General features: G+C 41.5%; 56 protein-coding genes (1 of these 56 running past the window's edge). 21 read left to right on the forward strand and 35 right to left on the reverse strand.

The features are described 5' to 3' along the window. The first annotated feature begins 313 nt into the window (after window positions 1-313). From ACM2FC_RS06030 to ACM2FC_RS06040, 3 genes are all read left to right on the forward strand, one after another. Window positions 314-436: an IS3 family transposase gene (locus tag ACM2FC_RS06030; RefSeq protein WP_498479979.1), complete on the forward strand. Its 123-nt coding sequence runs from the start codon at window positions 314-316 to the stop codon at window positions 434-436. Window positions 437-617: 181 nt separating this feature from the next. After that, the gene (locus ACM2FC_RS06035) at window positions 618-1,028 is read left to right on the forward strand and encodes a hypothetical protein (protein ID WP_498479980.1); all 411 of its coding nucleotides are present in this window, start codon (window positions 618-620) and stop codon (window positions 1,026-1,028) included. 151 nt (window positions 1,029-1,179) lie between these two features. Beyond that, entirely contained in the window at window positions 1,180-1,449 is a 270-nt protein-coding gene (locus ACM2FC_RS06040; protein WP_498479981.1) for a potassium channel family protein, read from the forward strand. A gap of 349 nt (window positions 1,450-1,798) precedes the next feature. Here the strand turns inward: ACM2FC_RS06040 and ACM2FC_RS06045 are convergent, their stop codons facing one another. After that, complete coding sequence (locus ACM2FC_RS06045) at window positions 1,799-2,512, reverse strand: oligogalacturonate-specific porin KdgM family protein (protein WP_498479982.1); 714 nt, start codon at window positions 2,510-2,512, stop codon at window positions 1,799-1,801. Window positions 2,513-2,920: 408 nt separating this feature from the next. Here ACM2FC_RS06045 and ACM2FC_RS06050 point away from each other — a divergent pair, with 408 nt between their 5' ends. From ACM2FC_RS06050 to ACM2FC_RS06060, 3 genes are all read left to right on the forward strand, one after another. After that, complete coding sequence (locus tag ACM2FC_RS06050; protein ID WP_498479983.1) at window positions 2,921-4,702, forward strand: sodium:solute symporter family protein; 1,782 nt, start codon at window positions 2,921-2,923, stop codon at window positions 4,700-4,702. 302 nt (window positions 4,703-5,004) lie between these two features. Then, on the forward strand, window positions 5,005-6,114 hold the full coding sequence (locus tag ACM2FC_RS06055) for an L-rhamnose/proton symporter RhaT (RefSeq protein WP_498479984.1): 1,110 nt from the start codon (window positions 5,005-5,007) through the stop codon (window positions 6,112-6,114). A 372-nt stretch (window positions 6,115-6,486) separates the two neighbouring features. Continuing rightward, window positions 6,487-6,831, forward strand: coding sequence for a RidA family protein (locus ACM2FC_RS06060; RefSeq protein ID WP_498479986.1), 345 nt, complete (start codon window positions 6,487-6,489; stop codon window positions 6,829-6,831). 73 nt (window positions 6,832-6,904) lie between these two features. On the opposite strand, the gene ACM2FC_RS06065 is transcribed toward ACM2FC_RS06060, so the two are convergent. The 5 genes from ACM2FC_RS06065 to ACM2FC_RS06085 form a co-directional block, all read right to left on the reverse strand. After that, window positions 6,905-7,996 (reverse strand): ABC transporter ATP-binding protein, encoded by a 1,092-nt coding sequence (locus ACM2FC_RS06065; RefSeq protein WP_498479987.1) that lies wholly within the window; start codon window positions 7,994-7,996, stop codon window positions 6,905-6,907. Between the two features lie 12 nt (window positions 7,997-8,008). Continuing rightward, entirely contained in the window at window positions 8,009-8,845 is an 837-nt protein-coding gene (locus ACM2FC_RS06070) for an ABC transporter permease subunit (protein WP_498479988.1), read from the reverse strand. Then, window positions 8,842-9,747 carry a carbohydrate ABC transporter permease gene (locus ACM2FC_RS06075; RefSeq protein ID WP_498479989.1) on the reverse strand — a complete coding sequence of 302 codons (906 nt, stop codon included), beginning with the start codon at window positions 9,745-9,747 and terminating at the stop codon, window positions 8,842-8,844. Before ACM2FC_RS06075 ends, ACM2FC_RS06070 begins: the two co-directional genes overlap by 4 nt. 12 nt (window positions 9,748-9,759) lie before the next feature. Beyond that, the gene (locus ACM2FC_RS06080) at window positions 9,760-11,097 is read right to left on the reverse strand and encodes an extracellular solute-binding protein (RefSeq protein ID WP_498479990.1); all 1,338 of its coding nucleotides are present in this window, start codon (window positions 11,095-11,097) and stop codon (window positions 9,760-9,762) included. A 257-nt stretch (window positions 11,098-11,354) separates the two neighbouring features. Then, the gene (locus ACM2FC_RS06085; RefSeq protein WP_498479991.1) at window positions 11,355-11,762 is read right to left on the reverse strand and encodes a GNAT family N-acetyltransferase; all 408 of its coding nucleotides are present in this window, start codon (window positions 11,760-11,762) and stop codon (window positions 11,355-11,357) included. A 288-nt stretch (window positions 11,763-12,050) separates the two neighbouring features. On the opposite strand from ACM2FC_RS06085, the gene ACM2FC_RS06090 reads away from it, so the two are divergent. Next, on the forward strand, window positions 12,051-13,139 hold the full coding sequence (locus ACM2FC_RS06090) for a C45 family autoproteolytic acyltransferase/hydrolase (RefSeq protein WP_498479992.1): 1,089 nt from the start codon (window positions 12,051-12,053) through the stop codon (window positions 13,137-13,139). A gap of 182 nt (window positions 13,140-13,321) precedes the next feature. On the opposite strand, the gene eno is transcribed toward ACM2FC_RS06090, so the two are convergent. The 3 genes from eno to ACM2FC_RS06105 are packed head-to-tail and all read right to left on the reverse strand — an operon-like array spanning window position 13,322 to window position 17,051. Then, complete coding sequence (eno, locus tag ACM2FC_RS06095; protein ID WP_498479993.1) at window positions 13,322-14,602, reverse strand: phosphopyruvate hydratase; 1,281 nt, start codon at window positions 14,600-14,602, stop codon at window positions 13,322-13,324. Further along, window positions 14,599-15,561: a phosphotransferase family protein gene (locus ACM2FC_RS06100; RefSeq protein ID WP_498479994.1), complete on the reverse strand. Its 963-nt coding sequence runs from the start codon at window positions 15,559-15,561 to the stop codon at window positions 14,599-14,601. Before ACM2FC_RS06100 ends, eno begins: the two co-directional genes overlap by 4 nt. An 11-nt stretch (window positions 15,562-15,572) precedes the next feature. Further along, complete coding sequence (locus ACM2FC_RS06105) at window positions 15,573-17,051, reverse strand: aldehyde dehydrogenase family protein (RefSeq protein ID WP_498479995.1); 1,479 nt, start codon at window positions 17,049-17,051, stop codon at window positions 15,573-15,575. A 332-nt stretch (window positions 17,052-17,383) separates the two neighbouring features. On the opposite strand from ACM2FC_RS06105, the gene ACM2FC_RS06110 reads away from it, so the two are divergent. From ACM2FC_RS06110 to mtnA, 3 genes are all read left to right on the forward strand, one after another. Continuing rightward, window positions 17,384-18,271, forward strand: a complete 888-nt coding sequence (locus ACM2FC_RS06110) for an AraC family transcriptional regulator (RefSeq protein ID WP_498479996.1) — start codon at window positions 17,384-17,386, stop codon at window positions 18,269-18,271. 263 nt (window positions 18,272-18,534) lie between these two features. Then, window positions 18,535-19,800, forward strand: coding sequence for an S-methyl-5-thioribose kinase (gene mtnK / locus ACM2FC_RS06115; protein ID WP_498479997.1), 1,266 nt, complete (start codon window positions 18,535-18,537; stop codon window positions 19,798-19,800). Between the two features lie 18 nt (window positions 19,801-19,818). Continuing rightward, window positions 19,819-20,922, forward strand: a complete 1,104-nt coding sequence (mtnA, locus tag ACM2FC_RS06120) for an S-methyl-5-thioribose-1-phosphate isomerase (protein WP_498479998.1) — start codon at window positions 19,819-19,821, stop codon at window positions 20,920-20,922. A gap of 63 nt (window positions 20,923-20,985) precedes the next feature. Here mtnA and ACM2FC_RS06125 read toward each other — a convergent pair whose 3' ends face one another. Both ACM2FC_RS06125 and ACM2FC_RS06130 read right to left on the reverse strand, forming a co-directional pair. Continuing rightward, complete coding sequence (locus ACM2FC_RS06125; RefSeq protein ID WP_498479999.1) at window positions 20,986-21,609, reverse strand: hypothetical protein; 624 nt, start codon at window positions 21,607-21,609, stop codon at window positions 20,986-20,988. Window positions 21,610-21,735: 126 nt separating this feature from the next. Continuing rightward, a complete protein-coding gene (locus ACM2FC_RS06130; RefSeq protein WP_498480000.1) occupies window positions 21,736-22,644 on the reverse strand; it encodes a LysR family transcriptional regulator in 909 nt (302 codons plus the stop codon). A gap of 113 nt (window positions 22,645-22,757) precedes the next feature. On the opposite strand from ACM2FC_RS06130, the gene ACM2FC_RS06135 reads away from it, so the two are divergent. Beyond that, window positions 22,758-23,978: a multidrug effflux MFS transporter gene (locus tag ACM2FC_RS06135; RefSeq protein ID WP_498480001.1), complete on the forward strand. Its 1,221-nt coding sequence runs from the start codon at window positions 22,758-22,760 to the stop codon at window positions 23,976-23,978. Window positions 23,979-24,102: 124 nt separating this feature from the next. Continuing rightward, window positions 24,103-24,903 (forward strand): ParA family protein, encoded by an 801-nt coding sequence (locus ACM2FC_RS06140; protein WP_498480002.1) that lies wholly within the window; start codon window positions 24,103-24,105, stop codon window positions 24,901-24,903. A 78-nt stretch (window positions 24,904-24,981) separates the two neighbouring features. On the opposite strand, the gene ACM2FC_RS06145 is transcribed toward ACM2FC_RS06140, so the two are convergent. The 4 genes from ACM2FC_RS06145 to ACM2FC_RS06160 form a co-directional block, all read right to left on the reverse strand. Further along, window positions 24,982-25,542, reverse strand: coding sequence for a hypothetical protein (locus ACM2FC_RS06145; RefSeq protein ID WP_498480003.1), 561 nt, complete (start codon window positions 25,540-25,542; stop codon window positions 24,982-24,984). A 325-nt stretch (window positions 25,543-25,867) separates the two neighbouring features. Then, complete coding sequence (locus ACM2FC_RS06150) at window positions 25,868-27,586, reverse strand: sensor histidine kinase (protein WP_498480004.1); 1,719 nt, start codon at window positions 27,584-27,586, stop codon at window positions 25,868-25,870. Continuing rightward, window positions 27,587-28,213 carry a histidine phosphatase family protein gene (locus tag ACM2FC_RS06155; RefSeq protein ID WP_498480005.1) on the reverse strand — a complete coding sequence of 209 codons (627 nt, stop codon included), beginning with the start codon at window positions 28,211-28,213 and terminating at the stop codon, window positions 27,587-27,589. Between the two features lie 183 nt (window positions 28,214-28,396). After that, complete coding sequence (locus tag ACM2FC_RS06160; RefSeq protein WP_498480006.1) at window positions 28,397-30,154, reverse strand: bifunctional lysophospholipid acyltransferase family protein/GNAT family N-acetyltransferase; 1,758 nt, start codon at window positions 30,152-30,154, stop codon at window positions 28,397-28,399. Window positions 30,155-30,402: 248 nt separating this feature from the next. Here ACM2FC_RS06160 and ACM2FC_RS06165 point away from each other — a divergent pair, with 248 nt between their 5' ends. After that, complete coding sequence (locus tag ACM2FC_RS06165; protein WP_498480007.1) at window positions 30,403-31,134, forward strand: SDR family NAD(P)-dependent oxidoreductase; 732 nt, start codon at window positions 30,403-30,405, stop codon at window positions 31,132-31,134. 60 nt (window positions 31,135-31,194) lie between these two features. Here the strand turns inward: ACM2FC_RS06165 and ACM2FC_RS06170 are convergent, their stop codons facing one another. Beyond that, the gene (locus ACM2FC_RS06170; RefSeq protein ID WP_498480008.1) at window positions 31,195-31,602 is read right to left on the reverse strand and encodes a GFA family protein; all 408 of its coding nucleotides are present in this window, start codon (window positions 31,600-31,602) and stop codon (window positions 31,195-31,197) included. 254 nt (window positions 31,603-31,856) lie between these two features. On the opposite strand from ACM2FC_RS06170, the gene ACM2FC_RS06175 reads away from it, so the two are divergent. From ACM2FC_RS06175 to ACM2FC_RS06185, 3 genes are all read left to right on the forward strand, one after another. Beyond that, window positions 31,857-33,197: a glutamine synthetase family protein gene (locus ACM2FC_RS06175; RefSeq protein ID WP_498480009.1), complete on the forward strand. Its 1,341-nt coding sequence runs from the start codon at window positions 31,857-31,859 to the stop codon at window positions 33,195-33,197. A gap of 100 nt (window positions 33,198-33,297) precedes the next feature. Beyond that, window positions 33,298-34,122, forward strand: coding sequence for a 3-deoxy-manno-octulosonate cytidylyltransferase (locus ACM2FC_RS06180; protein WP_498480010.1), 825 nt, complete (start codon window positions 33,298-33,300; stop codon window positions 34,120-34,122). A 25-nt stretch (window positions 34,123-34,147) separates the two neighbouring features. Further along, entirely contained in the window at window positions 34,148-34,789 is a 642-nt protein-coding gene (locus ACM2FC_RS06185; protein ID WP_498480011.1) for a histidine phosphatase family protein, read from the forward strand. 55 nt (window positions 34,790-34,844) lie between these two features. Here ACM2FC_RS06185 and ACM2FC_RS06190 read toward each other — a convergent pair whose 3' ends face one another. After that, window positions 34,845-35,099 carry a hypothetical protein gene (locus ACM2FC_RS06190; protein WP_498480012.1) on the reverse strand — a complete coding sequence of 85 codons (255 nt, stop codon included), beginning with the start codon at window positions 35,097-35,099 and terminating at the stop codon, window positions 34,845-34,847. 119 nt (window positions 35,100-35,218) lie between these two features. Beyond that, complete coding sequence (locus ACM2FC_RS06195; protein WP_498480013.1) at window positions 35,219-35,839, reverse strand: YitT family protein; 621 nt, start codon at window positions 35,837-35,839, stop codon at window positions 35,219-35,221. A 348-nt stretch (window positions 35,840-36,187) separates the two neighbouring features. Between ACM2FC_RS06195 and glyA the strand changes: the two genes are divergently transcribed. Further along, window positions 36,188-37,438, forward strand: coding sequence for a serine hydroxymethyltransferase (gene glyA, locus ACM2FC_RS06200; RefSeq protein ID WP_498480014.1), 1,251 nt, complete (start codon window positions 36,188-36,190; stop codon window positions 37,436-37,438). A gap of 154 nt (window positions 37,439-37,592) precedes the next feature. Next, window positions 37,593-38,015 carry an SRPBCC family protein gene (locus tag ACM2FC_RS06205; RefSeq protein WP_498480015.1) on the forward strand — a complete coding sequence of 141 codons (423 nt, stop codon included), beginning with the start codon at window positions 37,593-37,595 and terminating at the stop codon, window positions 38,013-38,015. 61 nt (window positions 38,016-38,076) lie between these two features. On the opposite strand, the gene ACM2FC_RS06210 is transcribed toward ACM2FC_RS06205, so the two are convergent. Beyond that, window positions 38,077-39,498, reverse strand: a complete 1,422-nt coding sequence (locus tag ACM2FC_RS06210; RefSeq protein WP_498480016.1) for an APC family permease — start codon at window positions 39,496-39,498, stop codon at window positions 38,077-38,079. A 123-nt stretch (window positions 39,499-39,621) separates the two neighbouring features. Beyond that, the gene (locus ACM2FC_RS06215) at window positions 39,622-39,915 is read right to left on the reverse strand and encodes a YerC/YecD family TrpR-related protein (protein WP_498480017.1); all 294 of its coding nucleotides are present in this window, start codon (window positions 39,913-39,915) and stop codon (window positions 39,622-39,624) included. Window positions 39,916-40,809: 894 nt separating this feature from the next. On the opposite strand from ACM2FC_RS06215, the gene ACM2FC_RS06220 reads away from it, so the two are divergent. Continuing rightward, window positions 40,810-41,166, forward strand: a complete 357-nt coding sequence (locus tag ACM2FC_RS06220; protein ID WP_498480018.1) for a hypothetical protein — start codon at window positions 40,810-40,812, stop codon at window positions 41,164-41,166. 23 nt (window positions 41,167-41,189) lie between these two features. Continuing rightward, window positions 41,190-41,558, forward strand: a complete 369-nt coding sequence (locus tag ACM2FC_RS06225; RefSeq protein ID WP_498480019.1) for a hypothetical protein — start codon at window positions 41,190-41,192, stop codon at window positions 41,556-41,558. Between the two features lie 174 nt (window positions 41,559-41,732). On the opposite strand, the gene ACM2FC_RS06230 is transcribed toward ACM2FC_RS06225, so the two are convergent. The 13 genes from ACM2FC_RS06230 to leuS all read right to left on the reverse strand — a co-directional run bounded on the left by ACM2FC_RS06230 (window position 41,733) and on the right by leuS (window position 54,651). Continuing rightward, entirely contained in the window at window positions 41,733-42,059 is a 327-nt protein-coding gene (locus ACM2FC_RS06230; RefSeq protein ID WP_498480020.1) for a hypothetical protein, read from the reverse strand. Window positions 42,060-42,210: 151 nt separating this feature from the next. After that, window positions 42,211-43,176, reverse strand: coding sequence for a lipoyl synthase (gene lipA / locus ACM2FC_RS06235; protein ID WP_498480022.1), 966 nt, complete (start codon window positions 43,174-43,176; stop codon window positions 42,211-42,213). Beyond that, on the reverse strand, window positions 43,169-43,822 hold the full coding sequence (gene lipB / locus ACM2FC_RS06240) for a lipoyl(octanoyl) transferase LipB (protein WP_498480023.1): 654 nt from the start codon (window positions 43,820-43,822) through the stop codon (window positions 43,169-43,171). Before lipB ends, lipA begins: the two co-directional genes overlap by 8 nt. Window positions 43,823-43,965: 143 nt before the next feature. Continuing rightward, window positions 43,966-44,244, reverse strand: coding sequence for a DUF493 family protein YbeD (gene ybeD, locus ACM2FC_RS06245; RefSeq protein ID WP_498480024.1), 279 nt, complete (start codon window positions 44,242-44,244; stop codon window positions 43,966-43,968). Window positions 44,245-44,352: 108 nt separating this feature from the next. Continuing rightward, window positions 44,353-45,534, reverse strand: coding sequence for a serine hydrolase (locus ACM2FC_RS06250; protein ID WP_498480025.1), 1,182 nt, complete (start codon window positions 45,532-45,534; stop codon window positions 44,353-44,355). 71 nt (window positions 45,535-45,605) lie between these two features. After that, window positions 45,606-46,388 carry a septal ring lytic transglycosylase RlpA family protein gene (locus ACM2FC_RS06255; protein WP_498480026.1) on the reverse strand — a complete coding sequence of 261 codons (783 nt, stop codon included), beginning with the start codon at window positions 46,386-46,388 and terminating at the stop codon, window positions 45,606-45,608. A gap of 4 nt (window positions 46,389-46,392) precedes the next feature. Beyond that, on the reverse strand, window positions 46,393-47,514 hold the full coding sequence (gene rodA / locus ACM2FC_RS06260) for a rod shape-determining protein RodA (protein WP_498480027.1): 1,122 nt from the start codon (window positions 47,512-47,514) through the stop codon (window positions 46,393-46,395). Beyond that, the gene (gene mrdA, locus ACM2FC_RS06265) at window positions 47,514-49,406 is read right to left on the reverse strand and encodes a penicillin-binding protein 2 (RefSeq protein ID WP_498480028.1); all 1,893 of its coding nucleotides are present in this window, start codon (window positions 49,404-49,406) and stop codon (window positions 47,514-47,516) included. Before mrdA ends, rodA begins: the two co-directional genes overlap by 1 nt. A gap of 6 nt (window positions 49,407-49,412) precedes the next feature. Next, the gene (gene rlmH / locus ACM2FC_RS06270) at window positions 49,413-49,883 is read right to left on the reverse strand and encodes a 23S rRNA (pseudouridine(1915)-N(3))-methyltransferase RlmH (protein WP_498480030.1); all 471 of its coding nucleotides are present in this window, start codon (window positions 49,881-49,883) and stop codon (window positions 49,413-49,415) included. Window position 49,884: 1 nt separating this feature from the next. Then, a complete protein-coding gene (gene rsfS / locus ACM2FC_RS06275; RefSeq protein WP_237361150.1) occupies window positions 49,885-50,202 on the reverse strand; it encodes a ribosome silencing factor in 318 nt (105 codons plus the stop codon). Between the two features lie 49 nt (window positions 50,203-50,251). After that, window positions 50,252-51,286 carry a DNA polymerase III subunit delta gene (gene holA, locus ACM2FC_RS06280; protein ID WP_498480031.1) on the reverse strand — a complete coding sequence of 345 codons (1,035 nt, stop codon included), beginning with the start codon at window positions 51,284-51,286 and terminating at the stop codon, window positions 50,252-50,254. Continuing rightward, on the reverse strand, window positions 51,287-51,931 hold the full coding sequence (locus ACM2FC_RS06285) for an LPS-assembly lipoprotein LptE (RefSeq protein WP_498480032.1): 645 nt from the start codon (window positions 51,929-51,931) through the stop codon (window positions 51,287-51,289). Window positions 51,932-52,077: 146 nt separating this feature from the next. Further along, the gene (gene leuS, locus ACM2FC_RS06290; RefSeq protein WP_498480033.1) at window positions 52,078-54,651 is read right to left on the reverse strand and encodes a leucine--tRNA ligase; all 2,574 of its coding nucleotides are present in this window, start codon (window positions 54,649-54,651) and stop codon (window positions 52,078-52,080) included. A 123-nt stretch (window positions 54,652-54,774) separates the two neighbouring features. Here leuS and ACM2FC_RS06295 point away from each other — a divergent pair, with 123 nt between their 5' ends. Next, complete coding sequence (locus ACM2FC_RS06295; RefSeq protein WP_498480035.1) at window positions 54,775-55,245, forward strand: zinc ribbon-containing protein; 471 nt, start codon at window positions 54,775-54,777, stop codon at window positions 55,243-55,245. A 31-nt stretch (window positions 55,246-55,276) separates the two neighbouring features. Here ACM2FC_RS06295 and lnt read toward each other — a convergent pair whose 3' ends face one another. Together lnt and corC are read right to left on the reverse strand one after the other, a co-directional pair. Continuing rightward, entirely contained in the window at window positions 55,277-56,800 is a 1,524-nt protein-coding gene (lnt, locus tag ACM2FC_RS06300) for an apolipoprotein N-acyltransferase (protein WP_498480036.1), read from the reverse strand. Between the two features lie 34 nt (window positions 56,801-56,834). Next, a protein-coding gene (corC, locus tag ACM2FC_RS06305; protein ID WP_498480037.1) for a CNNM family magnesium/cobalt transport protein CorC crosses the window boundary here: on the reverse strand, window positions 56,835-57,671 show its 3' portion. It continues 63 nt past the right edge of the window; the window shows 837 of its 900 coding nt (coding positions 64-900); its start codon lies off the right edge, out of view; the stop codon is at window positions 56,835-56,837.

Here is a 57,671-nt window from a genome sequence, read left to right on the forward strand (position 1 = left end):
GGCTATATCTCGCAGTGATAATGGATTTATGCTCTCGAAAAGTGATTAGCTGGGCATTCTCAGATAAGCCCAACAGCGAACTAACAACAAGGGCCTTGAGACTGGCGGTCAATAAACGGCAACCTACTAATGGAGTATTATTTCATCCAGGGAGTGCAATATACGTGTGAAGCATTTCAGCACTCACTGAAAAAGCATGGATTAGTCTCAAGTATGAGTCGAGCAGGAAATTGTTTAGATAATGCTGTAACCGAAAGGTTTTTCCGAATGTTAAAATCTGAGGGGATTAATTATCGTCGTTATCAAACAAGGCATGAAGCGATGGCTGATAATCATTGACTACATCGAGACGTGTTATAACCAAAAACGACGACATTATAAATTAGGAAATATCTCACCAGTAGATTACGAAATGAAATTAAGAAAAAGTGCCTAAAGAGGTTTCGAAATTTACTTGACCGTTACAATCATGTCAATCGATTGAATCCGACTCATTGCAATACAGTCAGTTTCATTTGTTAATAGCAGATTAATAATGTGTTAGGGTACGCCTTGAGTCCCAATTCGATGACTAAGCTTTTGTTACTGTATAAATAAAAATAATAAGGATAGACAACGTGGTAACTAGAAAATATGAATTAAAACCGAAGCTTAAATTCATTTGTATCTGCTTTGTAGGGCTGTACCTTTTAGATATGGCTATTATCTTGATAGGGCTTGGTTCCGTCTTCAAAGTGATGGATAACTTGGCATCTATTTTTATAGTGCCTTCAGTCTCATTGCTAATCGCATCAAGATTGCCCATTTGGAAGCAATGCCAAAAAGGCCAACCTGCCGAGGTGGGTTGCGAATTGGGGATAAAAGCTGAAAATGGACTCATTGCTGTTGCTTGTCTTTCAACTTTCATTTTAATCGCAGGTCTATTTGCCGCTATCCCAACAAATCTAGAGGGTTTTGCGTATATCTTATTGTTAATCTCGACAACATTATTGGTGATACCTAGCCTAGAGGTTTGGAGAAGTTATTGATCAAAAAACCAAATATCAACCTTCATCGAAAGAAAATAAAAAGGTTTGGATAAGGTCAAACTGCCACATAATAGTTACATTTAATGTGGGCACGAAAAGCTCGATTGATGATGGTATTTGGTTCGATCTATATTTTGTATAGAGAAAAAGGGTGCTTGAAGCCAATATTCGCATCGCAGGTGAGGCGTTTTGGTGGACGTTTGTCACGATTACTACGGTTGGTTATGGCGATTTCTACCCAGTAACTCTTGAGGGCCGGATCGTTGCAATCATACTGATCACTACTGGGGTAGGTATGTTTGTTAGTTTTACTGCGATGATCGCTTCTTGGAGCATGGATGCGTCCAAAGAGCGGAAAATGAAAGTTCAGATATTAGAAGAAGTTGAAGAGCTGAGATCTGAAATTCGAGAGGTCAAATAGTTGTTGAAAGACACTCACCACAGACATTAGAAGTATTTTCGAAAAAACGGACAACAAGTATGAAGAAGTTTATTCTACGTTGCATGTTGCCCATCTCAACTTTCAGATGATTTTTCCTAATACTCAAAAGTAAACTTAAAGTAAAAACTCTAACGAGCCGTTGTCCAGAACCGAGTTAGAAAAACTGACTTTTTTGTGTGATCACCGAGCAATTCTGTCGTACCTTAATTACCAAGCGACTTTGTCACTGTTAATGAGTACAGCGTTTAAAGAATCGAGCATAGTGGAATAAGAAAAGCGGCATACTGATGTTATTCAGTATGCCGCAGGCAGGGAATGTTAAGTCAGATTAGAAACTATAGGTGATACCAACACGGCTTCTTAATTGTCGACTGCTGCTGCCACACGCAGAGTCAGTACATTGAACATTGCCTAGCTCGATATATGGTCGCCATTTCCAATCGGCTTCTTTATAGCCAATCGTGAAGTTGTAATCCCACTCGTCTTTACCGTTCGTACCCATTGACCATTCTTTGTTAAAGAAATCTTCCGCGTAGTTAACTTCGAAGCCAAGTTGCACATCATTCCATACGTAATATAGGTTACCTGTGATTTTGCTTCGATTTACTGCATCTAAGGTTTGGCCATCTCGCCCAGTTGTTGTGGAACCATCGGCATAATTCCTAAACTCATGTCGGTAACGTAATTTACTGACTAAGCCGTTATCAAATGTGTATTGCACTCTAACTTGCGGCTTATAGGTCACTGAGCCGCTGCCAAATGTAATCGGCATTGAAGGTGTCACCTTCCAATGATCGTTGATGGTGTAGTAGTAGCCATAAACAAACTCATTATCTCCACGTTGCAACTCGCCCAAGTTGCCAGAGTTCTTTAGTTCAGCACTAAAAAAGTTATTGCCAGAGCTACCGCTAATTTTTACTCGGCCAGCGAAATCTTCCTGTCCATGTTTGTACTCTTCCCTAAAATCTAAACTGGCCGCAAATAGGTGACTAGTAAAGAGAGAAGCAGTAAGAATTAAGGCAATTTTTTTCTTAGATTTCATATTCATTGTTCCACTGATTTATGAAGAGACATTCCATTAAAAAGAGGGTGACCTAGGGATCATGACGACAGTTAAATAAGTGATGAAATATCGCTAGAGGCGTCTACTAACTTAGGTACTCTCAATAAATTATTAATAATTTTTATTGAGTTATAATAATACAAATATGATATATCATTAATTAATGATTAAACTGTGAATTAGATCTTTTTTTATGTTTTTATTAGCAGGTGTTCATTTAAGTTGTTGATATTTTTTAATTTAAAACTAATTGATTGCTCTTTGATTAACTTCTTGTGTTTGTAAAATTGTATTTCCGTCACGAATATGAGTTATTGTAGTATTAAATGATAATGAATGGATATAACATCGAATCCTAATATTAATTAGTGGTAGGAAGATTTAAGGATGGAACTCAATACTCTTATTGTTGGCATCTATTTTCTATTTTTAATGGCAATAGGCTGGATGTTTAGATCGTTTACCAATACTACAAGCGACTACTTTAGAGGTGGTGGTAGTATGCTTTGGTGGATGGTTGGTGCTACGGCTTTCATGACTCAATTTAGTGCTTGGACATTCACCGGAGCGGCAGGGAAGGCGTATTCCGATGGTTTTGCCGTTGCCGTCATCTTCCTAGCAAACGCATTTGGCTACTTAATGAACTATCTGTATTTTGCACCTAAGTTCCGTCAGTTGCGTGTCGTTACTGTTATCGAAGCGATTAGAATGAGATTTGGTAGAACAAACGAGCAAGTTTTTACTTGGTCAAGCATGCCGAATAGCGTCGTTTCTGCAGGCATCTGGCTAAATGGTTTGGCAATTATTGCCTCGGGTATCTTTGGCTTTGATATGACGACGACAATTGTGCTGACAGGGTTAGTGGTGCTTGTCATGTCTGTTACAGGTGGTTCTTGGGCGGTCATCGCCTCTGATTTCTTGCAGATGCTTATCATTATGGCGGTAACAGTCACTTGTGCAGCGGTAGCGATTGTTAAAGGTGGTGGTGTTACCTCTATCGTTGAAAATTTCCCTCTTCAAGAGGGCGCATCGTTTGTTTCAGGGAACAACCTGAACTACCTAAGTATATTTGGAATTTGGGCTTTCTTTATATTTATTAAGCAGTTTGGAATCACCAACAACATGCTTAACTCTTATCGTTACTTAGCCGCAAAAGATTCAAAGAACGCGAAAAAAGCAGCATTACTTGCTTGTATCTTAATGACTCTAGGTCCAATCATCTGGTTTATGCCTTCTTGGTTTATTGCAGGACAAGGGGTTGATCTTGCGGCTACTTACCCGGAAGCAGGTAAAAAAGCGGGCGACTTTGCCTATTTGTATTTTGTTGAAAACTATATGCCTGTCGGTATGGTTGGCCTGCTTATCGCAGCAATGTTTGCAGCGACGATGTCTTCAATGGACTCGGGATTAAATCGAAATTCAGGTATTTTCGTTAAAAACTTCTATCAGCCAATCCTACGTAAGAATGCGTCAGAAAAAGAGTTGGTTTTTGTATCAAAAGTGACGTCGACGGTTTTTGGCCTTGCCATTATTCTTGTTGCTTTGTTTATTAACTCTTTGAAAGGACTGAGCCTGTTTGACACCATGATGTATGCAGGTGCGTTGCTGAGCTTCCCAATGTTGATTCCACCTTTGTTAGGGTTTTTCATCAAGAAAACACCTGATTGGGCTGGTTGGGGGACATTAGTTGTCGGTGCGGCGGTTTCATATTACGTTGGTTTTGTGTTAGATGCGCAAACATTAGAGCACTGGTTTAACTTGCAACCATTAACAGCTCGAGAGTGGAGTGATGCTAAGGTCGCGGCTGGATTAACTGCGCACTTTATCTTCACCGGTGGCTTCTTCTGCCTATCGACGCTTTTCTATCGTCCTCTTCCTGAAGAAAGACAAAGTAATGTTAACAAGTTCTTTGAGAACCTAGCGACCCCGCTGGTTAATGATTCCAACCAACAAAGAAAGCTAGACAACAAACAACGCCGTATGCTTGGCACTCTGATTTCTATCGCAGGTGTTGGGGTTATGACACTGTTTGTCCTGCCAAATCCTATGTGGGGACGACTTGTCTTTGTCTTCTGTGGCGGTATTGTGTTAGCGGTAGGTTTGCTGCTGGTAAAAGCGGTTGATGAAAGTGTTGAAGACGCAGCTGAAAACCAAATGGCAGAAAGTTAGGCTTTGTCTGCAATAGTTTCTCAGGCACACCCAGTGAAGAGCGCATCGAGTATGCGCTCTTTTTTATGCACTATTTTTGCAAAAATATTTTTTATATTTTCTGGTAGATTTCATTAACTCTCTATATGACACGTATTTTCTGGATTACACAGCAGCTTGATCTTAAACAAACTTCTCAATTATTTAGCAAATGAAGTTATCAATACCATTGAACTTTCAACCCAAAACTGGTGATAATGCGGCAATTTTTTCGAGGCTCAAAATTTTAGAGCCTATTTTTTGTTCAGTTGTTAGGAGATGCTATGTCTGCGCAATATGTGCTACTCCCAATCATCTTGTGTATTGTCGCTGGCTTTATCAATGGTTCTTACGTCACCCCGTCAAAATGGATGAAAGGGTGGAATGATGAAATCATTTGGTTGAGCTACACACTTTTTGGTTTTATTTTGCTACCAGTTCTAAGTTTGTTAGTTCTTGATAATCATATATTCGCTCAGATAAGTAGTGTACCTGCTCACTATATTGAATTGGTACTTGTTGGTGGTGTCCTTTGGGGGATAAGCCAGCTGTTTTTTGTGCTTGCTCTGAAGCGTACTGGCCTTGCGGTTAGCTTTGTCGTTAACATTTCGATGGGTACAGCCGGTGGGGCGTTATTGCCACTATTATGGAACCAATCTTTACTAGGCAGTAAATATGCGTATCTTCAGCTGCTAGGTGCAGTTATTTTCGTTGTTGCGGTAGTGACAACAATTCTAGCGGGTGAAGCTCGCCGCACGAGCCAAGAAACACAGCAGTCTGAATCTGAATCAAAACAAAACAACAGTGTTGTTTACATGGTTCTTGGTGTCTTCTTTGCCATCCTAAGTGGCTTAGGTAGTATCATTCAAGGTAACTCATACACTTATGCAAACCCAACACTATCACACGCGGCTTTGCAAAATGGTGCGACTTTACTACCTGCAAACACTGTTGCGTTTACACTGATTTTTGTTGGTGCTTTTTTACCTAATATCATCTATTTTGCATGTCTTGGTTTCCGCAGAAAGTCGCTATCTAGTCTTGTGCAAAAAGGTGCGGCTAAGAACTGGTTTTACGCGCTGTTGATGGGTGTTGGTGCGTGGGGTTCAGTGCTACTGTTCTGCCAAGCTCAAGCGTTAATCGGTGGTGATCTTGCACCTACTATCGCTTGGCCACTATTCATGATTTTCATTGTATTGACGGCAAATTTCTGGAGTTTTGTTCACGGTGAATGGAAAGGTGCTGGGGCAAAAGCGAAAAGATTAATTACTTCATCTTTGGTGTTATTTATTGCAGCGGTTATCGTATTTGGCTTCAACTCAATGAACAAGCCAAGCCAGCCTAGTGTTGCCCATAAAGCTGCACAAACTCAGTCTGTTCAGCAAGCTTCTTAAAATGAAGTGAAGGAGGAGCTTAACGTTCCTCTTTCCCTTTTCGCTAGTTTTTTGTACAAGTAGAGAAGTTTTGTGGCGTGCAATACGTCATGGGAATATGTCCCTCCAGTTACCAGCTCTTTGTTTACCAATCTATGTCACTCTACAACGACTAACTTTTCCATTTCATACGAGCTTTGATCTGTCGGTTTATCTTTTAGATATACGAGCTTTTTTTTCTTTTAGAATAACCAAAAAGCGCACCTCTTTAACTACCGTTAGATTTAGGTTTGCAATTATATTTGCAATAGTTAATCATGTTGCGGTCTTTAACGTTCAATATTGTTCTATTTCGAAGCAAATTAAAAAATACTTTCATTTAAGAGATCTCCAATGATAGAAAGAAAAGAAACAAAGCAACGTATGAGCCGCGCAGTAATTCACAATGGTACGGTTTATTTTTGTGGTCAGGTTGCTAAAGACAGCACTAAAGATATTACTCACCAAACAACAACTATGTTGGAAAAGGTAGATGAGCTACTAGAAAGTGTTGGGTCGAGTCGTGAAAAGCTTCTATCTGCAACGATCTACATTAAAACGATGAAAGATTTTGCCGAAATGAACGCGGTTTGGGATGCATGGGTTCCAGAAGGCCACACGCCAGCGCGTGCTTGTGTTGAAGCGAGTATGGCGAGAGAAGAGTTGTTAGTTGAAATTTCTGTGATTGCAGCTGTGTAGCTCGAAAAATGAGAATGGCCTTTATACTTGAATATAAAGGCCATTTTTGTATCTAATCGAATTTTCAAGAACATTAAGCAGCGCTAGATATTCGCAACTTTGGGCGTTTCGCAAAGGACTTTTTTGCTGTATCTAAACTCATACCGTGTTCGTTAAATTGCTTCAACTTGCTCCATGGCAAGTACAGCGTTTGAGGGCCATCATTGTCCATGTTAGTTGGACCTTTCGCAGTAATTTGCAGTCCATCAAAATTGTAATGATATAGAGAGTCAGTGCCTAAAATTTCTTGCTCTTCCAATTCACCATTTTCAAGAACTAAACTAGCTTCGCCGTTAGCAAGAGGAGCAAAGCGAACATCTTCTGAGCGGATTGCAAGAGTTTTTGCATCTGCTTTTACAAAGCTTCCTTGTTCAGACAAAGCATCGCTATCAGCAGACAATTGGTTGAGTGGTGACGTGCCGATAAATTTGGCAACGAACAACGTTTTTGGATGCTCAAACACTTCTTGAGGAGAGCCAATTTGTTCGATTTCACCTTTATTCAATACAACCAGCTTATCTGCCAGTGTCATTGCTTCTGTTTGGTCGTGGGTAACGTAAATAGAAATCGCATTGAGCTGTTTGTGCAGCTTTTTGATTTCCATACGCATGTGGTTGCGAAGCTGTGCGTCAAGGTTTGAAAGTGGTTCATCAAATAAGAAAATATTTGGCTTTTTCACTATCGCACGACCAATCGCAATACGCTGACGCTGACCGCCGGAAAGCATGGCTGGTTTTCTTTCTAGCAAGTGCTCTACATCGAGTAGTTTTGCCGTACGCATGATGCGCTCATGAGCTTCGACTTTTGGCACTTTTAGGTTTTTTAAGCCAAACATCATATTCTGGTAGCAACTCATGTGTGGGTACAAAGCGTAGTTTTGGAATACCATGGCAATTTTACGTTTCGCTGGGTCTTTGTCGTCCATACGAAAGCCATCATGGTCGATGGTGCCACCTGTGACATTCTCCAGCCCTGAAATCATTCTTAGCAGCGTTGATTTACCGCAACCACTAGGGCCAACTAGCACAACAAATTCATTGGGTTCGATGGAAAAGCTCAAGCCAGGAGCCTTGATAGCTTCGTAGCCATTTGGGTATTTCTTACTTAAATTTTGGATATTTAGCATAACAATGGTCCATTACTTTTCTGTTTGAATTAAGCCTTTGACGAAGAACTTTTGCATCGCGATCATCAGCACAATTACTGGAATCGTAGAAACAAGCGTACCCGCCATTGCTTGCCACCATAGAGGTTGGCTGTCTAATGATGTACTTATCTGGCTTAAACTCATGGTGATGGTGTAAAAGCTCGGTTTTGAAGTAATCATCAGCGGCCATAGGTATTGGTTCCAACCATAGACAAACATGATCAGAAAAATAGCGGCGATGTTAGTTTTAGATAGTGGAAAAACTATCTTAAATAGAAAGCGGAAATAGCCCGCATTATCAAGTCGAGCGGCTTCTAGCAGCTCAACCGGAATGGTTTCAAAAAACTGTTTGAAGAACAAAGTAGCTGTCGCAGATGCGATGACAGGGAGTATTAATCCTGTGTAGCTGTTGATCATATGGAAATCGACAATGATCTGATAGCTTGGCAGCATGCGAACTTCAATAGGCAGCATCAGCGTCAAAAATATGATGACAAAAAAGAAACGCTTAAACGGCAACCTAAAGTAAACAATGGCGTAGGCCGAGCAGATCGACAACACGATTTTGCCTATCGCAATGCTGGCTGCCATAACAAAGCTGCGCCAGAGTAAATCGATATACGGCGGTAGGCCAAGCACGCCTTTGAACAGCACTTCATTTAAATGTTGGAATAACAGAGAAATGTGCGGGTAAAGTGGCGCTGTCGAACCAATCACATCGGTATTCTCTGTGCCAGCAACTGAAATCACCATCCAAAGTGGCAATAAAATTAGTCCTGCAGACAGAATAAGAAATAAATGCTTCAAGCAAGAATTCAATGTTTTCATGCGTAATCTGCCTTAGGTTTTAGGAACTTACATTGGATGTAAACGAGGCTCGTGACGATAATGAGCAGCAATACAGATAACACTGCGCCCATGCCTACATTGTTGTTTACAAAACCTTTTTGATACGTTTCGTACACCAAGACATTGGTTGAGTTGGTAGGGCCGCCTTTCGTTGTGACATCAATCAGACCAACGATATAGCAGAAGCTGTATATGAAGTTGACGATAACTAAGTACAGAGACATCGACTTGAGCATAGGCACTGTGATCTTGGTGAACTTGCGTACTGTTTTCGCGTTGTCCAATGTTGCGGCTTCATATAGTGCGCCTGGAATGCCTTTGTGCGCGGCCAAATAAAATAGGAAGTTGTAGCCGATTTGGTTCCAGATGGCAGCGATTGTCACCAGAGTGAACGCGTTGGTTGGGCTAAGTGCAGGGTTCCAACTGATTCCGAGATCCGATAAAAAGTGTGGAATGATGCCTACTGATGGCGAAAGCACAAACAGCCAAATCATGCCTGTTACTGGTGGCGCGATGGCATAAGGCAACATAAAGAAAGTGCGGTACAACAAAGACAATGGCTTCGAGCGTACCGAGTTCACCATGGTAGATAGCACTAAAGTCAGTGCCATAACGCCAACGGTAATCAATACTGCCATGAACACGCTGATCAGGAAACTATGCCAAAACTGGGAGGAGCCCAAGAGTGTGGTGAAGTTTTTTAGCCCGACGTAGTGCTGAGAAAATCCAAACGGGTCAGTTTGAAATAGCGATTGATGAAACTCACTCGCCATTGGCCAGTAAAAGAAAGTGACAGAAATCGCTAGCTGCGGAAGCAATAGGATACAAGCGACCCAAGGGTGCTTGTATCCAACTTGCTCAATAGTTTGAGGGTGATTCACCGTATCTCCTGATTAACTATTGATAGAGTTAAATTGTTGAAGAATCTTGGTTCCTTTTGTCTTCAACTGCTCGATAGCTTGTTTCGGAGTGATGTTGCCTTGGAACATGCTTTCAACTGCGTTATACCCAGCGTTACGGATCTCTGGATCGTAGCCTAAGTGCATGCCGCGAGAATTGTCATCACCTTTAGGCGCAACTCGGTCTCTAGATAGCTGGTCATACGCGACTTTTGTTCCTGGATTTGCTTTAAAGAAGCCTGTGTTTGCTAGGTACTTCTCAGCAGACTTAGTCACAGTGACATAGCCGGTCGCTTTCGCCCATTGTGCTTGGATTTTGTCTGAAGTTAGGAACTTCAAGAATGCTGCGGCACCTTTGTATTGCGCTTCAGTATGACCTTTCAGTGCCCAAATTGATGCGCCGCCGATGATGCCTTTGTATGGCTTGTTATCGACTGCACTTGGCCAGTAAGGAAGGCTAGTGACACCTAGCTTGAATTTCGCGCCGTTCTTCAATTGACCGTATGAGCCAGAAGAGTCGATGAGCATGCCACAGCTACCATTCTGGAAGTAGCTAGTTGCCGCACTGTCACGACCTTTATACTGGAAGGCGTGAGTTTTATTCATGTCATTTAACAGAGTGAGCTGTTTAATGAAGTAAGCTGGTTTTGGCAATAGTTCAGTACTGTTGCCGCTGAATCCATTCTCATGATTGCCGTAAGGAATATTCTGGATTGCTGAGAAGTTTTCGAACATTGCCCACATAAACCAAGCTGTCGTTGAGCCACATTGAGGCGCGCCTTTTACTTCAACTAGTTTTTGCGCATCTTTCTGGAATTCTTGCCATGTTGTTGGCGCTTTAGTGATGCCCGCTTTTTTAAACCAGTCTTTGTTGTAGTAAAGAACAGGTGTTGAAGAGTTAAATGGCATTGAAAGCATTTCACCATTGCCATTGCTGTAGTAAGAGCGAGTGGCTGGGATAAAGTTAGCTTTATCTAACTTGGTATCCGTATCTTTAAATAGTTGTTGTACTGGGTAGTAAACCTTGTCGCCAGCACTCATCATGGTGACAGTGCCTGCGTCGTAAACCTGAGTAAGAACGGGTGAAGTGTGGCTACGAACAGAAGCGATAGTCGCTGTAAGTGTGTTCTCGTAGCTGCCTTTTGGAATTGATTCTACCTGATACTTGTTTTGCGACTCATTAAACTCTTTGACGATTTTCAGTAGTGTTGTTTGTAGAGAACCAGTCATGGCATTCCAGAACGGGATTTGTGTTCGTTCTTGAGCCATTGCGCTGGTTGAAATGAGTGAAGCGACCAATAAAACGGCCTTACTTAGGCGTATTCTTTTCATTAGAAAATTCTCGACAACGGATAGTAGTTGTTCGAAAGCCTAACAATGGAATATGACAATGATTTTACGTTTATTTGCCAATTTAAACCTGAATCAATATTAATTCCTTAACAAATAGCTATTACTTATGTGTTCTATGAATGGTTTTGTATTGTTGTATTCAAGGATGGTAATCGTTAAAGTTTATAACAATTGGTTAATGTTTAAGGTATAACAAAGAACTATATCTACAGCTTTATAAATATAAGCGAGCGGAGCTATAGTATTACACTAATTTTGAAATATGAGATTTCATTTTTATAAAATACCTCTCCTGCTTTCTGCATCCCAAAGCGCTCATAAAAGGGGAGGGCAGATTCTCTAGCATCACACCAAAAACGACTCACATTATTGTCTGACAAATATTGAATGATGTGTCTGACCATGGCTGAACCAATGCCTTGTTGCTGGTAGTTAGGCAAAGTAGCGAACTTTCTTAGCCGAGCTTCATTTTTATTGAGGTAAATTGAGGCAACGCAAACTAACTGTTTGTTTAAAAAGCCTCCAAGGTGATAAGCGCTATCATCTCCATCCACAATACAGTATTCAATCGGTTCATTTGGCCATAAGACTTGATGTCGAACTGGTAACGCTTGTTCTAGGTTGATTGGCCGTATTTCTATCATGTGAGTTTACCTTTGGGTGGTTTATTCTTTTTAAATAAAATGAGTTTATTAAGATGAACGATATGGAATGATTTGGGTATCCTAAACTACATTCCATGTTAGTGGAAACATTTCATACGGTATATATTAATAAATGAAAATGATACGATATTTATTATATGAAATACGGTAAATATCTTATTTTTCTTTGAGTTAAATGCAAATTGACGCTGTTATAACACTCCTGTTTGTATATCATAGCCAAATATATTTAATTGCTCACTACAACAATCAAATAAGAGAAAGGCTATGGAACAACCGCAGACTCCAAATATTCCCCAACTGACAATTAAAGGTGATCACTTTCAAATTGGATTCCAACTTGGGAGGTTTTTTAAAACGGCAATTCATGAGCGACTATTGAACAATTACGAATTAAAAAGCCTTATCGATAAATGGGGGGGAAGCGCTGAACTTAGTGCTTTAAAATATTCAGCTCGTGAATTTTCTGAGGGCTACTATGAGGAAGTGAGAGGTATTAGTGAGGGGGCAGAGGTAGCATTTGACACTATTTTTATGTGGAACTGTCGTGGCGATTTTGCATTCCCATCTCAGCAAGGGGATGGCGTACCTGTTAATGGTTGTACGACTCTGTTTCTACCTCAAACTGATGCTGGTAGTTGTTATATCGCCCACAATGAAGATGGAGACGTCGAGTTTTTAGGTCAATGTGCATGGATTACTGTCATACCCAAACAAGGCAACGTGTTTAAGAGTTTTGTCTACCCAGGCCTTATCGCTGGTAATGCAATATCAGTAAACGAAAAAGGTTTAGTACAAACAATCAACAACATACGAGCATTCGATTGTAAGGCAGGGATCCCTAGACAGTTTATTTCAAGAGCTATTTTGGATGCAGACTCACTGGTTGAAGCAATAGAGTTGTTGCAAAGAAAAGATAGGGCTTCTGGGTATCATCATGGACTAGCACAAGCTGGAGAACCCCATCTATTTAGTGTTGAAACATCGGGTTGCCAATCTGAAGTTATCCAATTAAGAGACAGACAGTTTTATGGTCATGCGAACCACTTAAAGTCTAGCAGGCTGAAAGAGCTTCCTAACACTAAAACCAACTCGTCTTTATATCGAGAGCGTAGGTTAACATCTTTGTTTGAATCTCTGATATCCCATACAGAAGATCACATTACAGATATTCTGTTCGATCAAGAGTCAGGTAGTAGAAATACTCTTTATCGGCAAGGTGATTCTGGAGGAGAGTATGCGCAGACTTTAACGACAGGTATTTTTGAAATTCAATCCAATTTAGTCAACGTGACATTACACTTTTCACCTGAAAATCAATTTACAATATCTGATACGATTAATGTAAGTCGTTAAATAGCTTAAATAACCGAAAGCTAAACTGTATTTTTTAATAAAAATGACGAGCTCAATGTACCCAACGTTGAGCTCGCCTGCTCAGAGTAAGTATTATTTACGTAGAAATACGATTATATTGAATATTTAACGGAAGACTTTAGGACGCCTTCTAAGTCAATATTCAGAATAATTTACAGTTTCTAAGTTAGGCGGCTATAGATATCGCCACCGATAAATCTAGAGCCGCTACCGAGTTTGTGTTGAATTCGTAATACCTCATTCCATTTCGCCAGTCGTTCACTTCGTGTAAAAGACCCAACTTTTAGCTGGCCAGCATTTGTTGCTACAGCTAAGTGGCTGATGAAAGCATCTTCTGTTTCACCAGAGCGAGCGGATACCACTGGTAGCCATCCAGCTTTTTGCGTGAGTTTGATTGCATCTAGAGTTTCAGAGACAGTACCTATTTGATTCAATTTTATAAGAACACTATTTGCTAGTTTCTGTTTGATGCCTTCTTCTATTCTATTGATATTGGTGGTGAATAAATCGTCTCCGACTACTTGGACTTTCTTACCAACTTGAGTTGTGAACTTCTGCCACATTTTAAAGTCCGTATCGGCGAACGGATCTTCAATTGAGAGAATTGGGTATTTCTCACACCAATCTAGCATCAAAGTGAGAAACTCTTCTGAGCTATATGTTTTTCCATCCAGTGGGAGATGGTATTGGCCGTCTTTGTATAAATCACTTGCTGCGATATCTAAGGAGATGGATACGTCTGTTCCCGGAGTATAACCTGCTGTGTTAATACACTCTAAAACGAAGTCGAAGATTTCCTCGTGACTACTAAATGAAGGCCAGAATCCTCCTTCATCTGCAGCTCCTGAGAGTAACCCACGGCTTTTGAGTATTTTTTCTCCTGTGTGGTATATGTTGTATGTGACTTCTAAGGTTTCCTCATATGAATTTGCACCATTTGCGATAAGGAGAAAGTCTTGTATATCTGTTCGCCATTGTGCATGAGCACCACCACCAACGAGCTGAATTTCAGGTAATGGCAAAAGGTTCCCTGAGTCTTCACAGAGGCTTTCAAATAAAGGCACACCCTTTAATTTAGCGTTTGCGTCGGCTACCGCTAATGAAACACCAAGAATAGCGTTGGCCCCTAATCGAGATTTGTCTGGCGTTCCATCCAGCTCACACATTTGTTTGTCAATCTCTGCTTGGTCTTCCACTGGGTGACCCACTAGTAGATCTGCTAGCTCTGTTTTTACATTTTCTATTGCCTGATAGACGGATTTACCGAGAAACTTTTCAGGGTTTCCATCGCGCAACTCTAATGCTTCAAATTGACCTGTGGATGCGCCAGAAGGTACTAACCCTCTTCCTTCTATTTGGTTATCTAGCTTGAGCACAACTTCGATAGTTGGATTGCCTCGAGAGTCATATATTTGAAATGCGTCGACTGATTTGATGTTCATACTTGTACCTCGGACAATAACTTTTCAATTGAAGTTATGTCATTTTCTAACCATGACTTTATGTTCTTTCTGACGATATTCTTCTCTTCTTGGTCTAAGTACTCGACTGGAGATTTCCCGTCAAGACGAGCCAACATCAACAACAAGGTCACAGTAACGATGTGAGCCTCCGATAGCTGCTGGTAGTTGTGTTCACTCAACGCAGACTTGTACCCAGATATAAAGTTGGCAGCTAAACTCAAAAACTCTTGATTGTTAAAGTGAAGATATTTCAGGAGCAAGTGGTGCAGCATGAAACCAATGTCAAAGGTAGGATCGCCATACCAAGCGACTTCGCAATCAACGATTTTGATATCGCAATCTGAAACCAAGATGTTCTTCGGGCTAAAGTCTCCGTGGACGAGGCATAACTTAGTTGAAGTTATAGTCTGAATTGTATTCTCTATTTTGGCTTGAATATCTGGATGGATATCTATCATGAACTCGAAGTAGGGGGATAACCTGAGTTCATAAAAATTCTTGTCTGAATCAAACAGCTTTTGTACATATGGATCCTGCCAGCTCATTTCATGGATCGCTCCTAGAGCTTGACCTATATTTTCAGCCACCGTGGTGTTTATGTTTCCCGCAAGAAGACGTTTTTTCCAGTCTTGGTAATGCTCTGGAAAGAACTCCATAATAAATAGGTTCTGCTCTTCGAAGCTTTTCAGAATGTTGGGAACCCAATTGGGATACTTACTGCCGACGTATTTTAGGTAACGCTGTTCGTATTTGTTTCGGCTGGGATCTGCCAGCCATTCTTCTTTCACTTTTAGCTTCGACAAAGCACGTTTGGCAACATACTTTTCAGCACCATCTTCGATTAGAAATATTTCGCAACTTACCCCACCAGTCAGTGGGGTAGCTGTCGCTCGTTCTTCCTTCAATACGCCATATTCTTGGAGAAGATCGACGATCATAGCCCTCTCCTTTATCTAACTGAAGCAATTGATTGGTGGCGAAGGTAACCTTCGAAGGTTGCGCGGCTATTGACGCCTCCGCCACATCCGCTTTGGCCACAAGCGCCATAATTCAGACCATACTCAAATACGTTGTGGGCGTTAATCCAGCTATTCCCACCGACGAGCTGGTGAGCGATTTTTTTAGCTTTGGCTAAATCCAGAGACCAAACACTATTTGCAAGCCCATATTGATTGCGATTGGCGCGCTCAACCACTTCACTTTCGTCAGTAAACTTGAGCAAAAAGGTAACAGGACCAAAGATTTCCTCTTGTGCCCATTTGTTGCTGTCATCCCCAGCAAGTAGTGTGGGTTCTATGTAGAAGCCTTTGTGCAACTCCCCTTCAAGACGTCTTCGTCCACCACAAATCACCTCCGCTCCATCAGCTTGAGCTTCTGCAATACACTCAAGAACTTTCGCCATTTGTTTGTGCGTGCAAATGGGCCCCATTTGGGAGTCTTGATCTAGACCTCGACCAAGATGAATTGATTCGAAGTGTGCTTTTGCTTTCTCTACAAATTGGTCGTAAATAGATTCATGTATATACCAGCGGGAGGCGGTACAGCAAACTTGACCCGCGTTGAACAACAGCGCCCCAGATAGTCCTTCGACAGCGGCTTCGATGTCTGCATCTTTGCATATAATCGCAGCGCCTTTCCCACCCAATTCAAGTTTAGCGGGAACAAGGTTACGTCCACAGACTTCACCAATATGGCGACCGACCTCAGTAGAACCAGTGAAAGACATCAGTTTTAGACGCGTATTATTGATTAACGCTTCACCTGCTGTTCGGCCAGAGCCTGGCAATACGTTGATAACCCCTGCTGGAAATCCAGCTTCTTCAGCTAATTTTGCGAGATACAGTGTTGAAAGTGGTGTCTCGGAGGCGGGTTTTACAACCACGGTATTGCCTGCGGCTAGTGCTGGCGCAATTCCCCAGACACATAAGCAAAAAGGGAAGTTCCAAGGGAAGACAAATCCAGCTACGCCATAAGGTATTTTGGCAATATGACTATCAGTAACGTCTAAGCCTAAGTCGACTTCATATTCGGTATCTTCAGCGATATCCGAAAAATAGTTGAAACAATCTGCAGCGAAAGGAATATCAAATTCAATGGGTTCATTGATGGGTTTACCCACGTCGATGGATTCGATTTCTGCTAGCACAGCTAAGTCTCTTCTGATCAAATTAGCGAGTTTTCTAAGTAACGCCGCTCTTTCCTCTGGCTTTTTCTTTCCCCATGAAGTGAAGGCTTTCTCTGCACAACTGACAGCGATATTCATATCCTCTGGGCTTGCAAGTGAAACGTTTGCACATGGAGCAGATGTGGCGGGATCGATAATATTGATTACTTCGTCTGAAGCTTTCCATTCCCCATTAACATAAAATTTTTGTGGAGATGCTTCTAAAAAAGCATGGGTTTTATCTTGTAGTGCAAAGGTTTTCATTATCAATTATCCTTCTTAGTTATCGCTATCGATAGGCGGAAATTGGCTCTAAAACTCAGAGCTAATTTTGGGTACGGATGAGAACTTTCGACTGACAATGGAATTCAATAAGAGGTGCTTCAAGACAACGTGAGTGTTAGAAGCCCCTCCATCTGAACCTACGGTCAAATAGCGCTGTAGAGCGAATGGTAGCGATTGAGGTGAGAAAGAGCTTTGCAAAAATTAGCCAATAATTTCTAAATATTAGCTTTGCTCGATAATGTGAATAAGATCAACTTTAAACCACTGAGGTCATAAACCATAGCCCCATGGAAGAGGGAAACTAAGCCTTCATGGTTTTGCTGGTTAAATGTGAAAATAACGATATGAAAGCGCAAGCCGAAGCCATAAAACACGTCGATCGATCAATTGTTGCCTATTCGTTTGAATCGAACGAATTTGAACACCCTTACCACTTTCATCATGAAGCGGAGATCGTGTTCATCATTGACGGGAGAGGAGAAGTGCTGATTGGAAACTCTTCGGCAAGTTATTCCTCAGGAGATATATTTATTATTGGGCCAAATATTCCCCATAGGTTTCGCGCGTATAATGATAATCACTACTTAAGCACTTACGTGCTGCAATTTAGTCATGATTGTTTTGGGGAGCTATTTTTTGATGCTCCTGAGCTGTTGAGGATCAACCGCTTGATACATCGGTCAAAAATGGGGTTAATTCTACGCTCAGCTCCCAGCCAGCTATTTAACATTGCTGCAAAGCTGATGCAGTCAACCGGTATTGATTCAATTATTACGTTTTTAAAAATATTGTCTGAGATCGATAATAATACCTCCATAGAGGAGTTAACCAACACATTGGATCAAAGTCAGGAAATAAAAATAGAAACAAAAATATCGGCCGCTATCGATTGGATTAAGGAAAATTTTTATCGAAGAGTATCGCTGCAAGAAGTCGCGAATAAAACTAGCATGAATAAGAACGCATTTTGCCGCGCCTTCAAAAATGAAACAGGCAAAACTCCAATGCACTACATTAATGAGATTCGAGTCGATAAAGCTTCCACATTGCTAATAAATACAGGCAAGTCTATTACTGAAATCAGCTTTGAAGTTGGCTATTCTAATGTGTCGAGTTTCAATCGTAACTTCAAAGCAATCAAGAATGTCTCTCCCAAAGCATTTCGAGAAATGACGAATAAGTTTGTTTTATTGGATTAATAGTACTATCTATTGTTGTGTTTTTATAATATTTAGAATAAAAATAATTTAGCTTGTAAAGGCATTAAACCTTCTAATATATTCCATAATTATTAATTTTATTTTATAAGGAGTTGTGTGAATGATTTTAAAAAAATAAGTCTCATATATCAACTTTGTTAAAAGGGAATGGCTTCTGCTTTACACTCTCTTTTATTCAGTTAGTCTTACCTTAAATTTTATTCTTTCATCAGTGGCTATTGAAAATAAAAAAGGTGATCTGGATGCAGAAAACAGCTCATATTAATTATTTACCTAAGACTAATGAAACATTGCCTCAATATATATATGAAAAGCTTCCAGCTAATATTCGGCTAGGAGGTCATCCGAAAGAGTGGTCTGTTAGTGAAGTGGGAGATGGCAATCTTAACCTCGTTTTTATTGTCCAGGGGACGGAGAAAACCATTGTTGTTAAACAGGCTTTACCTTATGTCAGAGCGGCAGGAGAAAGCTGGAAGCTTTCAACTAAAAGAGCCTTCTTCGAATTCCACATTCTTTCCCTTGAAGCTCGTTTCGCCGGACAGGAGTTAGTGCCAGAGGTTTACTTTTATGATGAAGAGCAAGCCCTATGTGCGATGGAATACCTTAGTCCACATGTCATTTTACGCAAAGAGTTAATGGCAGGAAAAATATTCTCTAACCTTGCCCAAGATATTGGGACCTTTCTAGCTAAAACCCTATTTCATACTTCAGATTTGGGGATGGATGCTGAAGAGAAAAAAGCGCTAGTTTCAAAGTTTGTGGTCAATGACGAACTGTGCAAAATCACCGAAGACTTGATTTTTACAGAGCCTTATTACGATGCAGAACTTAACGATTGGACTTCTCCTCAGCTAGATGACGATATAAAAAATATCTGGCAAGACGAAGAAATGATTCAAGTTGCGATGCGTTATAAATTCAAGTTTATGACTGAAGCTCAAGCACTGCTTCATGGGGACTTACATTCTGGTTCTATTATGGTGACAGAAAATAGCACTAAAGTAATTGACCCAGAATTTGGCTTTATGGGGCCGATAGCGTTTGATATTGGCAATTATGTAGGGAATTTATTTCTCGCGTACTTCTCAAGGCCGGGTTGGCAAAAAAATGAAAATGACTGTCAGCACAATCAAAACTGGCTTTTGCAGCAGATCCATACCACGTGGCAAGTGTTTGAAGAGCAGTTTACTCAGCTTTGGAAGAATAAAGAACAAGGTGAAGCGTTTCCTATAGCAATCTATCAAAATGGGTTAGGTCAATCTGCCTTAGCGGGGGCACAAAGAATGTTCTTTGAAACTTTGTTTGAAGATACGCTCGTTAATGCTGGTTTGGAAATTAATCGACGTATCATTGGTTTTGCTGGTGTAGCCGACTTTAAAGAAATCTCAGATGCGGATTTGAGAGCGAGTTGTGAGAGGCGTGCTCTCAAGCTTGCTCGTGAGTTGATTGTTAATGCGAAAAACTACCAAGATTTTCACTCTGTTGGGCAGTACGCGCAAAGTTGTTAGTTATATTTAGAGGCAAAAATGCAAATTAATGGAAAACACTATCGCACAGTATGGCTTGCCGAGAACGGCACTACGGTAGAAATTCTCGATCAGACCAAACTGCCTTATGAGCTGGAAATTGTTCAACTTAACTCGATGCAGCTTGCGGCGACTGCAATAAAAGAGATGTGGATTCGCGGTGCACCTTTGATAGGTGCTGTAGCCGCCTATGGCATCGCACTAGGAATGAAGGAAGACTCAAGTGATGAACATTTGTCTTACTGCTATGACGAGCTAATCAAAACTCGCCCGACTGCTATCAATCTAAAATGGGCATTGGATAAAGTAGTAGCGAAATTAAATGAACTACCGCCAGAGCAAAGACAAGACGTTGCGTATAAATTGGCTCAAGAAATAGCCGATGAAGACGTCAGTTTGTGTGAAAGGATCGGTGAGCATGGCCTCGAATTGATAAAAGATATTGCCAGCAAAAAGCCAGAAGGCTCAGTGGTCAATATACTCACGCACTGTAATGCCGGTTGGCTTGCGACAGTTGATTGGGGAACGGCAATTTCTCCGATTTATAAAGCTCATGAAGCCGGTATAAAAGTGCATGTATGGGTTGATGAAACCAGACCACGTAATCAAGGGCTGTTGACCGCGTTTGAGTTAGGTTCTCATGGTGTGCCGCATACTCTGATAGCGGACAACGCAGGCGGACATTTAATGCAGCATGGTGAAGTGGATTTATGCATTGTTGGCACTGATCGAACGACTGCTCAAGGTGATGTGTGCAATAAAATTGGTACATACTTAAAAGCGCTTGCAGCCTATGACAATAATGTGCCGTTTTATGTTGCACTACCTTCACCAACAATCGATTGGACTATCCATGATGGGCTAAAAGAAATTCCGATTGAGCAAAGGTCAGGGCAGGAGCAATCTCATGTCTATGGGCGTGATGAGCAAGGTAGAAGAAGTGTTGTGAATACTGCACCAGAAGGCACTGAATGTGGCAATTATGCCTTTGATGTGACGCCTGCGAAATATGTCACAGGATTAATTACGGAGCGAGGTATGTGCGCAGCGAATTATGATGCGCTTGCTACTATGTTTGCTGATTTGAGAGGCATTGACGAATAATCAGTTGAGTATAGGGAGCAATCATGCTCCCTCATACCTACTGAAACCAAACTCTTAGATGTATTACATAAGAACAACACCACTTACGTTAACCACTTTAGTTTTGACACTTTGGATTATATTATTTTTATCTTCTAGCTGAGCGTCACTTGCACATTTATTAAATTTTCTATTTCTGTATGAAAAGTCGTTCATTTCTTGAACAATTTTCTTTTTTTCTAAATTAAGATTGGATTTTTTAATAGATAACATTATGTCTTCAGATTGTGTATTCTTCATTTGGAGACATTGTTGATTGATATACAATTCGTTTTGACATGTTTCAAACTTATCTTTTAGTACCGAAGCTCTCTCTCTTAGCGCCGATAGCTCCCTGTCACAAAACTTCTGCCGTTCTTTCATCGCATCTGTAGAGTGATACATCAATTTCCATGCGCTGTAGCCATAATCTATTTTCTTTCCCGGATAACATTGTGCATACTCAATCGCATACACTTTGTTAGTTGGGCCAATATTGGTGCTAAAGTAGTTCCCAGCAATCAATGATGTTTTGTTACCCATAATCGCTTCTACCTTGGAGGCAGCATAAACCTTAATTTCGTTGGGTGTGCTCATTTCAATACCTGGGTGGGTAAAGTTGTCAGCGAACTCTTCAGGGGAGAGTTTTAGATTCCCTTTCTTAGGCATGAGTCAATCTCCATATAATAGCCTAGCGTACCGTATTTCCTAAGGGCCCGATTATACGAATGAAACTCCAGTTTCTATGACAAAATGATTAAAGTTTTATTATTGGATCTCAACTTAAGGTTACTGTCATTGTTTCACTCCGACTTCTTGCAAGCGCTCAACCAACACACGGACTTTCGGTAACATAAAGTGGCTTGCTTGATAAATCGCATAGGCCGCTTCTGGCTGTAGATACCAGTCATCTACAATTGTGACTAGCTGCCCTTTGTCAATCGCATTTCTCGCTATAAATCTAGGTAGGTAAGCGATGCCGACACCGGCAATTGCTGCTTCCATTAAGGCGTTGCTAGTGTTGCAGCGAAACTTACTCTTTATTTTGATTTCGACAGGATCTTTGCTTTTGTGTTTTAGTATTAAGCTATGGTGAATTGGATGCCTTTGACGGAAAGTTAAACAGTCGTATTGCTCAAGTTGTTTGGGGTTGGTTGGCTCAGAGTATTTTTTGATGAAATCTGGTGAAGCACAAAATACCCAGTCAATATCCATCAATTTTCTTGCCACGAAAGATTCGGGAGGGGTGTTTGTCACTATAATCGTGACATCAAAGTTTACGGCTATTAGCCTCGCATCTTTGTCAGAAAGCTCTAAGTCGATTTGCAGTTTTGGATAATCAGGAAGTAGTTGGTTGATCAGCGGGACCACCTTGTAGTGAGCGAAAGAGATAGGTGATAGTACTTTCACTAACCCAGTTGGCTCTGATTGCTGCTTCTCTATCATAGAATTGGCATTGGCAACTTCATTTAAAACTCGTTCGCAGTGCCGATAATATTCTAATCCCACGTCAGTGATTTGCACTTGTCTCGTTGTTCGGTGAAGTAACTTCACATCAAGATGCTGTTCTAGCCAATAAATATCTTTGCTCACCGAAGACTTTGAAACGCGCAGTTTTTGTGCCGCTAGGGTGAAGCTCAATGTTTCGACTACCGCAGCAAATACAGCCATGGCTTTAAGGTTATTTTGGATATTAATATTCATAGTCTTTGATTATTGTTTCCATATGGAAACAGTGTTTTTAATGTGTATTCTTTGTTTACATTTTTATCGTTAGGTTAAGATAAAGCAAACTTATTTGTAATTGAGATGTTGTAATGGGGTTTGCTAAGTTTCCAGATAAAATGACTTTAGTTTGTTTGATTATTGGGCCAATGGTGGCGCTTATAACTTTGTCCTTAGATATCTACGCGCCTTCATTACCAGCTATGGCGAAATCTTTATCAAGTACAACAGTACAAGCTCAGCTAACCATGACGGCGTACACGCTTGCTATGGGTTTTGGCCAACTTATTAGTGGCCCGCTTTCAGACAGATTAGGACGAAGAAAAACGGCCATATTCGCGATGCTAATTTATACTTTAGCGTCTATATTTTGTAGTTTGGTTAATGGTGTTTCGGTATTAATTGCGGCTCGTATATTACAGGGGCTTGCAGCCTCCGCAGCAGTGGTGACTGCATTTGCTGTTATCCGAGATAAATATGAAGGGCTTCAAGCTGCGAAGGGGTTTGGCATACTTTCAAGTGCATCGACACTTGGAACCATTATCGGCCCGATTGTTGGTGGTTTATTGCAACAGCATTTTGCTAGTTTTAGAGCTGCTTTTGTTGCTTTATCACTTTTTGGAGCGGTGTCGTTGGTTATCGTGGTGTTATTCGTTGAAGATACGTCAAGTGCTAGCGCACCTAGCCAGTCTTCTCAGGTTTTTCGCAATTATCGAGACATTCTGCTAGATGGTCATTTGATGAGTTACAGTTTGTTCAGTATTGCTAGCGTTTTACTATTTTTTACCCTAAGTAGTATTTCCCCATTTATATTGATTGAGCAATATCATATTAGCCAGACCATGTACGGCTTCGCTTTTTCAACCTGTGCTCTGATGTTTACCATTGGGGCACTGTGCGCCAACAAATATGTTGAACGTCTGGGAATCAATCGCTCTATTTTAGTTGGCGCTAGTCTAATGTTGATAGGTGCAATGTCTATGCTATTGGCCAACGTATTTATCGCTAAAAATGCCGTAACCTTCATTGTCCCTTCTTGGTTTTTATTTTGGGGAGTCGCATTTTGTTTCGGCCCTTCAATCTCTGCTGCAATGCAAAATTACAAAAACATTGCTGGATCTGCGAGTGCTGCGTTAGCCTGCATTCGATATGGAGCAGGGAGCATTCTTGGCACGGCTTTTCTATATTTGTATCACCCTTCGTCTATTCACCTAAGTTGGTTTTTCCTTGTGGTGTCCGCCGGTTTAGTCGCCGTCGCATGGTCTAAAAGTTATGCCAGTTCACGAAGAGTTGTGCAAAAGTCACATGGTTGAACAAAGAGATGCTTTAACATGAGTTTTGTGCGCTAAGCTATACCAGAATGGAGAAACGAACTGAGTTTCGGTTGTGTATGTTATACAATGCGTGACATATAAAAAGTTCTAGGAGGCAAGGTAAATGCGCACAATTATTTTTAACCAAAAGGGTGGAGTAGGGAAGTCGAGTATTACTGTAAATCTAGCGGCAGTCAGTGCCAGTATGGGCTTAAAGACTCTAGTTATAGATTTGGATGTGCAAGGAAATAGCAGTCATTACCTTGGATATGATATCCAGCAAAAAAGTGATAAGACAATTGCGGATTTATTCGATCAAACCTCTTCTTGGTTCTCTTTCTCTACCCCAATTAAGGATTTTCCACATAAAACTGCGCATGAAAATTTGGATGTTATTCCGTCCAGCCCAAGACTTGCCACAATGGAAAATGATTTAGAGCGTCGATACAAAATATACAAACTTAGAGAGGCGTTAGATGAACTTCAGCCGAACTATGATTGTATATTTATTGACTCTCCACCAAACCTTAACTTTTATAGCAAGGCCGGGCTCATTGCAGCGCAACGTTTACTGATTCCATTTGATTGTGACAGCTTTTCTCAACAAGCTTTAATGACGCTGTTGGACAACCTAGCTGAGCTACGCGATGACCACAACCGTGATCTAGAGCTAGAAGGTATCGTTGTGAATATGTACAACTCTCAAGCTCGCTTTCCTCAACAAATTATTGAGACGGTGAAAGCCTTGGGTCTACCTGTACTGGAGCCATATTTGCCACAGTCAGTGAAGATGAAAGAGTCGCATTTTGAACAATCACCAATGATATACAGCCATCCTAAGCACAAACTGACGCAAAGTTTTATCAATCTATTTTCTCAGTTAGAAGTGGCAAAGTCAGCGGATAAAGTGAAAGCTGCAAGCTAGTAAGAGTAAGTATTTAGACATCCTTGTCGGGAACGTCAATTTGAGCAGTGTTTAGTTATCTTCGCTGCTCATTTTCTTTTAAAAGACAATAAGCTTAGAGTTATTAAATGCTACGTCAGATGACCTGATAGTGGATTTATTCTTGCTTAACATTGCATCAACACTATGACTGCGCACTTTATGGTTTTCGGTTAATACATCCGAGTCTTGCTGATAGATTTGAGCAGAGTCGCAGCGTATTTTTTCATTTGAGCTACTGACTTCAGCTAATGACACTCTATTTCTATTTGAGTTGACAAGTAAATTGTGGAAGTAAAGAGCATTTTTGGCTGTTTGAATGTCTTCAGCATTGGCGGCAATATTACTATTTACCACCGCCATTTTTCTCGTTGCCGTGGTTAATGTAATGCCTTCTATAGCCGTTTTAGAATATGCCCAGCCAATGTGTTTTGCCGTGGCGACCCAAGTCAAAGCTGGGCAAACTTGTCCATACTCTCCCAAAAATAATCGATTTACGCCACCTCCATATAGGTTGGCGGTATGACCAAGGTTAAACGTATTGGTCTCACCGTTTGTGACTGAGTTTTGGTTGCCCCAGTTGTTAGTAAAGTCTGAAGCTTTCATGGTAATTGAGCTCATAGCATCCCCTTTTAGTAATAAAGGCTAACTGCTACCAATGGCTTGGCTACAAACTCCATGATTATTTATAAGTTTAACGTGAAATGTATTCCCTAATTATTTGTATGCCACAGTCAAATATGAGTTGGCTTAAATATGCAGCTTTAGAGTTTTGAGTAATGGCGATAAATTTAAGGCTCAACTGAGTAGCTAAGATTTCAATTAGTTAAGTTAGTCAACTATTGCTCTGAAGTGAAGTTACTTATTCTTACAACTGAATCAAATTTAATTAACCAATAGCTTCTGCGTATCTTGTTTGGTTAGCTATTGAAATATAAGTAAACTACTAGAGAGTTAATTGTTGAGGGAATATCAAGGTAAACTGAGTGCCTTCACCCAACTGACTAGAGCAGCTGATCTTGCCTTGCAGAGTTTTAGTGGCTAAATCGTGAACGATATGCATACCTAAACCGCTGCCGCCATTTCCATGCCTAGTAGTAAAAAATGGTTCAAATACTTTTTCTTGATGCTCTTGAGACATTCCTACTCCATTGTCCCGATATTTAATTTCTATCTCATCATTTATTTTATGAATAGTGATATCGATAGTTCCTGATTCTATCCCTTCAAATCCGTGTATGATCGAATTCATAATCAAGTTCGTTAGTATTTGAGATAGTGCTCCAGGTATGGTGTTCGCTTTGATTGTCGTTGCGCAGTGAATATTAATGATATGACTGGTTTTTTTTAGCTGAGGTCTCAGGCTAAGCAAAATGTCTTCAATATAGCTTTTAATTTCAAAGTGTCGCTGCTTTTCACTCGTTTGATCGACAGCAACGCCTTTAAAGCTTTTGATTAAATCTGAAGCGCGAGTAATGTTTGAGAGAATGATATCTGAAATTTCGATTGCTTCATCAGCAAAATTAGAGAATTCGGACTGACTAATTACGGAGTTGTCGTTGAGGGATATTGCTCGTTGAGTTTCTTCTATAAGGTGAGAGGCTGCGGTGAGAGAGATGCCAATAGGGGTATTTATTTCATGGGAAATTCCCGAAACTAAAGAGCCCAGTGCTGCAAATTTTTGCGACTCGATTAAGCTTGATTCTGCTTCTTTGAGCTTATCATACGAAGCTTTTACTTCTTTAGTGCGTTCTAAAATGATGTTTTCCAAATTTTGTTTGTGCTCAGTGAGCTCTTCGTTCAGGGATTTAAGCTTTGTTTTTTGTTCTCGTTGCTCAATGAGCACTTGTTGAAAAGTGCGGACGGCATCAATCAAATCCTGTAAGTAGGGTGCATGATTGTCCGGGAGCGTAATGTTTTCATTTCCGCGCGATAATTTGATGATAGAGTTATTAATTTTTACTAAGTCTTGGGTCATTTTTTTTGAGAAATACAGCGCAGACAAAATCATAATCACGATGGTAGTGATGGCAATACCAGAAGCGATTTCTTTGTCAATATGAGAGTGAGCGATTGTGCTGTACTGTTGTTTCAGGTTTTGCCAGCTCTGGCGCATAAGAGCTTGGGAGGTACTGATCATGTTATACATAGACAAATCAGCGTTTTTTAGTTCCTTCTCCGCGAGTTTTGCATTGACGCTTGAAAGTTCTATAGCACCAAATGCAGCAATTTTGTACTGGATAAAGTCATTGTATATTTCTTTATATATTGATTGATTTTCACTGAGTAACTCTTCATTCCTTACCAAGGATTGTTCAACTCTCTCTTCAATGATTAAAATTTCCCGAATAATTTCTCTTCCAACGACATACACTTTTTCTTCATCGGGTTTAGCCGCTGTGGAGAGTAGTAGTGAAGATAGCTCACTATGTATTTTGGTAAGAGAAATGATCAGCTCGGAAAATTCGGCCACTTCAGGCAATTGTTGATGTTCTAACTTAGCAAAAACTTCAGAATGCTGGGAAATGATATTATTGGTGGTGATATAAAAAATAATTGTAAGAAAAACGCCCAAAATCGGTGAAACTAGAAATCGAGCACGTATAGACATAGCCCCAGAATTTATCTTGTTAACTTGTCTTCTCTCTTTGTTTTGATTGAACATTTATTGTTGCCACTCCGAAGGTAGAATCATCCCTTGGAACACGATTTTATTGTTGCTTTTCCTAAAAATGACGGCAACAGATTCTGGCTTAGGCCATATACCTAGGGCTTCTTTCAAGTTGGCTGTGTGTCCAACAAAAACCGTATTTTTGTTGTTGTTCGGAGTGTTAAGCATCATTTTGTATAGTTGATTGCCTAAGTATTTAGACTCTTGTTCACTTTTTGTGAGGGAAAAAGCAAGATCGGGCTCTATTTTGTATTCTCCAAATACTATTTCTGCAGTTTCTTTGCATCGGCAATATGGGCTGCTGTAAACCTCACCGATAGGTATTTTTAGAGCTTTTATCTGATCTGCAATACTTTTTAGCTGCAAATAGCCTTGTTTGGATAGATTCCGTTGAGTTTGGCAGTTATTAAAGTCAGGAGATATCGAGTCTTTTTGCGACTGATCCGTTGGTCCGTGACGCATGTAAATGATGTATCCACCAGATTGAAGGGAATAGATGAGATCTTGTACTGATAAGGTTTCAGAGAAAGCCTTTCCGGAAAGGGTTAATAGCAAAATAAGCAGTGAATAAAACGGGCAATAAATACCTTTTAGGGTTTTATTTTTATTAAGACATTCCATGTGTTACCTAGCTATACAATTTCGAGTGCTTTAATTTATTGAACGTTCAGTTTTTAAAACTACTAGCGCTAGAAAGCTGAGCTCAGGTTAATTATAGACGGATTAAATAAAATGGCAGGCTAGATGTTGGCTATGCCCAAGTATCTCATTACTTAAACAGATACTTGGGCTTGGGGACGAGGTTCAGTCACTGGTGTGGTGAGACAGGTATTCTTTCGCAAGCCCTGGCCCCATGTAGCGGCCCAATGTTCTTACTGGAACGCTCCTTAGGTCAACCATGATCAATCCATCTAGGGCGCTGTTGAAATCGGGGTCGACATTAAAGCAGACGAGTTTTCCATTCAGCGATAAATATTGTCTCAGTAGAACAGGAACCCCTTTACCATTGTCTATTCGTGCGATTACTTTTGATAAAAGCTGTAAATCTCCCAATGCAGTCAAGAGGCTTGTATTCCATATGGGTTGTTGTGACTTGAGTGGATTCGAGGCTTCTACATAGCTGGCACTATCAGTATCATAATGATGCAGCGTCATCGTATCTGCTAACAGCTGGCGGGCTTGTTCACTGTAATCATTGCTGATACTGACTGGACCAAATAGATGTGTATATTCTGGATTTTTGCAAATAAAACTCGCGATACCTTTCCAAAGTAAAAGAAGTGCATTCATACTTTTTTGATACGGGGCCGCTATGACAGATCTACCCAATTCGATTGCTTTACCCATTTTATTGAGAAAACGGTGATCGTAGTTAAAGAGCGTTCTAGAATACAAGCCATTCAAGTCGTGCTTTGCGATGATTTGATCGACCACACCTAAACGGTATGCACCGACTAACTGTTGATTATCTCTGTCCCAGACAAATAAATGGCGGTAGAGCTTATCAAAGTCATCTAAATCAAGAGACTCCCCGGTACCTTCGCCAACAGCTCGGAAATTAACTTCCCTCAGTCGACCTATTTCGTGAAGAATTGAAGGGATATGATCTGCTGTCGTACAATATACGTCGAATTCACCACTGCTTAGTAGGTGGTGTTCGTTCGGTAAGTTTTCTAGATCATCTAAAATACTTGATAGAGAAAGCGCAGGTGCAACTGGAAACTCGTTTCCATCTGGATTTTCTGCTGAGATGTCGCTTCCTTGTGCGCGATTAAGTAAATATGTATTAAGCCTTAAGTAGCTAACAATCTGCCCATCAGTCAGTTTATTGATTTCTTTGAATTTGATTGGTTCACCGATCGATACTTCAATTGATTGTCTATGTTTGTTCAAAAGCTCTCGACCCAACATTAACGTTCTTAGCATTGGGTGTACCTTTCCAGCCATATAAAATCGCTTTGAGTTGCTTCCACGTATAAATGCAGGAATGGTGGTCGCTTTGCTACCTCGAATAAAAGCGCTGACAGAGCGGCTCCACTCTTTATCTTCAAGGCGCTTGGTTTTCCGGTCAACCATCTGTGATACTTCGCCTGCTGGGAAAATAAGCAGTAATCCGTCTTGGGCTAAATGATTCTTTGCTGTGCGATAAGCTTTTAAGTTTGCTTTGTGGGCATTTTGACCATCAAAAACATCGACACCAATAAATAGCTCATCTAACTCTGGTATTGATTTGAGATAGTGATTAGCGAGCACTTTGACGTCGGGGCGAATCATTAGAAGTAGCTCTGCTAATATTACTCCTTCAACACACCCCAATGGGTGGTTTGCAACCACAACAGTCGGTCCATGAGCAGGTACTTGAGACAACAAACCATCGATAACTTCATATTGAATGTTCAGTGCTTCTAGCGTGTAACGAAGAAAGGCCTTTGTATCACATCCGATAGGACGTTGAGCGTAGAATTTATCCAGCCTACTTAAGCCTGTGGCCCATTCTGTGAAATTTTCACCGATTCCAAATGGGGTTTTTCGTGGTAAACGAAATGGGCTAGTCATATCCATAATAACCTCTGCTTGTTTATAGCATGGGCAATCCTAGCCAGCTTCTGTGACAGTACGAAATCTTATAAATGATGATGCAGTGAAATAATTATGAAGTTTCCATGACGAATGGAGAGGTGATGTATTTGTATGAGTTTAAATTGAAAACTTAAATCTCATTCGATAATAACGCTTTTCTAATTTGGTTAAATTACCCTATATCGTATCTGAAATAATTATAAAATTATGTGTATTTTAGGAAGTGCTCAATGACTAAAACAGCAGTAGTAACAGGTGCGTCAAGAGGAATAGGGAAAGCCGTTGCCGAATATCTAGCAAGTCAAAATTATAACTTAATACTAATTGCAAGAGATTGGGAAGCGCTTAGTCAATTTAAATATGAACTTCAGCAACGAAACTTAAATATCAATATCGATATTTATTCAATTGACTTATCCAACAGTCATGAAGCGATTGAAAAGCTAGCGGAAATATCAAATAGTATCGATAGAGTCGATGTTCTCTTTAACAACGCTGGTGTTGCTTGCACGGGAACCTTGGATCTTGAGTTTGAGCAGTTTTCTAAAATGATGGACTTGAATGTGAAAGGTGTGTTTATCGTCGCTCAGATTTTTGGTAAAAAAATGAAGCAGCAACAACATGGTTATATTTTCAATGTCGCCTCAATTGCTGGTAAACGCGCTTTACCATTTTTAGGGGGGTACTGCGCCTCGAAATACGCTGTGGTAGGGTTTAACTCTGCTCTCAGACAAGAGCTCTCACCATACAACGTTAAAGTGACAGCACTATGCCCTGGTGTTATTGATACCGTCATGACCAAGGATTTCAACATGAAAGGTGAAGATAAACTAGGGACTTGGGAAATTATCAATGCTGTTGAGTATCTATTGAAAGGTGGGGCAAATACTGTAGTGGAGACCCTGGACATTGAAACAAATGTTAGGCTTCAACCTCCCGTCGATAGGCTTGTCGAGCTATAACCTTATCTATAACTTTTCATTAGGTTTGTATAGAGCACCAGTATTATCGGTGCTCTATTTCTAGCTTGGAAACCCGTCTGATTTTGTTGCTTTGAGTCCTTCCAAGTGCCATTTTGTTTGCTCTAGACAATAAATTTGAGCATCAAGCTTTTTTGCGGGCTCTTCGTTTAGGCTTCCTGCAGGAACAAGTAGAAACTTGCCATTTTTGGTTACGGCGGGTAGACCAGAGCCGCAATGTTTACAAAATACTTTCACGAATGAACGCTCGGGATGAATAAAGCGATGAGTGTCTTCTTGTCCTTTAAGCCAAATGATATTTTCAGGTTGAGTGAATAGGTTCGATGCATGAGCTGAACCAGTCAGTTTTCGGCATTGTTCGCAGTGACAGAAGTAAAATCGACTAAAGTCGTCTTGTATTGTGAAGCTGACTTTTCCGCAACAGCAACCACCTGAAATTACATTCGCCATAATTCATTCCTTTTTTATTTGTTTTTGCTTGTAGTAACCATACTCCAATTTTGCGTTATGTTGCTATATGTCGATTTATAGAACAAGAGAGTTAACACGTCCCAATTGTTCATCGTTAAACAACAAAATAAAGAACCTAAATGAATGAAGTCGGTTGGTTTTGCTAAGTGGTTAAAAGTTATCGGGAAGCCAAATGGAGAATTTTTTATCGTGTGTTAATTTGGGAGTGTATTTTTACTCACGGGGGTGCCGCCATGTTCAACCAAATCCAAGAACGATTAACCCGCGCTGGGGTTCGATTTATTCGATTCCAATATTGTGACAATGCGAACGTTATTCGCTCAAAAGCGGTACCTATTGAGCGAATAGATTATTACGCAGAGAAAGGTGTCGGCTTAACCAAAGCGGCTCAAGCTCAACCTGCCATGTTCGATACGGTAGTGTCTAACAAAGCTGAACTTTCTCCTGCTGGTGAAGTTCGACTAATGCCAGAATGGTCTAGCCTAAACCTATTACCGTATGCACCCAAGCATGCTAGTGTCATGTGCTCTATGCAGCATTTAGATGAGAGCTGGGAACATTGTCCAAGAAGTTTCTTGCAAAAGATGGTTGAGCGAGCTGCGGAATTTGGCCTGGAACTAAAGACTGGGCAAGAGTTTGAGTTCGTACTTTTTGACGGTAGGACTGAGCAAACGAAGCTCGAAACGCCTATCGATAATTGCATTTATGCAGAGTCCAGTGCGCTTGATATTGCTGATGACGTAATCAATTTGATAGTTGAATACCTTGATGCACAAGGTCTCAGCGTAAACCTCGTGCATGCAGAGTCTGCACCTGGGCAGTTCGAAGTTTCACTGCAGCATAGCGATGTATTAGATTGTGCAGATAACAATATTTTATTTCGTCAAAGCGTAAAAGCAGCAGCTTTGAAGCTTGGGCTATCAGCAAGCTTTTTACCTAAGCCATATGAAGAAGCTGCGGGGAATGGTTGTCATTTGAATTTAAGTCTATGGCAACAAGGAAGAAATATTGTTTATGACGCCACTCAACCTTATCGCTTGAGTCAAGAAGCGCGGAGCTTTATGGCTGGAATTCTTCATCATTTGCCTGCTTTAATGGCGATAACTGCGCCAAGTATTAACTCATATAGGCGCTTTTTACCTCACTTCTGGAGTGGAGCGTATTGCAGTTGGGGAGAGCAAAATCGTGAAGCGGCATTAAGAGTTGCTGGAGATGACCAGCACCCCTCTCGCCTAGAGCTTAAAACCATAGATGCTTCAGCAAATCCATATTTAGCGATTGGGGCGGTGATTGCCGCTGGATTGGATGGCATTGAAGCTGGGCGAGAGCTTTCTGAGCCCTATAATAAAGACCCAGGCTTACTGACAAACGAGCAGCGTAAGAATCTGAATATCACTCGACTGCCAGTGACATTGCGCGAAGCTATGTCAGCGTTTCAAAGCAATTCAATGTTAAAAGCTGCTATGGGGGAAAATCAGCATAACGCATTTTATTCGATACGTAAGGCAGAGTGGGAGCATATGAATGCGCTGTCTTTCGAAGAAGAAGTTAAACTATTACTTAATCGATATTAAATCGCTCCAGTTATCTGGTCCTGCGTGCTGTGGTATACTTCTGCGCCTTAGTTATCAGCGCGACCATACTCGCTGACAGTCCGAACTCGGAATGAATCCAATGAAAAAAATATTAATTGTTATTCCTGCACGTTTTGGTAGTACTCGCCTACCAGGAAAGCCGCTGCTAAAAATCGCGGGTCGAGAAATGTTACTCCGAGTTGCGGACATTGCGCAGGATGTCTGCCGTTCAAATGAACACTGCCACTTTGTTGTTGCCACCGACAATGAGCAAATAGGGGAGTTGTGTAAGAAACACAATATCGACTTTCAGTACACGTCTGAGCAATGCAAGAGTGGCACAGAACGATGCTTTGATTTGATTCGTAAGCTCGATTACCAGCCAGATTTTATTATTAATTTGCAAGGTGATAACCCTCTTTGTCCGCCTTGGTTTATTCAGTCTTTGATCGACTCTTGGAATCAATCGGAAGTTGGAGAGGTCTTTACTCCATTTGTGCGCTTAACATGGTCAGAGCTGGACACTCTGCGTGAGGTCAAGAAAGTGACCCCATTCAGTGGGACAACAGTGCAAGTTGCGAAAAACATGTGTGCACTAAGCTTTAGCAAAAATATCGTGCCGGCGATTCGAAAAGAAGAGCAGTGGAAAACAGAAACTGAATTTTCCCCAGTGCTAAGACATATCGGCCTATATGGGTACACGTTTGACGCTTTGAAGGCTTATTTATCGATGGAAGAAAGCCATTACGAAAAATGTGAAGGCTTGGAACAAATGCGTTTTGTTGAAAATGCGATTCCAGTAAAAATGGTTGAAGTCACTTATCAAGGTCGGGATGGAATGAGCGGTGTCGATAGCCCAGAAGATATCGCACGCGCCGAGAAAATCATCGCTGACAATGGCGAGTTTGATATTAGTCGACTGTAAGTAAATTAACTGGATCGCTAGAATAATGACAACAAGATTAATCATTGCAAGACACGGTAATACCTTTCTTCCAACACAAACACCGACAAGAGTGGGCTCTAGAACGGATCTCGATCTCGTTGAGTCAGCAAGAAGTGAAGCGGTAGGCAGATACCTAATGCAACACAGCCTAATGCCTGATGTGGTGTTGTCGGGACCGTTGAAGCGTCACAAACAGACAGCTGAGCTCATTTGTACACAAATAGGGTTTGACGCATCACTGATTACTGAATCTCAACTTCTCAATGAAATTGATTATGGGCCTGATGAAAACAAACCTGAAGAAGAGGTAATGTTGCGTTTAGGTGAGGGAGATACCATTAAAGGTAAAGCTATTATCGACAACTGGAACCAAAATGCCATCGTCCCTGATGGTTGGTTGGTTGAGCCTTTAGAGCTTAAGCAGCAGTGGGCAGCTCTTGCTCAGCATATTACTGAGGAGTACTCGGATAAAACAGTACTACTTGTGAGTAGTAATGGGTTAATGCGCTTTAGCAATGTGTTGGATGAAGCATTTCAGTATGAGAGTTTAAAAGTGCCAACAGGAGGGATCTGTATATTTGAGCACAATGAAAATGACGGGAACCAATGGCGTTGTAGAGGTTGGGCAATTAAGCCTGCAAGATAACCTCTCTCTGTGAGCCGTATTGATATTTCGTTATATGGTTGGGGAGGCAAGTTCCTTAATCGGACACGTGTCCCCAATCTTTCAAAATAGTTCGTACTTCTTCAACTGGGATATATTTGGCGTCGATACAGTCATCATTTTCATCGCACAACGCTAAAAAGAATGGAGTGATACCTTTATCCCGTTTGGTAATCAGCCACTGATAAAGTGCCGATTTGCGGTCTATATCATCCGATGAGCCTAAGCATTTACCTTCACCTGACTCTTCTTTTTGAATAATTTTTAAAGTGAACTTTTTGTTTTTATTCATGTTAGCGTCCAGTGCTAATTTGTCTTTTCATTTTTATATTTACATAAAATATAGACAATTAGCAGTTTCATCCATCAAGTTAGTGAGGTTCATCTCAGTAAGTGTCAGGAGCTTAAGCTCTAATCACGGGTTGTGGATTTTTTAAAATATTGCACCTGGTAACGAGTCGGCTTGTGGTTCATCGCAAGTACCAAATTCAAAATAATGGCGCCGAACACAGATAGCACAATAAGCTTGGGTGAGGTAAAAAAGAAAGACGCAAATAGTATGCATATGTCAATCATCACCTGAACTTTTCCCACCGAGATACCCAGCTTATCTTGAATGTATAGACACAAAACATTGAAGCCCCCTAAGCTTGACTGGTGCCTGAACAGGATCAGCATTCCTAACCCCATTAGAAGTCCACCAGAAATTGCACAGTATATTGGATTGATGTCGCTCAGAGAGATGAACAGCGTTAGGTGATCGGAAATGATTGAGACCAAGCCTCCTGAAATGACACTATTAAAAGCAAAGCGAGAGCCAAATCGCTTCCAAGCTAAAAGATAAAAAGGACAGTTCAGCACAAAGTAGAGCTGGCCAAATTGAAGCCCTGACAGTTGGCTGAATAATAAGGCTAGACCTGCGGTACCACCAGTAAGTAAATGAGCAGACTGCAAAAAGAATACACCTTGTGCAACCAAAAAAGAGCCAGTTAAGATGGCTATCCAATCTTCGTGTTTCGAATGCTTTTCCATAACAACAAAATTTAAACTCAAAAAGTTCAACACGCCCTAAATTCAAGTGAGAAAAATTTCAACGCATATTAGAAAAAAGCTGACCATAGTGGTAGCGCAAGCAAAAAAATTAAGGTAAACCTATGTAATTCGTGTTTTACGGTGTGTAAAGCACAAATTTGACAGCGAACTCTACAAATAAAACTGAAATTTCCTCTTTATGGGGCACATCAAATTATGTAGAATGCGCGCCATAACCACGACGAAAACGTTTGCGTTGAGGCCAATTGACCTATTTTTGCTGTTTTTGGGTCTTAGTCATTGTGTGGTTTTTGTGATTTTAAGTACATTCTCAGTCAGGAGATACAAATGCTAAAGCGTGATATGAATATCGCGAGTTACGACGCGGAGCTATTTGCAGCTATCCAAGAAGAAACTCTTCGCCAAGAAGAGCATATTGAACTTATCGCTTCAGAAAACTACACAAGTCCACGTGTAATGGAAGCGCAAGGTTCTCAGCTTACTAACAAGTACGCTGAAGGCTATCCTGGAAAGCGCTACTACGGTGGTTGTGAGTATGTCGATAAGGCAGAAGCTTTAGCAATTGATCGTGCATGTAAACTATTTGAATGTGAGTATGCAAACGTTCAGCCTCACTCTGGTTCTCAAGCGAATAGTGCCGTATACATGGCTTTATTGAATCCAGGTGATACAGTGCTAGGTATGAGCTTAGCTCATGGTGGTCACCTGACTCACGGCTCCCCAGTAAACTTTTCTGGTAAGCACTATAACGTTATTCCTTATGGCATCGATGAGGAAGGACAAATCAATTACGACGAGATGGAACAGCTTGCTCTAGAGCATAAGCCAAAAATGATCATTGGTGGTTTCTCTGCATACTCTCAAGTTGTTGATTGGGCTCGCATGCGAGAGATCGCGGATAAAGTTAATGCTTATCTTTTCGTTGATATGGCGCACGTAGCGGGTCTTATTGCTGCTGGTGTTTACCCAACGCCAGTTCCACACGCGCACGTTGTAACAACGACGACTCACAAAACCCTAGCTGGTCCTCGTGGTGGTCTGATTCTTTCAAACGCTGGCGAAGATATGTACAAAAAGCTGAACTCAGCTGTTTTCCCTGGCGGTCAAGGTGGTCCTCTAATGCACGTTATCGCTGCAAAAGCGGTAGCATTCAAAGAAGCAATGGAGCCAGAATTTAAAGAGTATCAAGCTCGCGTTGTAGAAAACGCAAAAGCGATGGTTGCTCAGTTCCAAGATCGTGGTTACAAAATTGTTTCTAACTCTACTGAGAACCACTTGTTCCTTGTTGATCTGATCGACAAAGGCATCACTGGTAAAGAAGCGGATGCAGCTCTTGGTGCAGCAAACATCACTGTAAACAAAAACTCAGTACCAAACGACCCTCGTAGCCCATTTGTTACTTCTGGTATCCGTGTTGGTACGCCAGCGATCACTCGTCGTGGCTTCACTTTAGCGGATGCAAAAGAGTTAGCGAACTGGATGTGTGATGTTCTAGATAACGTTCAAGACGAGAAAGCTATCGAAGCAACGAAAGCGAAAGTGCTGGATATCTGTAAACGTCTACCCGTTTATGCTTAATCGTTAACGATTGTAGATTATTTAAAAAAGGCGAGCTTCGGCTCGCCTTTTCTCGTTTTTAATACTCAGTATCATTTCTAATTCTTATTGATACTCCTTAGCCTAAAATTAACACAGGTGTTTCTTAGGATGTTGGCACCTTAAGGAGAGAGGTATGGGGAAGTGCTACAACAAAATAGCGGTGAACAAGCCGATCGAAGAAGTTTGGCAAGCCGTTTGTGATTTTCATGATATGGGGTGGGCAGAAGGTGTCATTACATCTGTAGAAAAAGTAGGCTCAATTGATGGCCATAAAGTGGGTGCCAAGCGTATATTAAATAATGCGTTCCACGAAACTTTGATTGACTATGATAACTACCATCATCGATTTTCTTATCGCATAGAGGATGGGCCAGGACCTGTATCGCATGATGCAGTAAAAGACTATATAGGCATAGTGCAGTTATCAAAATTACCAGAAGGAACTTTGGTCGAATGGAGCTCCTCATATCGCTCGAAGAATGAGTCAGAAGTAGCGGAGTTTTGTAACCCCATCTATTTAGCGTTGCTTGACGCAATGCGTAAAAATATTCATTAGAACCAGAAAAGGGCGAGTACCTAGGCACTCGCCCTTACATTTTGCTGTATTCAAATATCTGTTACAGAGTCTCTGATGCTAGCTTTTGTTTTTTCTCTCTTGAGTTAGCTGAAGGTAGTACGAGAGGAATAACACATACCAACACAGTGCCACCAATTAAGATAGCCTCGTAAGCGGTTTTACTCATGATGGTAATTTGTGATGGTGGTAAGAAGCCCATAGCCAATACAAATAAGCACGTAATAATACCAATACCACCAACGACACTAGCCCCGAACAGGCCGCCAGGGATGGAGTAGCCACGTGGTACGTCAGGTTGTGAGGCTTTCAGCTTGATTAACGCTGCAAATAAGAAAAGATAGAAAATAACAGAAAGCTGAGCTGTCATTGCGGTCAATAGCCAGTAGGATGCGTTAAATCCTGGGAAGAATAGGAACAACATCGCAAGCGCGGTAAAGATAACGCCTTGTACCATGAGTATCGCAATAGGTGCGCCATTTTTGGTGCTCTTTGCTAAAAATTTAGGTGCGCTGCCATCTTCACTTGCCTGGCGGATACATTTACCAGGACCAAGAATCCAAGCTGATACACCAGAGAATCCACCTAAGATAATACACACCATAATAATTGGCATCATCCAAGACATTTTGTAACTTGCAAAGAAGATCGAGAAGGAAGTGATTACCGCAGAAGACAGGTTTATCTTATCTTGCGGAATCACGATGGCTACTGCAAGTGAGCCTAGGATTGAGCAGAATAGAATAAGTACTGTCGAATATAACAGTGCTTTCGGGTAGTCCTTCTTAGGGTTTTCTACATCTTGAGCGTGAATTGCAGACATTTCCATTCCGACAAGCCCAAACAGCATACCAGACAAAATAGCGAGGTTGTTTAGGTTACTCATATCCGGTAACGCGTCGTGCCAGCTGAAGTTAATTGCAACATGCTTACCTGCCATAAGCCAGCCAGCCGCTAAAACGATAATCAGCAGCATTGGTAAAATAGTGCCGAAAATAGAGCCTAGAGTGCTAATAAGTCCAGACACACGCATACCAAAACAGTTGGCAAATGTTGCGAGCCAAAACATAACGGTAATTGCAGCGAAGATCATAGTTTTGTCAGTCGCTAAGCTTGGATCAACGATATAAAAGAAGGTGGAAGCTAAGAAGGAAAGAATCGTTGGGAACCAGATAATGTTGTAAAGCCAGAGAATCCAAGCGACAACAAAGGCTGCTTTCTTACCAAACGCTTCACGTACCCAAACGTAGATACCACCATCTTGCGGCCAACCAGTAGACATGTCAGCAGCAGCCAAAGCACTTGGGATCATGAAAAATATCGCGCCAGCAATATAATAAAAGACTAACGAAAGCCCGTATTCAGCACTGATAGGCAGAGAGCGTAGGCTATCTACTGCAATCACGTTGATCATGACTAATGAAAAGACGCTGAGCGCTTTTTTATTTTTACGATTTGTAATCATTTAAACCATACCATCAAAGTTAAGCTAATTGGGCCATTTGCCCTGTGCACTCGTCCTTGATTGCATAGCTTGAAGGTTATTAATTTTTGAAAATAACGTTTGGGTGTATTTGCCGTAAGATTGTTAATCTGATTGCGTTTTGTCTACGCGGTCGAGCAATAATTCATAGCCACCTTCACCATAATTGAGTGCTCGCGCGACTCTGCCTACCGTGGTAACACTGACACCAGTTTTGGCTGAAATTTCACGATAAGACATTTCTTGCTTTAAGCACGTAGCCACTCGCCACCTTTCCGCCATACCATGAATTTCTTGAGGTGTGCAAAGGTCACTCAAAAAAAGCTTGGTCTCTTCGGCAGAGTTAAGCTGCGCGATCGCGTTGTATAATTCTTCTGCAAGTTTGTCGGTGTTTTTCACAATATAGTGGCTTGGGTGTTTTAGTGTGCTAGTATGTTAATACACTGTAGTGATGTAGGCAACATTTTTGTGGAATGAGTAGTGGGTAGTATAGATTTTAAATCTTGCTGTTTTTTAATTAAGTTTTTGATATTTATGTTAAATAAAGGCTTTTCTTCTATTTTGGGCATGGTTGTTTATAGCGTTAAACTTATTTTATGTAGCTACATATTCTAATTAAGAGCTTAGAAAGTGTGCTTTATAATTTGGCTTTCTAATATTTTAAACTGAAAGTAGTAAATTTCGGTTTTGCTAACGCGGTATTTGGTGAAAATGTATAAAGTTGCCAACGCTATTTATAAGATTTGATGTTTGATTGTGAGGTTTAGATTTTTTTAGATTTTTTGTAAGGTCTTGTAATAGCTAAGGGAGGATGCCTATTGTTCGTTTTAAGTCACTCTTTAAGGTCTTTAACTATCCTGCCTATACCTATTGACATGTTAGAGTAAGTAAAAGGATAATAAATAAAGCCCCGCTTGAAGAGGCATGCAGGGCAAAGTGTTCACAATATGAATGAACCAATTGGCTATGTATAACTTGCAACACTCTTAGAAAAAGCGTTGCGCTATGAGCTCTAAATAAACAATACAAAACTCATAGCCGCGTTGAAAATACCCCTGTTAACTATAAAGGTTGATGGGGTTGTTTTTTATTTAACCTCGTACATAGATTTGAAACTTATACTTTCTGTTTAAAGCTCATTTCCATTGAGGCGCTCATTGGGGAATGAATATAATGAATTGGAAAGAGAATGAAAACATTAAATTGGTAGTGATATAAAACTAAATGAGTGGTTTCATTAAAATCTATAAAAAACAAAGAGATATTAGTTTATCTCAGACAAGTGATATATTTATGAAAAAGTTATTAATAGTAAATTCCATCATTGCATGGGCAATTACCATATCAGTGGTCATTTGGGCAATGAACCACGTAGATAACAATTCAAATAGCCATATGGCTAGTGAATATGCATTTGATGTAATATCACAAGCTCTATCAGGCAAGACCTCTCCAGAAGAGCAAATCAAGCAAGTTAAGTTCTGGCAAGAAAGTGGCTGGACAGCGCAAACTGGTGCTATCAAAGCGTTATGCAACATTGATAAAGACAGACTACTGACCCTTATGGATAAAGACAGTGCTAATACCATATGTAGAATGGTCAGAGTAGGTAAGCAAATTAAGTCTCTAACTCCTATTGCTACTAACTAAAAGTTAATTGTTTAAATTTAAAAATGGAATACGTAATTTCGATCCTAACCGTAATATACATACACTTACTGTTTGTAATATGGGCGTCGTATATAAACGACAAAAAAAATAAGACTATCCAAGCACCAGAAACAAGTATTAAACTTGATTCAGGTGTGTGTCGTATCAGTCGAAATGAAGAAGTCATTGCTTCTTATCGACTGAATAGTAGAAATTACAAGATATTTAAACATTTACATGAAGAAGGAGATATTGTTAGCTTTAAGGATTTATCGGATATCGCGAGAATTGACGAAGATATAGTTTACTCTTCGTTAAAAAATTTGCGTCTTTGCGATAGCTTTTTAACTATATCTCGGAAAGGCAAATGGGCAAAGTTGACTATTAGCTAATAGCTACTACGGTCATCTACGGTCTCATTAACTGAAAGAGCACGCATCCGAATAATATTTGGTGCGTGCTTTTCTTTTTTAGATTCAATAGAGAATCGAGTCTGAGTCCTAGGTTGTTTTGATCAAAACTATGTTCTCCTTAACTGAAGCTAAGGAGAGCAGAAAGTGTTATTTTTATTTAGAGATACTTAACAAAGTTCCAGACTTACATTTAAACGTATAGTATTTTCGGCTTTCATTAAACTTACCTAGCCCTTCTCCGTGGCAGTACTCAACGTTGATATCTTTCATTTTTTCTAAGGTTTGCTCATCTTTCAGGGCAAACTTCGAGCCATCAGAGCAGACAATGCGAACGCGGCCATCTTCACTCACAGAGTAAATATCCACTTCTGTATTGCAGAGTTCGAAAGAGGCTTCTCGGTAGTTATCTTCTTTAGAGTTAGAAGCGCAACCAACAAGAAACGCAGAGGTTATGAGGGCTAACAATCCAATCTTATTCATCGCCAATCCTTAGCTATTCGGGAATAGTTATTTAGGTTAGCGTATAGAACAATATGAATATATTCAAGAAACAGGAGAAGTGTTTTCGGGGTTGTTGGCATTTTGCAGAGTAGAAGCTGATAACTTAGCTTCTACTCTTTGAGCTGAGGTATTATTTTACCTCTTCACCTTTTGCTTGTAGGTCAGCATGATAAGACGAGCGAACAAACGGACCGCATGCAGCATGTGTAAAGCCCAGCCCTAGCGCAATCTCTTTAAGCTCTTCGAACTCAGCTGGTGGCACATAACGCTCTACTGGAAGGTGGTGGCGGCTAGGCGCTAGATACTGACCAAGTGTTAGCATTGTTACGCCGTGTTCGCGTAGATCTTTTAGCACTTCGACAATTTCTTCTTTTGTTTCGCCTAGTCCCATCATTAGACCCGACTTAGTTGGGACATCAGGGTGCTGCTCTTTGAACTTCTTCAGCAAGTTTAGAGACCACTTGTAGTTTGCACCAGGACGCGCTTTACGATACAGACGAGGCGCAGTTTCTAGGTTGTGGTTGAAGACATCTGGTGGGTTGTCTTTTAGAAGCTCAAGTGCGGTGTCCATACGGCCACGGAAATCCGGGACTAATGTTTCAATACGGATTTCAGGATTAAGTGCGCGAATTTCTTTATTACAGTTGGCAAAGTGCTCAGCACCACCATCACGCAAATCGTCTCGGTCAACGGACGTAATCACCACGTATTTTAGCTTCATATCTTTAATTGTTTGAGCAAGCTTTTGTGGTTCGTTGGCTTCTGGAGGAAGCGGGCGGCCATGAGCAACATCGCAGAATGGGCAGCGACGAGTACAAATTGCCCCTAGAATCATAAAGGTTGCTGTGCCGTGGTTAAAACACTCGGCGAGGTTAGGGCAAGACGCTTCTTCACATACAGAGTGAAGGTTGTTTTTGCGCATTGCTGATTTGATGTCTTGAATTCGCTGACTGTCCGCTGGGAGTTTTATTCTCATCCATTCCGGTTTACGAAGTACTTCTTTTTGCTCCGTTGGCATGTTCTTCACAGGAATCAGTGCCATCTTGTCGGCATCACGGTATTTGACGCCTTTCTCCATCTGGATTGGTTTACTCATGATTATTTGCTTCTGTAATAAATTCAACGTGCTCGTAGTTGAGCAATGATACGAGCTTTTGTATAAGCTGCTGCTCTACAGCTTCTAATGAATCAGGGCCGCCAAGTTGGCTAACTTGCACCATTTCCATGCCTTCATAACCACACGGGTTGATGCGTTGAAATGGAGATAAGTCCATGTTGACGTTAAGTGCAAGACCGTGGAAAGAACAGCCTTTACGGATGCGTAGCCCTAAAGAACAAATTTTCTTGTTATCTACGTAAACACCAGGCGCATCTGGCCTAGCATTTGATTCGATATTATACGACTTCAGAGTATTAATTACGATATTTTCGATATGCGTGACTAAACCTCTTACTCCAAGTTTTTTACGCCTTAAGTTGATAAGGAAATAGGCAACTAACTGACCTGGACCGTGATAGGTCACTTGACCGCCTCGATCACTTTGTACCACCGGTATATCGCCCGGCGCTAGCAAATGTTCTGCTTTTCCTGCCTGGCCTTGAGTGAATACAGGGTTGTGTTCAACTAACCAAACCTCATCGAGACTGTCTTCGTTTCTAGTGTCAGTGAACTCGTGCATGGCTTTCCAGACAGGAAGATAATCTTGTCGGCCAAGTTTTTTCACTATGAGTTGGTCTTGCATACCCTATTTCCTTTGGCAAAAGCCAATACAACAAAGACTTTGTATTATAAATGTAATATGCGCTGAAGGTAAAAGTTTTATTAGCACAATAAAAAAGCAGCTTGCGCTGCTTTTTTTTCGAGTTTTTATACTAACAATACCAATTACAGTACCATCCGCACGATATCTATCTCACCAAGCTCTTTGTACAGTGTTTCTACTTGCTCAATAGAGGTTGCTGTAATGTTCACTGATACCGAGTGATAGTTGCCTTTTGCACTAGGTTTCAGAGTTGGGCTATAGCTTCCAGGTGCATGGCGTTGGATAACTTCTAACACTTTTTCAGTCAATTCAGGTTTTGCGTAGCCCATTACCTTGAATGTAAACGAGCAAGGGAATTCGAGCAGATCTTTCAATTTAGCGTCTGAATTAATGTTCAACATTATAGAGGCTCCAACGATATCGATAGTAATAGGGGCGCAATAGTACTTGCAATCTCGATCGATCTCAAGAGGAAGAAAAGCGCGCTACTTTTCTTCCTATACTCGTGTCTAAAACAGTCCCTTAAAAAATAGTACGATGTGGTCCCACAGTCGACTGAAGAAGCCACCTTGTTCTACATTATCTAACGCTACAAGTGGGTACTGAGCAACGTCTTTACCATTTAATTGGTAAAAGAGTTTACCAACCACTTCCCCTTTTTTGATTGGCGCTTCGAGAGCTTTTTCAAGCACAAAGCTTGCTGTGAGGTTTTTCGCTTCTCCGCGCGGCAAGGTGACGAACGTATTTTCGTTTACACCGAGATCTACCGTGTCTTGGTTACCCATCCAAACTCTATCTTTGATAAAGGTTTCTCCGGCTTTGTGTGGTTCTACTGTTTCAAAGAAGCGGAATCCATAGGTGAGTAGTTTTTTACTTTCTGCAACGCGAGCATTTGTACTCTTTGTGCCCATAACAACGGTAATTAGGCGCATGCCACCCTGAGTAGCAGAAGTGACGAGGTTATAGCCTGCATTGCTTGTATGGCCAGTTTTTATCCCGTCCACATTTAGACTGCTGTCCCACAAAAGGCTGTTACGGTTGTATTGAGTGATGCCGTTATAAGTGAATTTTTTCTGTGCGTAGATTTTGTATTCTTCAGGTACATCCCGAATTAACGCTTGCGCCAGCAATGCCATGTCGTAAGGTGTAGTGTAAAGGTTCGGGTTATCGAGGCCATGAACATTGGTGAAATGTGAGTCTTTCATGCCAATTTTCTTTGCCCAAGAGTTCATCAAATCGACGAACGCGCCTTGAGAGCCTGCAATGTATTCAGCCATCGCAACACAAGCATCGTTACCAGAGTCTATGATAATACCTTTGTTCAAATCATCGACTGATACTTGAGTGCCAACCTCAATAAACATTTTTGAAGAGTCTGGAAAGTTTTTCGCCCAAGCATCTTTACTGATAGTGACTTTGTCGTCGCGATGAATATTGCCGTGTTTAATTTCTTGGCCAATCACGTAACTAGTCAGCATTTTAGTGAGGCTAGCTGGGTGCATCTTGCTGTTCATATTGTTCTCTGCAAGTATTTTCCCAGAGTTATAATCCATGAGGACATAACCTTTCGCTGCGATGTCAGGTGCATCAGGGATAACCATTGGCGCAGCGTAGGTTGAGAAAATAGAAAAGGTAGCAGAAAAAGTGGCCACCACTGAAAAAATTGATTTGAGAAACGTATTTTTTTTCATATCAGTACAATGTGTTTTCACATCCAAGTAATACAATTGCAAAAGAGAAAATAGCCCTAGGGCAACAAGCCTTAGCGAGTGACAGTCTTTTTCCTAATAAATGCGGTTGAGTAACCGAGTCGTTTCACTTCATTTAGGGCTTTTTGAGTCGAGTTGTAGTCTTCAAACGGACCTAAATATATTCTATATACTCCCTTATTTCTATTGATATAGCTACCGACTGAGAGCTTATCTGCTAGGTTTTTCGCCAAATTTTTTGAGCGGTCTTCATTGCTTGATGAGGCAACTTGAATGGCGTACTGCTGCAGAGTGGCAATTTTATGTTTTGCGGTTGGCTTGGCAACGTCAATGTATTGTATTTCTACGTTTGCCGTGCCCGTTTTTATTACACCGAGTTTACTTGCTGCTGCGTAACTCAGGTCAATGATTCTGCCTTGGTGGAAAGGGCCACGGTCGTTGACTCGGACTATCGCTGTTTTACCGTTATCAAGGTTGGTGACTTTAACATAACTGGGTATTGGTAAAGTCTTATGAGCGGCTGTCATTGAATACATATCGTACACTTCACCGTTGGACGTGTAGTGGCCGTGAAACTTCTCTCCATACCAAGATGCTTTACCTTTTTGTGTGAAGCCTTTTGGATTTTTGATTATGTGATAACGATGACCCCGTAAGGTGTAATCCTTGTTGCCAGCGACACTAAAAGGTTCATATTGTGGAACAGCATTTTCAATGTGAGAAGTGGATATGGGTTTTTTAGGTGCGACATCATTGGAAAGGCTGTAACGGCTGGATGATGAACATCCAGCCAGAGCAATCCCTGCAGCGATTATCGTTAATGTTTTCAGCTTCATTAATTTAGTTAGCCTTTGAGAACGCTTTTCTGTGGGTATGAATTGACATGATCATGCCAAATCCCGCCATGATGGTTACCATAGAAGTGCCGCCATAACTAATAAGAGGCAGAGGGACACCAACGACAGGAAGAATGCCGCTCACCATGCCCATGTTTACGAATACATAAACGAAAAAGCTTAACGTTAAGCTGCCAGCCATCATTCGACCAAAGGCGGTTTGAGAGTTACTGGCGAGGTATAAACCGCGGCCAATCACAAATAGGTAAGCCGCCAATAGGGCTAGGCTGCCAATCAGTCCCCATTCTTCAGCTATAACGGCAAAGATAAAGTCAGTGTGCCTTTCTGGGACGAATTCAAGTTGCGATTGTGTGCCATGCAACCAGCCTTTTCCTAACAAGCCGCCGGAGCCAATCGCAATCTTACTTTGGATAATGTGATAGCCTGCGCCAAGAGGGTCGGATTCGGGGTTAAACAAGGTCATCACTCTGAGTTTCTGATAAGGCTTCATCAAGAAAAACCACAGTATGGGTAAAAAACCACCCAGAGCAACGCCTGCGGCAGCAATGATTTTCCAACTAATACCAGCGAGAAAGATAACGAAGATACCAGAAGCGGCGATAAGAATTGAAGTTCCGAGATCAGGTTGTTTTGCAATTAAAATCGTTGGGATGAAAACGAGTACCAACGACATGACTATGGTTTGGAAGGTGGGTGGTAGAGAGCGCTTACCAATAAATCGCGCCACCATTAGAGGAACAGCTATTTTTAGAAGCTCAGAGGGCTGGAAGCGAACAAACCCTATATCTAACCAGCGCTGAGCCCCTTTAGAAGATTCGCCAAAAAGTAATACGCAGACCAATAAAACGGTTCCGACAAAATAAAGCAGTGGAGCTAAAGCTTCATATGTTCTAGGAGGGATCTGAGCTACAAGTAGCATAACGCCAAGAGATAGCCCCATGCGCATGGCTTGTCTATCCATCACCTGCATACTTTGCCCACTTGCGCTGTACATCACTATCAAGCCAAAGCCCATTATTACCAGCAAGCCAAGTACCAGTTGCAGGTCAATATGAAAGCGTTCGAAAAACGCTCTGTTTTGACCTGTTGAAGGATCTAGATCCATTATTTTTCTACCTCGTTTTTATCGCCTAACAGGGCGTAATCAAGAACTTTACGGACGAAGGAGCCCCCTTGACTAGAGCCGCCACCAGCATTTTCTAATACAACGGTGACGATAAAGCGGGGATCTTTATAGGGTGCAAAAGCCGTGAACAGTGCGTGATCGCGTAGATGTTCCGCCAGTTCTTCTGCGTTGTAGTCTTCGTCTTCGCCCAAACCAAAGACTTGTGCAGTGCCAGACTTTCCTCCACTGACATATTTTGTATTTTTAAAGTAATGTCGAGCTGTGCCCGTCTTGCCATGGTTAACTAAATTCATCCCATGTAGCGCTATATCCCAATACCGTTCTGGAACGTTATTGATTGAGTTGGGTGAAGTTGGGTATTTCTCTAAAACTTGCTTATCGAAGCTTTCACCACTGTCGATTGTTGCGCGAAGCAAGTGTGGAGAAATCACTTTGCCATGATTAACCAAAACCGAAGTTGCTTTCGCTATTTGAATAGGAGTTGCTGTCCAGTAGCCTTGGCCGATGCCAACAGGAATAGTATCACCCTCATACCAAGGTGTTTTGTGTCGAAGTTGTTTCCATTCTCTGGTAGGCATATTTGCTTTACTTTCTTCATGGATATCGACACCGGTATAATCACCGAAGCCAAACAGTCTCATCCAGCGAGAGATATCGTCTATCCCCATGTCGTAAGCGACCTGATAAAAGAAAGTATCAACCGACTCTTCAATCGCCTTAGTTACATTGACAACGCCATGACCCCATCGTTTCCAATCGCGATAAGTTTTTTTCGTTTTCGCATTTGGAATTCGCCAGTAGCCTGGATCATTACGTGTGGTTCTTGGCGTAATTACGCCTTCTTTCAATGCCGCAATAGCCATAAATGGTTTTATCGTCGAGGCTGGTGGGTAGATGCCTAATGTGGCTCGGTTAACCAGTGGGCGATTTTTATCTTGTAACAGATCTCGGTAGTCACGACTCGAAATACCACGTACAAAGGCGTTGGGGTCGTAACTTGGACTCGATACCATAGCTAAAATGCCATCGTCTTTAGGGTCGAGTACGACAGCGCTACCGCGCCTGCCTTTGAGTAATTTATAAACGTACTCTTGTAGCTTGATATCTAAGTTTAAAACAATATCTTTACCAGGAATCGGAGGGACATACTTCAATCTGCGAATGACTCGTCCACGGCTATTTACCTCTACTTCTTGGTATCCTGCTGTGCCATGGAGCAAATCTTCATAGTAACGTTCAATACCAATTTTTCCGATAAATCGAGACGCTTGATAGTTCGACTCTTTCCCTTCAGCGGCTAGCCGTTGCAAGTCTCTGTCGTTGATTCGAGAAACATACCCTATGGTATGAGTCATCATTTCCCCATAGGGATAATAACGGGTAAGACTAGCATTGACGGTTACACCAGGAAAAGCGTGTTGCTTGACAGAAAAAATAGCCACTTGCTCTGGCGTGAGGTGAGTAAGGATCGGGATCGATTTAAACCGACGGCTACGTCTCAACTCTTTTCTGAAGTCTTCAATTTGGTCAGGACTAATCACCAAAATCTTGCGTAAGCGAGAGATGGTATCATCCATGTTTCTGACTTCTTCAGGCGTAATTTCAAGGTCAAATACGGGCCGGTTTTCAGCCAAAATGACGCCGTTCCTGTCATAAATAAGTCCCCGTGTTGGGGCAATAGGGACTATTTGAATCCGATTGTCATTAGAGCGAGTTTGGTAATCCTGATAGCCACTTACTTGAAGGTTATAAAAATTGATAACCAGTAAGCCAAGCAGAAACACAATTCCGATGAATGCAGCAATTGCGCGAAACTTAAATAGTCGTGCTTCTGCCTTATAATCCCTTATTTGACTGCGCTTGCGTAACATATATTTTTATTCTCGATGATACGGATGATTCGCGGTAATACTCCAAGCTCTATAAAGACTCTCTGCCATTATCACTCTTACAAGAGGATGGGGAAGAGTCAAAGGGGAGAGTGACCAACTTTGATCTGCCGCAGCTTTGCAAGCTGGAGCGAGTCCTTCGGGGCCACCGATTAAGATTGAAACGTTGCGAGCATCGAGTTTCCATGCGTGGAGCTGCTCAGCCAATTGTTCCGTGTCCCACCGCTTTCCAGGAATGTCGAGGGTAACAATTCGGTTTCCTTTTGGCACGGCAGCAAGCATCGCTTCGCCTTCTTTTTGCAATATTCTTGCAATGTCAGCATTTTTACCTCGCTTGCCTGCTGGAATTTCCACAAGTTCCAAGGGCATATCTGCAGGAAAGCGACGTTTATATTCTTGAAAGCCTTCCTCTACCCATTTTGGCATTTTGGTGCCAACAGCAATGAGCTGAATTTTCATATCAGCCCCAAAGTTTTTCTAGTTGGTAAAGTGCTCGCTGCTCGTCTTGCATAACATGAAGCATGCTGCTGCCCATATCGACAACAACCCATTCGCCTTCAGCTTCACCATCAATACCTATTGGTTCCATTCCCGCTTTCTTTACTTCTGAAGCGACATGTTCGGCAATGGAATTCACGTGGCGTTTTGATGTTCCAGTGCAAATTACCATGTAGTCAGTGACACTGGATTTACCTTGAACGTCAATCGTTGTGATGTTTTGTGCTTTCATATCATCTGCTTTGTCAGCGAGAAATAGAGTCAGTTCGTTTTGTTGCAATGGAAGATCCTTACAAGTTCAAATAGAGATTGTTTCGGGCAGTATTATATCATGCTTTAGTAGGGAGCGATGGCAGGTTGTCAGTGTTGCTACATAGTTGTATTGATAGTTGACGCAGCCATGGCCATGCAGCAAAGGTGAAATCGGTTTTAGCATGTAGCTCGACATAAGCCAGAGTGCTGATTGCGTTGCGCAACCTCTGCTTCGTTAACCTTTGCAAGGCAGCGCTATACAATGGTTTTTTTGATTGCCATATTTTGTGCTGGGTAAATATTTGATTAATATTACTCTTTTGCAGTTCATCATGCATTTTAGAAAGAAGCATCAGCTCTTTTTGAATGGTACGTAGGAGCACAACTGGTTCAATACCCTCTATTTCAAGTTGTGAGAGTATTTTTTGGCAGCGATTGGCTTTACCAGCCAACAGAGCGTCGGTCCAATGGAAAGCGGTAAAGTGATTGTGGCGGCTTAAAGAATCTTCCAAGCGAACTAAATTAAGCTCACCATCTGGGTAATTGAGTGCTAGCTTTTCGAGGCTTTGTACGAGGGCGGTTAAGTTGCCTTCGTGCCATTGAGCGAGCATTTGAGTCGCTTCTCTGTCTGGCTTCAATCCCAGTTTTCTACAGCGAAGCTGGACAAACTGAGGTAAATGAGCAGAATCCGGAGTTAAGCAAGTTACCCAACACCCGTTAGAGTGGAGGCTTTTAAACCATTTACTGTTTTCTTGAGCTTTGGTTAGTTTGCCACCAATTAGAAGTAGCAAGATATCTGGATTGAGTGATTGCTGTAAAGATAATAGTTCTTTGCTCGTTGAAGCGTTAACCCCAGTCTCAGGCAGGACTAACTCAACGACTTTCTTGCTGCCAAATAAACTCAGTGACAAGCAACAGTCATGGATTTCTTGCCAATTGGTTGAGTCATTGATGACGTATTTGAAATGTTCATCAAAGCCTTGCAGTTTAGCTTTTGCAGTGATGGCTTGTTGAGATTCATTGATCAGTAGAGCCTCACTACCAAAAACCAAAAAGACAGGCTCTAATTGCTTAGCTAAGTGCTCTTCGAGCCTGTCAGCGTATACTCTCATTTACTCTCCTTGAGAAGAGGAAGACGATTCTGAATTGGCAGAGCTCGTTGGCGCTGAAGTTTGTTCTGCAGTTACTTCTGAGTTCTGATTAGCATTGGATTGCGCATCTATGCCGCTATCATCAGCAAGTGTCATTGAACCTGCTCTGATATTTGCTTTCAGCCTCGACATCTGAGTAAGAATTCTCTCTGCTGCGGTTTTTCTCATCTCATTTTCGAGCATATCGACTTCGACAGATTTTGCTAGGGCAGCCAAAGAGTTCGCAAGGTAGGTACGAGTTACTGTTGTGGTAAACACTTTGGATCCAAGATCAGGAATCGTGACTTGATAAGATACGGTCATTTTTAACTGTTGCTCAGCCGTCTGGGTGTTCTGATATAGCGATAAAGTTTGCGTTGCTGTGCTTTCGCTCATGATGTAAAGATTGGGAATATCTTGAGCGGGTGGAACCAAATCAACTTTGCTAAGGCGCAGCTGGTTTTTCACATCACGAGTCAAAACGCTATATTGGTCGTAACTGGTAACAGACATCTTGCTCAGTTCGTTGGGTACTGAGTAGTCGCCACGAAGGTGAAACCCACAAGCAGACAATAAAAGCGCAGAAAATAATACAGTGAAAAGTTTGAAATAAGGCTTCAGGCGCATTAGCAATAGATTTCCTTTATGCTGAACATATTTATTTTATGACTTTCGACGTTTAGCAAAACCTTAGGAACAAAAGTCATAAAATAAATAAACAGGGTGGAGTAGTTCCACCCTGTTGGACTGTTAAAAATTATATTCGTTCTAAATTAGTTAGCAACGATATTCAGAAGTTTACCTGGTACATAAATCACTTTACGGACAGTTTTTCCATCAGTGAATTTGCAAACATTCTCATCGCCAAGGCCAAGTGCTTCTACTTGCTCTTTCGTTGCGTCTGCAGCAATGGTTAGTTTAGCGCGAAGTTTGCCGTTTACTTGTACAACGATCAGCTTCTCATCTTCAACTAATGCTGATTCATCATGTTGAGGCCAACTAGCGTTGTCGACATTTTCTTCGCCTAGAGCGTTCCACATTTCGAAACAGATGTGTGGAGTGATTGGGTAAAGCATAGCAACAATCGCTTTGAGTGCCTCATCCAAAATTGCACGGTCTTGTGCATCTTCCTGTGGTGCTTTTGCTAGCTTGTTCATCAATTCCATTATTGCTGCTATTGCAGTGTTGAACGTTTGACGACGAGCAACGTCATCGCTCACTTTCGCGATCGTTTTATGTACGTCGCGACGCAACGCTTTTTGCGAAGAAGAGAGCTTACTTGCCTCAAGTGCAACAGCTTCACCTTTTTCAGTGTGCTCTTTCACTAGCTTCCACACACGTTTTAGGAAGCGGTTAGCGCCCTCAACGCCTGATTCTTGCCACTCAAGTGTCATGTCAGCAGGAGAAGCAAACATCATAAATAGACGAACAGTATCCGCGCCGTACTTATCTACCATCTCTTGTGGGTCTATACCGTTGTTTTTCGACTTAGACATTTTAATCATGCCTGAGTGTTCAACGTCACGGCCTTGGTTGTCTGTCGCAGAGCTGATGCGGCCTTTACCGTCACGCTCAACTTTAACGTCAGTTGGTGCAACCCACTCTTTGGTGCCTTTTTCATTGGTGTGGAAGAATGCATCTGCGAGCACCATGCCTTGGCAAAGAAGTTTCTTAAACGGTTCGTCAGAAGTCACGTAGCCTGCATCACGCAGTAATTTGTGGAAGAAGCGAGAGTACAGCAGGTGCATACAAGCGTGCTCAATACCACCAATGTACTGATCGACTGGCAGCCAGTAGTTTGCTTTTTCAGGATCTAAGATGTCATCTGCTTGTGGTGAGCAGTAACGAGCATAGTACCAAGATGATTCCATGAAGGTATCAAAGGTATCCGTTTCGCGAAGCGCTGGTACACCGTTGAATGTAGTTTTTGCCCACTCTTTGTCTGCTTTAATTGGGCTCGTCACGCCGTCCATCACGACGTCTTCTGGCAGTATCACAGGAAGTTGCTCAGCTGGTACTGGGTGAACTTCACCATCTTCTGTTGTCACCATTGGGATTGGTGCACCCCAGTAACGCTGACGAGAAACACCCCAGTCGCGTAGGCGGAAGTTAACAGTCTTTTTACCTTTACCAAGAGATTCTAGTTTTGCAGCAATTGCATCGAATGCAGCTTTAAACTCAAGTCCATCGAATTCGCCAGAGTTAAATAGCGTGCCTTTCTCAGTATACGCGGCTTCAGTAATATCAAGCTCACTGTCATCTGTTGGTTGAATTACAGGAGTGATCTCTAAACCATACTTAGTGGCGAACTCGTAGTCGCGCTGGTCATGTGCAGGAACTGCCATAACCGCGCCAGTGCCGTAATCCATCAATACGAAGTTCGCGACAAAAATGGGTACTTCCTTGCCCGTCAGTGGGTGGATGGCTTTTAGGCCAGTATCCATGCCTTTCTTTTCCATCGTAGCAAGTTCAGCTTCTGCTACTTTGGTGTTTTTGCACTCTTCGATAAATGCTGCAAGCTCAGGATTGCTTTGCGCGGCAATTTCTGCAAGCGGATGGCCAGCTGCGATACCTGTGTAGGTTACACCCATTAAAGTATCTGGACGAGTGGTATAAACTTCTAGGTCGTTTTGTCCTGGAACTTCAAAACTCAATTCAACCCCTTCAGAGCGACCAATCCAGTTACGCTGCATGGTTTTTACCATTTCTGGCCAACCTTCAAGGTTGTCTAGGTCGTCTAATAGCTCTTGTGCATATGCGGTGATTTTAATGAACCACTGGGGAATTTCTTTTTGCTCAACCGGAGTGTCGCAGCGCCAGCAGCAGCCATCTTCAACTTGTTCATTCGCTAGAACAGTTTGATCATTAGGACACCAGTTTACTGAAGACGTTTTTTTGTAAACTAAGCCTTTTTCATAAAGCTTAGTGAAGAATTCTTGTTCCCAGCGGTAGTACTCAGGTGTACAAGTTGCGAATTCACGACTCCAGTCATAGCCAAAACCAAGCAGTTTAAGTTGGTTTTTCATGTACTCAATATTTTCATAAGTCCATGGCGCTGGAGCTGTATTATTTTTTACGGCAGCGTTTTCAGCAGGAAGACCGAATGCATCCCAACCGATTGGTTGCATAACGTTTTTACCCTGCAGGCGTTGGAAACGCGAGATAACATCACCGATGGTGTAATTGCGCACATGTCCCATGTGAAGTCGACCACTTGGGTAAGGGAACATAGATAGACAGTAGAATTTTTCTTTATTTGGGTCTTCACTTACAACAAAGGTTTTGTTGTCATCCCAGTGCTGCTGAACTTTCTGTTCAATGTCTTGCGGGTTATATTGGTCTTGCATCGATGATATCCGGTTATCTTGGAATTTGTGAGTTCTGTACAGTCACAGACTCATTGATCGACATAGAATACCTAAAGCCGAGGTGCACAACAATAGCCAATCTATCTTGAAGGAGTTTACTGAATGCCAAAGCGCAAAGTAGGTTATGAACATATGTTCAAAGAAGTGCTAGAAACACTCAAACATAGCCCAGAAGAAGTGGCCAGAGTGTTAGAAACTTCAGGGAAGGTTATGCATGCTGCCAACGATATGACTAAAGATGAGTTGGCCTTGATTTCAGCGTACATAAAGTCGGATTTAAAAGAGTTCGCTGACAATTATGAGGAAGGAAAAAATGGTCCATTTTACTTAATGATCCGCGATTCTATTTGGCAAGGGTTGTTAGATATAACGGACAGGACCAAAGTGGAATGGGTGGAGCTATTTTCTGACTTAGAACATCAAGGGCTGTATGAGGCGGGTGAGATAATTGGTCTTGGCGTGCTTGTTTGTGAGCACTGCGGCCATAAGACAGAATACTCACATCCGACAATCATCATTCCTTGTGTAAAATGTGGCAAGAAAGAATTTAGCCGTCAGTTACTCAAGCCTTAAATTCTTCCTTACCATTTCGCATATTCAACGTTTATTGGTGTCGGCGTTTTCGCTGCCACCAAATTGAAAGCACTAAGCAAAGTGCAGCCCAGCCATACAATGGGTAAGAACCCACGTACCAGTAAGGTGTTTCCCCTTTGGTTGAGGCGACTTTAACCTTCAGCACACCGACTTGGAAACTTGGTAGCTTCGCAATAATCTGACCTCTGTAGTTAGTTACGGCAGTGACACCATTGTTGGTTGAACGAATCAGTGGTTTACCCAACTCTAATGCTCTCATCTGAGCGATCTGCATGTGTTGTAGTGGCCCAATCGAGTGCCCAAACCAAGCATCATTTGACATAGTTAGGATGAAATCCGTTTTTCGGGTTACGTTTTGTCTAACTTGATTCCCAAACAAAATTTCGTAACAGAGCGCTGGGGCAAAATAGCGACCGTTGGCAATGATATTCGGCTGAATGTAAGGACCTGCGCTGAACGATGACATCGGCAAATCAAAAAATGGCGCTAATGGTCTCAGAAGGCTTTCAAACGGTACGTACTCGCCAAATGGTAGCAAGTGATGTTTGTGATAGCGTTTTTCTGGATCGTATTTATAAGGACCGTAAGGCGTTTTTCCTATTGCAAGAATGCTGTTATAGAAATTGCCTGACTGAGTTCTGTTAATTACGCCAGTGATTAACGCAGAATTGTGTTTTCTTACTGCTTCGTCGAGACCTTTTAAAAATGGACTGACTTCATATTCTAACGCAGGTATGGCTGCTTCTGACCAAATAACAATATCTGAGCCCCAAGACTTCTCGGTAAGGCTAGTGTATTTGTTGATAATAGGCCATCGATTGTCCGGCACCCATTTGCTGGCTTGAGGGATATCACCTTGGACTAGCGCAAAGTTTGTCATTGTTGAAGGTGCTGGCGTTACCCAATTCACACTCTTTAGTCCATAACCAAGCCCTAGAATAACGAAGGGTATTAACAGTAAATTCCAGCGTTTTTTCAAGATCGCGAGAGAGGTGGCGCCTGCACATATCAGTATCGCTAGAGTGATCATTTCAACGCCGCCAATTGGCGCGTATGAAGCCAGTGGAGAACTAATTTGGCTGTAGCCTAACCAGAGCCAAGAAAAACCGGTCAAAACCCATCCGCGAAGCCAATCTGTCACCAACCATAGAGCAGGCGCGGCGAGTAAAAAACGAGACAAAGTTAGCGAGGGGAAAAATTTATTGAGACTCCATGCAAATAGCCCACTGTAAATGGCTAAATAAGCGATGAGCAAGCCCATTAAAAATAGGTTTGCTGCCAGCGGCATACCACCGAAGGTCGCAATGCTTACGTAAACCCAGCTGACACCTGTGGTGAACTGACCCAGTCCCCAAAAGTAGCCAATAGCTAGCGCTTGCTTTGATGACTGCTTATGTAGAAGAAGTATGAGTAAAATTGGGCTGACTATCGCCAGAGGCCAAATATCGTATGGAGCAAAAGCAAGCGTCGTAAACGCGCCAACCATTGCAGCCGCTAGCGGCCGCACAAGGCGAAGAGCAAATTTCTTTATCATTTTATGTATGGATATCTAGTCCCAGTTAATTATTTTACTCTCCTGCAGCAGCAGGGAGAGAGACTTCATCGGGGACGGTGACTTGCAGTTGTACAACTCTGCGATTGTCTGCAGCCGTTACTTTAAAGTTGTAATTTTCAATCTCTACAACTTCACCACGAGAAGGAAGATGGCCAAAGGCTGTCATTACCAAGCCACCAACAGTATCAACTTCATCATCGCTAAAGTTGGTACTAAAAGTTTCGTTGAACTCTTCTATCGTCGTTAAGGCTTTAACTGCAAAGGTATGTTTACTGAGTTTACGGATTTCGACTTCTTCTTCATCGTCAAACTCATCTTCAATTTCACCCACAATTTCTTCCAGAATATCTTCGATAGTGACTAGACCAGAAACGCCCCCGAACTCATCTACGACAATAGACATGTGATATCGTTCCTCTCGGAACTCTTTTAATAAGCGATCGACTCTTTTACTTTCTGGAACCACATCAGCAGGACGAATGACTTGAGCAATATCGAAGTCAGTACAATCAGAACCTAAGTATTTGAGGAGATCTTTTGCGAGTAAAATACCTTCAACGTGGTCTTTATCTTCGCTAATCACTGGATAACGGGAGTGTTGGGCATCGGTAATGAGGTTTACGATACTGGTAAGATCGTCGGATTTGTCAACGGTAACCATTTGAGAGCGAGGGATCATGATATCTCGAACTCGTTTCTCTGATATGGCCATGACCCCTTCGAGCATATCTCTCGTGTCATGATCGATAAGATCATTCTCTTCCGAATCCCGAATGACATCGACAAGCTCTTGCCTATCTTTGGGGTCTACTTGAAACAATTGTCCGAGACGTTCAAAAAATGACTTTCT

It is taken from the genome of Vibrio sp. A37 (assembly GCF_059777565.1).

Coding starts and splice junctions, on each gene's coding strand:
- ACM2FC_RS06295 (WP_498480035.1), top strand. CDS start 54,775: ATGCCAAAGCGCAAAGTAGGTTATGAACATATGTTCAAAGAAGTGCTA.
- ACM2FC_RS06230 (WP_498480020.1), bottom strand. CDS start 42,059: ATGAATAAGATTGGATTGTTAGCCCTCATAACCTCTGCGTTTCTTGTT.
- ACM2FC_RS06195 (WP_498480013.1), bottom strand. CDS start 35,839: ATGGAAAAGCATTCGAAACACGAAGATTGGATAGCCATCTTAACTGGC.
- ACM2FC_RS06170 (WP_498480008.1), bottom strand. CDS start 31,602: ATGGCGAATGTAATTTCAGGTGGTTGCTGTTGCGGAAAAGTCAGCTTC.
- ACM2FC_RS06130 (WP_498480000.1), bottom strand. CDS start 22,644: ATGAATATTAATATCCAAAATAACCTTAAAGCCATGGCTGTATTTGCT.
- ACM2FC_RS06250 (WP_498480025.1), bottom strand. CDS start 45,534: ATGAAAAAAAATACGTTTCTCAAATCAATTTTTTCAGTGGTGGCCACT.
- ACM2FC_RS06135 (WP_498480001.1), top strand. CDS start 22,758: ATGGGGTTTGCTAAGTTTCCAGATAAAATGACTTTAGTTTGTTTGATT.
- ACM2FC_RS06165 (WP_498480007.1), top strand. CDS start 30,403: ATGACTAAAACAGCAGTAGTAACAGGTGCGTCAAGAGGAATAGGGAAA.
- ACM2FC_RS06210 (WP_498480016.1), bottom strand. CDS start 39,498: ATGATTACAAATCGTAAAAATAAAAAAGCGCTCAGCGTCTTTTCATTA.
- ACM2FC_RS06110 (WP_498479996.1), top strand. CDS start 17,384: ATGGTTTTGCTGGTTAAATGTGAAAATAACGATATGAAAGCGCAAGCC.
- ACM2FC_RS06155 (WP_498480005.1), bottom strand. CDS start 28,213: ATGGAATGTCTTAATAAAAATAAAACCCTAAAAGGTATTTATTGCCCG.
- ACM2FC_RS06185 (WP_498480011.1), top strand. CDS start 34,148: ATGACAACAAGATTAATCATTGCAAGACACGGTAATACCTTTCTTCCA.
- ACM2FC_RS06285 (WP_498480032.1), bottom strand. CDS start 51,931: ATGCGCCTGAAGCCTTATTTCAAACTTTTCACTGTATTATTTTCTGCG.
- mtnA (WP_498479998.1), top strand. CDS start 19,819: ATGCAAATTAATGGAAAACACTATCGCACAGTATGGCTTGCCGAGAAC.
- ACM2FC_RS06125 (WP_498479999.1), bottom strand. CDS start 21,609: ATGCCTAAGAAAGGGAATCTAAAACTCTCCCCTGAAGAGTTCGCTGAC.
- ACM2FC_RS06145 (WP_498480003.1), bottom strand. CDS start 25,542: ATGAGCTCAATTACCATGAAAGCTTCAGACTTTACTAACAACTGGGGC.
- eno (WP_498479993.1), bottom strand. CDS start 14,602: ATGAACATCAAATCAGTCGACGCATTTCAAATATATGACTCTCGAGGC.
- ACM2FC_RS06180 (WP_498480010.1), top strand. CDS start 33,298: ATGAAAAAAATATTAATTGTTATTCCTGCACGTTTTGGTAGTACTCGC.
- rodA (WP_498480027.1), bottom strand. CDS start 47,514: ATGGATCTAGATCCTTCAACAGGTCAAAACAGAGCGTTTTTCGAACGC.
- ACM2FC_RS06175 (WP_498480009.1), top strand. CDS start 31,857: ATGTTCAACCAAATCCAAGAACGATTAACCCGCGCTGGGGTTCGATTT.
- mrdA (WP_498480028.1), bottom strand. CDS start 49,406: ATGTTACGCAAGCGCAGTCAAATAAGGGATTATAAGGCAGAAGCACGA.
- ybeD (WP_498480024.1), bottom strand. CDS start 44,244: ATGTTGAACATTAATTCAGACGCTAAATTGAAAGATCTGCTCGAATTC.
- ACM2FC_RS06220 (WP_498480018.1), top strand. CDS start 40,810: ATGAAAAAGTTATTAATAGTAAATTCCATCATTGCATGGGCAATTACC.
- ACM2FC_RS06160 (WP_498480006.1), bottom strand. CDS start 30,154: ATGGATATGACTAGCCCATTTCGTTTACCACGAAAAACCCCATTTGGA.
- ACM2FC_RS06090 (WP_498479992.1), top strand. CDS start 12,051: ATGGAACAACCGCAGACTCCAAATATTCCCCAACTGACAATTAAAGGT.
- mtnK (WP_498479997.1), top strand. CDS start 18,535: ATGCAGAAAACAGCTCATATTAATTATTTACCTAAGACTAATGAAACA.
- holA (WP_498480031.1), bottom strand. CDS start 51,286: ATGAGAGTATACGCTGACAGGCTCGAAGAGCACTTAGCTAAGCAATTA.
- ACM2FC_RS06050 (WP_498479983.1), top strand. CDS start 2,921: ATGGAACTCAATACTCTTATTGTTGGCATCTATTTTCTATTTTTAATG.
- leuS (WP_498480033.1), bottom strand. CDS start 54,651: ATGCAAGACCAATATAACCCGCAAGACATTGAACAGAAAGTTCAGCAG.
- ACM2FC_RS06140 (WP_498480002.1), top strand. CDS start 24,103: ATGCGCACAATTATTTTTAACCAAAAGGGTGGAGTAGGGAAGTCGAGT.
- ACM2FC_RS06190 (WP_498480012.1), bottom strand. CDS start 35,099: ATGAATAAAAACAAAAAGTTCACTTTAAAAATTATTCAAAAAGAAGAG.
- lnt (WP_498480036.1), bottom strand. CDS start 56,800: ATGATAAAGAAATTTGCTCTTCGCCTTGTGCGGCCGCTAGCGGCTGCA.
- glyA (WP_498480014.1), top strand. CDS start 36,188: ATGCTAAAGCGTGATATGAATATCGCGAGTTACGACGCGGAGCTATTT.
- ACM2FC_RS06055 (WP_498479984.1), top strand. CDS start 5,005: ATGTCTGCGCAATATGTGCTACTCCCAATCATCTTGTGTATTGTCGCT.
- ACM2FC_RS06030 (WP_498479979.1), top strand. CDS start 314: ATGAAGCGATGGCTGATAATCATTGACTACATCGAGACGTGTTATAAC.
- ACM2FC_RS06150 (WP_498480004.1), bottom strand. CDS start 27,586: ATGTTCAATCAAAACAAAGAGAGAAGACAAGTTAACAAGATAAATTCT.
- ACM2FC_RS06070 (WP_498479988.1), bottom strand. CDS start 8,845: ATGAAAACATTGAATTCTTGCTTGAAGCATTTATTTCTTATTCTGTCT.
- ACM2FC_RS06080 (WP_498479990.1), bottom strand. CDS start 11,097: ATGAAAAGAATACGCCTAAGTAAGGCCGTTTTATTGGTCGCTTCACTC.
- ACM2FC_RS06205 (WP_498480015.1), top strand. CDS start 37,593: ATGGGGAAGTGCTACAACAAAATAGCGGTGAACAAGCCGATCGAAGAA.
- ACM2FC_RS06065 (WP_498479987.1), bottom strand. CDS start 7,996: ATGCTAAATATCCAAAATTTAAGTAAGAAATACCCAAATGGCTACGAA.
- ACM2FC_RS06105 (WP_498479995.1), bottom strand. CDS start 17,051: ATGAAAACCTTTGCACTACAAGATAAAACCCATGCTTTTTTAGAAGCA.
- lipB (WP_498480023.1), bottom strand. CDS start 43,822: ATGCAAGACCAACTCATAGTGAAAAAACTTGGCCGACAAGATTATCTT.
- ACM2FC_RS06060 (WP_498479986.1), top strand. CDS start 6,487: ATGATAGAAAGAAAAGAAACAAAGCAACGTATGAGCCGCGCAGTAATT.
- lipA (WP_498480022.1), bottom strand. CDS start 43,176: ATGAGTAAACCAATCCAGATGGAGAAAGGCGTCAAATACCGTGATGCC.
- ACM2FC_RS06100 (WP_498479994.1), bottom strand. CDS start 15,561: ATGATCGTCGATCTTCTCCAAGAATATGGCGTATTGAAGGAAGAACGA.
- rlmH (WP_498480030.1), bottom strand. CDS start 49,883: ATGAAAATTCAGCTCATTGCTGTTGGCACCAAAATGCCAAAATGGGTA.
- ACM2FC_RS06225 (WP_498480019.1), top strand. CDS start 41,190: ATGGAATACGTAATTTCGATCCTAACCGTAATATACATACACTTACTG.
- ACM2FC_RS06255 (WP_498480026.1), bottom strand. CDS start 46,388: ATGAAGCTGAAAACATTAACGATAATCGCTGCAGGGATTGCTCTGGCT.
- ACM2FC_RS06045 (WP_498479982.1), bottom strand. CDS start 2,512: ATGAAATCTAAGAAAAAAATTGCCTTAATTCTTACTGCTTCTCTCTTT.
- ACM2FC_RS06085 (WP_498479991.1), bottom strand. CDS start 11,762: ATGATAGAAATACGGCCAATCAACCTAGAACAAGCGTTACCAGTTCGA.